Source organism: Streptococcus sp. 2022WUSS037 (assembly GCF_044427225.1).
GTDB lineage: Bacteria > Bacillota > Bacilli > Lactobacillales > Streptococcaceae > Streptococcus.
Genome location: NZ_JAOTGJ010000002.1, coordinates 1 through 57,671, shown reverse-complemented (window position 1 = coordinate 57,671; position 57,671 = coordinate 1). Strand labels below are relative to the sequence as shown.

Below are 57,671 nucleotides of genomic sequence, written 5' to 3'. Positions count from 1 at the left end.
GGCATGTCCATCTTTGTCATCAGCCTATTTCTCATGTTCCTATCCTCCTCCATCTACCACTCCATGCCTTATGCTTCTACTCACAAATACATCCTAAGGATTATCGACCACAGCATGATTTACATTGCTATCGCTGGAAGTTACACACCTGTAGCACTTTCCTTGGTCGGTGGCTGGTTGGGATATCTAATTGTTGGTTTGCAATGGGGATTGACCATTTTCGGTATTCTCTACAAAATATTTGCTAAAAAAATCAATGAAAAATTCAGCCTTTTCCTCTATCTCTTTATGGGATGGTTGGTTGTCTTTATCTTGCCAGCTATTCTGCAAAAGACTGGACTTGTTTTCGGAATTTTGATGCTAGCTGGTGGTTTATCTTATACTATTGGAGCCCTCTTCTACGCCAAGAAAAAGCCTTACTTCCACATGATTTGGCATCTCTTTATCCTACTGGCTTCAGCACTTCAGTATATCGCCATTGTCTACTTTATGTTGTGACCTATGTTACGAGTTCACAGATTATTGATACTTGGCTACTTTTGAAATTTCTTGAGCAGGTGATTCATACTCATTTAAAATCAAAAATAGCTATCTACCAATAAAAGTAGATGTAGATGGTTTCGATTTTGAATTTTTTCAAAAGAAAACAACATGCTTAAAATTAATGATTCGTAACTCGAACATAAATAGAACAGTTTTGCGTATTATAAATAATTTACGCTTGCTATTTTTGAACTTAACTGAGTATCAGTATAAACAAAAAATAAAACGCATAAAACCATCGTTATAAGTGAAACGTATAGTTTTATGCGTTTTTCTACTGCTATTAGAATACCTTAGTATACAAACTGAATTCGATTCATCATAATACTAACTATTCAAAAATAATATACACTACTTTTTTTACGTCATCCAATTGTATCCAACTTGTATTTGGATTGGTATAAAACGATATAGATTGTTGACTGATTTCTTGATTCTCTTCTATTGTTGAAGGAATATAGTTCACACCTTCTAACTTTAAAAAGTTATCACTTCGTCCTTGACTTGGTAAAGGATCCCACCAAAAGAAACTCTTACCAACTGGTTCTCCAGCAATAATAAATGGAATTCGATTTCCTTGATACTTACCAATAAATTGCACACGATAGTCAGAGTTTGGAATTGCTTTCTTAATTGTTTGAGCCAAGTTGCGATCGTCTTGATACTGACGGTAATTCTGATATACCAAAAAGACTGTAATCATTGTGAAAGTAATCAAGGATAATTCTATGAAATGTTTTAGCTTTTTCTTTTTACCATAATAAATTGACGAAAAGATAATACCTACTACAAATGGAAACGTAGGAAATAAAGCACGGTATTGCAAATTTCCTACAGCAGCTAAAGTTAAGAAAGGTGAACAATAAAATGCAGATTTAAGAAAAAAACTGCTCATATCTATCTTTTTCGAAAATAATTCAAATAAAAAATAAATAGTAACAAAAACTATGATAACAATCGCCAATAGAGATACTTTACTTAAAAACAAAATATGAAGGTAATCACTATTTCCATTTTGTTGATTGAATAAGTGGTTAAGTAACCAATACACCCCCAAACTAAAACAAGGTGCTAAAAAGAGTTTCAATATAACTAACCGTGGTTTCAATGTATCCTTATTTTGTAGTAAAAAATAAGAAGTGCTAGCGATTATAAAGTCCAGAAAAGATTGGTAAACACTAATGGCGAATCCAAATATTAAAATCGGAATCAACCAAGTATACCAGTTGGTTGATGTTGAAAAATAATAAGCAGATAAAACTACCAATAAACAGGTAAAAACCACTTCTGCATTTTGTAATTGAAAATAAATCTGAAAATAAGTAATCGGCAAGGATAAGAAAGTTAGAGAAAATATAATAAGATGAACTTTTAATTTTTTACTTACAAAGTACAAAAAGAAACCCAGCCCTATTATCATTATTAGGTTATTTAAAATTGGAGAATATCCTGTTGGAAAAAAGAGTTTTTTCAAACCAACTAGACCAATCCGTCCTATTGTTTCCCAAGAAAATAACAAATAGTCATAATGAAGAATTGCATTTTCTGTATCAATCCCAACAGTTGGAAAGATAATAAAGTGCCCCAAAAATAATATTGGAAGGAGATAGGCCCAAATCAAGTCTTTAAATCGTATAAAAAATCTCATTTTTCCTCCTAATGCATTAAACTGATAATCATTCCAATCAGATAAAGGACTGACACGATGCTCAAAAATACCAAATGCGCCTTTCGACTCATGACCACATAGCCAACAAATTCCCGAATGAAAGCATTAAGGCTAAAGTAAAATTTGGTTTTTGCACCGTAGCCGATACACTTGATTTTCAATTGTCGTGCCAATAGCAGAGCTCTGAAAACGTGATAGTAATTGGTTACAAGGGCAAATCGACTGCCAGGTTTCATCAGGGCATAGGAAAATTTCAAGTTTTCCTCGGTATTGGTTGATTGGTTTTCTATCACAATATCTTCCACAGGAATACCCTGTTCCATGGCATAATTAGCCATGGCCTGCCCCTCTGCCAAGAGTTCATCAGGTCCCTGTCCACCTGACATGATGAGCTTGCTGCCAGGATGTTTCTTGTAGATCGCTATGCCTTTTTCAATCCGCGAAGCCAAAAGTGGCGTTACCTTGTCACCAATCAAGCCCGCACCTAAGACCACCACATAATCAAGCTTGCCTGGGAAGAGATTGACCAAATTGACAAAGCTAGACGTGGTATAGAGCATGCTGATGATAATCGCATAGGACACCAAAAAACTAACGTAGAGGAACAGCATGATGAAAAAGCTGATGCCTGAAAGGGATTGAACCACAAAGGGAGCGATGAAGAGATAGTAAGTCAGGGCAACCGCCAGTCCCATGGATAGGAAATTATGGAAGCGAACCCCTTCTCTCTTCAAAATCTGAAAGCCATTCAGATAAAGTGTGAAAAGCAAGACAAATGGACCACTTAACAAGGCTAAATAGAGCACCATCGCCATGGCTATAGCCAGCAAACGCAAGATTTCATTGTTTTCGAGAATGCCTGTTGAGATAATCCATGCCAAGGCCCAGACGAGGATATTCAAGGCAAACAGTGAGATAAAAATCGACCGCCGCTCCCAGAAATAGACGAGAGCAAACAGACCGATAGCTGCTAAAAATAACCAGAAAAAGAATGTCACGACGTATGTCCTCCTGTTACCATAGACTTAATGGGCTCAAAGGTCTTGCGGTGAATGGGCGTGATGCCTAGCTTGTTCAAGCCTTCCAAGTGCTCTGCCGTTCCATAGCCTGCATTTTTGGCGAAGCCGTAGTCTGAGAACTCCTTGGCGTAATCCGCCATCATCTTGTCCCGCGTCACCTTGGCCACGATAGAGGCAGCTGCGATAGACAGACTGTTGGCATCCCCCTTGATGATAGAGGTTTGCGGTATGGAGGTATTCAACTTCATTGCATCTATCAAGAGATGTTCAGGCTCTCGGCTCAACTGTCCCAAAGCCTCTAACATAGCTAACTTGGTCGCCTCGTAGATGTTGACCTGGTCGATGACAGCTGCGTCTTTGACGCCCACACCGACTGCCACTGCTCTCTCCATGACTTCTTGATAGATAGCTTCGTGCTTGGACTTGGGGATTTTCTTGGAGTCGTTGAGGTAGCGGATTTTGCACCCTTTGGGCAAGATAACCGCCGCTGCCACCACAGGACCTGCTAGAGGCCCCCGGCCGACTTCGTCTATACCAGCGATTAACTCTACCCCATTTTCATAAAGGGCTTTTTCGTAGCATAGCATAGCTTCTAAGCGAGCATCTTCTGCTGCTTCATTTTCTAGCTCCTTACGGCGTTTCTTGATAGCAGCATGGACCCCTGCTCGCACGTCCTGAGCTAAGTCCGACCAGACAGGACTGTCAAGACTGTCTACCTGAGCCAGCAGAGCAGTCACTTCCTTAATCGTTGCCATCTAAGTCACTCACCCTGTCCAATGTATAAGTGCCCAAACGCCCGTCCCGAACATCCTTGACAAAGAGGTTGTAAAAACGGTCATAATCATCACGGAAGCCCAATTTCTTGGTCCAGTCCATAATGAGTTCAGGCGTTTCCTGCTCCAAATCCATGCCCTTGAACCGCTCTTGCAAGCGTTCTGGGTAATGCACCTTGAAATAGTCCAAACCAAAAATAGTGACCTCGTCCATAGGCAAGAGTTGGTCCTTAATCGCACCAGTCAGAGCCAACTTAAGTCCAACTTCCTGATCCTCAAACTTAGGCCAGAGAATACCTGGTGTATCAAGGATTTCAAGGTCCTTGTTTGACTTGAGCCACTGTTGACCTTTGGTCACACCTGGTTTGTTACCGACAACGGCGATTTTCTTTCCAGCCAGACGGTTCATGAGGGTGGATTTTCCAGCGTTTGGAATACCGATAATCATGGTTCGCAAGGTCTCCTTTTGAATCCCTCTTTCGCGGAGGCGTTCAATCTTGTCTTTCATCAGACTCTTGGCTGCGTCGGTCACTTTTTTCACCGTCGCTTGCTCTTTTGAGTTGATAGCAAGGGTACGAATGCCTTGACCTTCAAAGTAGCTCTGCCATTCTTTGGTACGAACAGGGTCTGCCAAATCGACCTTGTTGAGAATCATGAGCTTGGGCTTGTCGCCGACAATCTTGGTCAGCATGGGGTTTTGGCTGGATAGGGGCAGGCGGGCATCGACCAAAATAGTCACGAAATCAACGTGCTTGATGTTCTCCTGCACCTGCCTGCGAGCCTTGGACATATGGCCCGGAAACCATTGAATTGTTGCCATTTAATAAAATTCCTTTCGTAGCAAGGGTTTGAGGCACTTGCTGCCTTTATTTTTCATCTAGGCACCAAATAGGCACCAAAATTTCGATTACCATGACATTTCATAAGCCAACACTTTACCATTGGATTATTGCCATAGGATACTCCTTCATCTTACTTCATTGAAAAAAGCCGTAAAAACGGCTTGGTTTTTTATTATTATAGCAGAAAATCAATATTTTGTCTTACTTGTTCCTCTTAAATTCTCTCCCGTAACTTTTCGACAAAGAGATAGGCTGCGGGACAAATCAGAGTATTTTTTATTGTTAAATTGTTGATTTGATAAATCTTCTTGCGGTCAGTATGCGGAAATTCTCGACAGGCTTTGGGACGAGCATCATAGATACTACATAGATTATCGCCTCCAAGGAAGGGACAGGGCATGGATTGAAATACCTTATCTCCGTCCTCATCCACACGCAAGTACATGTCCTCAAAAACTGGAAGTTTCATGCGCAAATGCTTGGCAATTCGGGTAATATCTGCTTCTGTAAAGAGCGGTCCCAACGTTTTACAACAGTTGGCACACTCTGTACAGTCGATTTCAGAAAATACTTCGGCATGAATATCTTGAACAATTCTATCCAAATTTTTAGGTGTTTTTTTCTTCAAATTTGCTAGAAATTTTCGATGTTCTCCTTGCTTCTGCTGGGCCAATTGCTTGTATCTTTCAATGTCGACGGTCATAAACTCTCCTTTTCGACCACTATTATACCACAAACTAGCTATTGAGCTCTGCTATTTTTCTGCTGAGCTAAATTATAGCATCACTTAATAAGGTTAGTGTCAGCATCTCAGCGCAGTGGTTGATTGGCTTTAACAGTCCAGTGGACTGTTAAAGGTTGGAGATAAGATTTGCAAAGCAAATCTCAGCAATTCGCGTTTCACACTCCAAATCTGACCGTTACGACTGTTGCGAACAAAGTTCGCTCTATCTCCAACCTCAAACTGTCTCCCAGACAGTTTGAGCTGTGCGGGGGTGGGAGTGAAACAGTCTGGGAATAGACTGTTTCAGCTCAACAACTAGAAATAAAGACTTGTTTGACGAACTCTTTTTTCCCACTCCCAAAAATCCTGTGGGAAACTTCGGCTACAGGTAGACCAATAATGGTGTGAATATCCCCAGAAATACCTGCTATAAAGCGTGGGTCAAGCTCCTGAATACCGTAGGCACCTGCCTTGTCGAGTGGCTGTTTTTCACGGATATATGATTGAATAACCTCTTCAAGGGCTGGATAATAGTCGACAAAATCAATCTGTGCAACCGTATAAAAAACATCCAGTGAGTGACTTGTCCGTAGGCAGACAGACGTTACAACGTGATGACTCTTTCCAAAATAGGAACGTAACATGGTTTCAGCTTCTGTCAAATCTTGAGGCTTGTTAAAAATTTGCCCATCTGACACGACGATTGTATCCGCAGAAATGTAGAGATGACCAGTTACCAAATCCATGTCCGATTTGGCTTTGGAAATTTCACAACAAGTTTTTGCAGCTCGAGTGAGAAAATCATCTGTAGCGAATTGTTTCATAAAATGTTCTTCGATACCACGCTCATCCACTTCAACTGATGCGATTTGTGGTTGTAAAAATCCCAATAATTGTTTACGACGCGGGGAGTTGCTGAGCAGAACGTAAGAACTAATCTGCTCACGACTCCCTTCTTTTTGATAGTTAAATACAGTTTGCATATTTCCTCCAGTCAAAAACAGAGCCCTAAGACCCTGTTTCTGCCATTCTATTAGTTTGTTTTACGGCGACGAACGGTCACTGCAAGTCCAGCAAGACCAAGTCCAAATAGGCTGAGCGTCAGATTCATCTGGTCACCAGTATTTGGCAAGACTCCTGCTTTTGTAGTTTTTGCTGGACTTGCTACTTCTGGTTTTTTATCTCCTACTTTCGGAGAATCAACTGGGACCTTCTTGTCCGTTGCTGAAGTATTTTGTACTTGATTAGATGGTGAATCTATATTTTCGGCTGGAACAGTTTCTGGATTTGATGCTGGATTTCCTGGATCAGTATCCAATAAAATTTCGATAAAGTCTGGGTAGCCATCTTCATCCGTATCAATGCTTGAATTTACAGGAATGATACGTGAATATGGGTTGACAACCTCATAAGCTGATAAGTCAGCTGTCTTTAGGTATTCAGCAAAGACGCTGTCCATTGAAGGACCTTCTTCACGTGCTCCACCAAGCATTGTGTAGCCATCACCACCAGCAGCAAGGAAGTCATTTGTTGCTAAATAGTAGTTTTTTTCAAGATCCAAGGCGTCATATTCGCCAGTCTCTGGATTAAGAATACCGATAAGAAGAACACGTTCTTCTACAGGAAGAGTTGGATCGTAGAATACATTTGCTCCTGAAATGTGTAGGAATCCACCACTAGCTTCAAAGAGTGGCATACCATTTTCATCTAAAAGCATCTCGCCAGTTTCTGGATTCACTTGCAAAGTAGATGATAAAGACTTGGTAAACATATCATAAATTTGCTGACCAGTCACAGTGATTTGAGAAACAATGTTACCAAATGGTAAAACTGCAATAATATCACCTTTTGTAACAGGCTGATCTTTAGCAATTGTTGCACGTAGACCACCACCATTAGTCACAGCAAGGCTAGTTTTGTTTGAAAATCCTGTTTGACCATAGGCATAGATTGCATCCGTCACTGCATTCCCCAAGTTGGTTTCACGAACACGCACGTTTGAGCGGTCTCCGTTTAATTCCACTGGGTTATTTTCAATAACTACTTGAGCATTTTCAGCTTCATATTTTGCTTTAATTTCATCAACCAAGGCTGCAATTTTAGCATTTGGCGTCACATTTTTAGTATCCGCGGCAGAAATCAAACTAGCTTCACCCAATAATTTATCGGATTTCAAGGTTACTTTACCGATATTGTTCAAGTAAGAGCCTGTTTGATTATAAGTAACATTATCCCCATAGGTAGTAGCTTCTACCGTGTGGGAATGACCGTCGATAACAATAACACGTTTACCAGCTAATTTACTATTTTTAGAAAGTGCTTCAGCAAGAGTTGAGCCTCTCCATTCAACAGGTGTTGTAGAATCGACACCTAGGTGAGCTAGAATGATATAGTTCTTGTAAACACGGTTATCTGCTAGAGCACGTGCTTCCACTTCGTCAATCACTTTATTGACTTCTGTGACTGGGTCGGTAAATGTTACTCCCTCAACATTTTTCGGATGGGTTTTTGTAGCAGTTTCAGGTGTTGTTACACCGATAACTACAAATTCATCACCTACAACAGTTGGAGTTTTATCGACGATAGTTGAAGCTTCAAAAACACGAGCGCCATTAACGTAAGTGTTAGCACTCAATAGCGGGAAGTTCAAGGTTTCCTTGTACTTGATTGCTTGATCCATCCCAAAGTCAAATTCATGGTTACCAACAGCCATTGCATCATAGCCGACTTGGTTCATGATATTGGCGCGGTCTTCACCTTTTGTAGAGTTGGAAATTGGAAGTCCTTGGAAGGCATCACCAGCATCTACTACAATTGTATTCTCTACTTTGGCACGTTCTTCTTCAATGACTGCCGCAGCCTTTGCGTCACCGATGACATTCTTTTCTTCAAGAATGCGACCGTGAACGTCGTTTGTGTGGATAATGACTGCCTCTACTGTTTCTTCCGCAACAGGGACAACAGTTTCCTCCGTTGCTACGTTTTCAACTGACGTTGCTGGTACCGTAGCAGTTGCATCAGTCGTTGCTGGCTGATTGGTTGTGGTAGCTGCAGTTGTTGTCTCAGCAGCTTGTACTTGTTGAGCTAAAACAAATGGAGCCAACAAGAGTGTAGACATTACAGGCAACAAGATTTTTTTATTTTTCATAAATAGACCTTTCTTCGGCATTTTTTATATCCCTATTATACACTTTTTAACAAAAAACAAAAACATTAAAATCGCTTACATGTCAAAAAGGTTCGAAATAAGCGAATTAGCTATCTAATCCGCTCTTTTCCTATTTACCAAATACTATTTGTCCATTTGCAATGGTGTAAAGGACCTGTCCTTTCAGACTATCACCAACAAACGGAGAATTTGCAGACTTCGAGGCAAAATCCGCTGTGACCAACCGATTTGCATTTGGTTCAAAAATAACAAGGTCAGCTGGGCCATTTTCAGCAAGATAGCCAGCATCAAGGCCATAGAGCTTGGCTGGATTAATCGTCATTTTCTCCAGCAATTGCACGAGTGTCAGATGCCCTTCTTCCACCAGATGCGTCAAACCAAGTGAAAGCGAGGTTTCCAAGCCTGTCATTCCTGATGGGGCCTTTGTGAGATCTTCTACATTTTTCTCATCTGCGTGATGAGGAGCATGATCCGTCGCAATGACAGAGATAACACCAGATTTCAACCCGTCAATTACAGCCAAGCGATCACTTTCTAATCGTAGTGGTGGGTTCATCTTAGCATTGGCACCTTTTGTTAGAAGTAAGTCCTCAGTTCGTGAAAAATGTTGGGGTGCTACTTCTGCCGTGACGTTTGCTCCGAGACCTTGAACAAATTCAACCACCTTGACCGACTCGGCTTTGGATAGATGCTGGATATGAACACGCGCACCCGTTTCATAGGCAATCATGACATCGCGAGCGACCATGCTGTATTCTGCTACGCCAGTTGCTCCACAAACATGAAAATGTTTTTCAGCTACTTGCTCGTTTAATCCCAAGACACCATTCAGGTCAGGGTCTTCTTCATGCAGACTGATGAGACAGCCCTGCTCTTTGGCTAATTTCATAGCTTTTCTAACCACGCCAGCATTTGTCAAAGGAATACCGTCGTCCGAAAAGGCCACCGCTCCAGCTTCTAGCAAAGCAGGAAAATCGGTCAGGTTTTGCCCATCGAAATGATCTGTAATGGTTGCCACACTATAAATGTGAATAGCCTCTTTTTTAGCGGAATCCAATACTTCTTTTAAGGTTTCAACATTTGAAATCGTCGGATTGGTATTAGCCATCATGACAACAGAAGTAAAACCACCCGCTGCTGCAGAAAGAGCTCCTGTATGAATATCTTCTTTATGGGTCTGACCAGGCTCCCGAAAATGCACATGAACATCGACCAAACCAGGAGCAACGACTAATCCTGTCGCATCAATCACCTGTTCAACGTCAGCAGAAATCGACTCCGCGATCTTAACAATCTTACTTCCGTCCATCAAGATGTCGCAAACCTTGTCTAAACCGGATTGCGGATCCAACACTCGACCATTTTTCACTAATAACATTCATATTCTCCTTTGTAGTACCAAAGCCATTACCATCTACTATCGAAGCCAATCAATTCCTGTTCTGCCTTGTGAAGTCAAGTAGGCATTTGCTTGTGAGAAGGGCTTGCTGCCAAAGAAACCTCGATAGGCTGAAAGAGGGCTTGGATGAGCAGATTCGATAACCAGATGTTTTAGATTGGTTATCAACGCCTTTTTCTTGCGGGCATAAGCACCCCAAAGAATATAGACGACAGGCTGGTCTAAGCTATTGACCACCTTAATAACAGCGTCCGTAAAAGGCTCCCAAATTTGCCCTGCATGTCCATTGGCCTGACCTGCTGGAACAGTTAAACAAGCATTGAGCAAAAGAACACCTTGTTCCGCCCATGCTGTCAAATCATGATCTTGTTTGACGCCAATATCATCCGTCAATTCTTTTAAAATGTTTTGAAGAGATGGCGGAGCTGGTACCGAGTTCGGAACAGAAAATGACAAGCCCTGTGCCTGACCAGGTCCGTGATAGGGATCCTGTCCCAAAATAACCACTTTAACCTCTTCCAAATCCGTTGTTTGAATGGCAGCAAATACCTTCTCACGAGGCGGATAAATGGTTCCACCAGCATAAACATGATCTAAAAACTGATTGATTTTACAAAAATAATGCTCTGGCAACTGCGCCTTTATCAATTCGTGCCAAGCTGAATGTTCCATAAACTGCTCCTAGTTTGAACTTTTCTCTTTAACAATATAAATCGGACGTTTCTTCGTTTCCAAGAAAACTTTTGCCAAATATTTACCGAGAATACCAATGGTCATCAACTGCAGACCTCCCAAAAATAGGATGATACAAATAGTCGACGGCCAGCCAATTGTAGGATCTCCGAACACCAAGGTTTTGAAAACCACAAAAACCATTAGAACTAGCGACAACAGGAAGGTGAAGAAACCTGTATAGGAAGCAATATTCAAAGGTGTATCTGAAAAATTGATGATTCCTTCAATAGAATAAGAAAGCAATTTCCAGAAAGACCAACTAGTTTCACCAGCGACCCTCTCAACATTTTCATATGGCAAGTATTCTGTCTCGAATCCAACCCAAGCAAAAATGCCTTTTGAAAAGCGATTGTATTCAGACACAGATAGAATAGCACCCACCATGTGACGACGCATGAGACGGAAATCACGGGCACCGTCTACTACCTCGACCTGGCTGATTTTATTCATCAATTTGTAGAATAATTTTGCAAAAAAGCTTCGAATCGGTGGCTCACCATCACGACTGACACGACGGGTTCCAACGCAATCTAAATCTGGATTTCCATCCAACATAGCCTTCATTTCCATCAACATTTCAGGTGGATCTTGTAAATCAACATCCATGACAGTCACTAGCTCACCTTGCGCAGCTTGTAGACCTGCATAGAGAGCAGCTTCTTTCCCGAAATTCCTTGAAAAGGAAAGATAGCGAACAGCTCGGTCTTGACCAGACAATTGGCGTAAAACCGTTAATGTCCTATCCTTTGAACCATCATTGACAAAAATATACTCAAATTGTTCCCCCATCTCCTTACGAACTTTCTCCATAGCATCGTAAAAATAGGGAATTGCCTCTTCTTCATTAAAACAAGGCACGATAACTGAAATCATGTTCTTCTCCTCATACGGTCAATTATTGTATTCTCAAAATACGTTAGAGACTATTATACCATTTTACAGGATAAGTTCCCAGAAATCGTGCGTGGGCTCGTTTTAAATCTAGTCTTCCTGCCAAGTTTCTTGATTTTGACGGAACTTTTTAAGCAGATTCAAACCATCTGCATTAATATATCCCTGTACTTTTGCGACTTTGATTAATTCTGAATAATTGCTGAGCGTCACCAATTTCACGCCAGCATTGTCAAAATTACGATCTGCCTTTGGCAATTCATAAGTAAAGATTGCCACAACACCAATAACGTCAGCGCCTTCACGCTCAGCTGCTGCTACGGCATCTAGAACAGACCCTCCAGTTGAAATCAAGTCTTCAACGACAACCATTTTTTGTCCCTTGACGATGCGCCCCTCTAATTGATTCCCTGCACCATGGTCTTTTGGCTTGCTACGGATATAAGCAAATGGCAAATTCATCCGATCTGCAATGATAGCACCATGGGGAATACCTGCTGTGGCCGTTCCGGCAATCACCTCAACCTCAGGAAATTCCTCTTCAATACGTTGGACAAAGCCATCTTCAATCAGATTTCGAGTTTCAGGATAAGATAGTGTAATACGATTATCTGTATAGATAGGGGATTTGATACCTGATGCCCATGTAAACGGCTTTTCAGGACGCAGATGAACTGCCTTAATATCCAATAAGTGTGATGCGATTTCTGTTGCTAGTGTCATAATAGACCTCCTTCTAAATGCGTACCATTCCAACATGACCATCCCGCCGAATAGCCTGTCACTCCTAAAGTATTGGTTCAATCTATGAACCCTACAAAAAACTATATTTATCCCCTGTCGAATTCTTACAGACTTCTCCTAGTCCACCATTTCAATCCATGAATCAAAATACTGTTCAATGAAATTGGTTTTCTCTTTTATTTCTGTCACGGTAAGTTTTTCATCAAGACCTGTCAGAACCCACTTATCCTCAACATCATCTCTGCGATGGATAATCGCGACCAATTTCCCCTCGAAAGCTGTCAAAGACTGCCGAACAGCTTTGGAAATGATGTAAACATCTTGCTCTTCACCATCTCCAGCCAATAGATTTGGAACATAGCCGTAATTGATAGGGTACTGGTTGCCAAATTTATCAATATACCCGAGAGGTCTATCGATGATAACCTGATAAACCTCATCCACGATTCCACTCCTCTTTAATAGCCAGATAGGCCTGATAAGGATCTTTTGCTTTGGTAATGGGACGACCAACCACAATATAATCACTACCGATTCGAGCGGCATCTGCTGGTGTCATGACTCGTTTTTGATCACCGATTTCTCCACCACTTGGCCGAATTCCAGGTGTCAGGCACACAAAATCAGAACTTGTGGCATCTTTAATCAAAGCCACCTCATGCGCTGAACAAACCACCCCATCAAGACCAGCTTCTTGTGCTCTTTGAGCATAATGAACAACCGCTTCCTGCAAACTAGTCTGGATATTTTGGTCACTGCGCATTTGTTCTTCGGAAGTTGACGTCAACTGTGTAACAGCAATCAACACAGCGTCCGAACCCAATCCTCTGCGAGCAGCCTGCATCATTTCCACTCCGCCTGCTGCATGGACATTGGTCATATCCACACCTAGCTTGGCCAAGACCCTCATAGTAGACTCAACGGTATTTGGAATGTCGTGCAATTTTAAATCTAGGAAAATGCTGTGTCCGCAATCTTTCAGATAAGAAATAATGCTGGGTCCTTCCGCATAGTAGAGTTCCATTCCTACTTTCACATAAAGCTTTTCCTGAGCTGGAAACTCGTTTAGGAAAGCTTCAACCTCTTCTCTTCCTGCAAAATCAAGGGCAATAATTGGTCTTGTTTCTTTCATAAAATCCTTTCATTTACACAAAAATCCCTGCCAAATCGGTCAGGGATGTGCACGAATTCAGCTTGAAAATCACCTTTCAAGCCTATTACATGACACCTTCCCAGCCTCTCTGGACATAGTTAAAGGAGTTAGTTTCTTTTATATTACTCTTTTATTTTACCTTTGTCAACGCTTACCCAAGCTATGTCTAACTTCTTGGCGTAAATTTTCTAATGTGTCAATCCCATAAACATCCATACGTTTTGGTAAATCCTTGATAATAGTTGGACAGGCAAATGGGTCTGTAAAGTTGGCTGTTCCTACCCCTACAGCTGAAGCTCCTGCAACCATCATCTCTATAGCCTTGTCCGCCGTATCCACACCACCCATACCAATAATTGGTAAATCAATCATCTGAGCAACCTGACGAATGAGTTTGAGAGCAACCGGAAAAACTGCTGGACCTGACATTCCTCCTGTACCATTTGCCAAGATTGGCTGTCGAGTTTTGAGATTAAATCGCATACCAACCAAAGTATTTATCATCGTCAAGCCAGTCGCTCCAGCATCCTCAGCAGCCTTGGCCAACAGGGTTATGTCTGCCACACTTGGTGTCAACTTAACGTAAACAGGTACAGATGAGGCTTCGACTGCTGCTTTTACTGCTTGATAGGCTAATTCTGGCACCTGTCCAATCAAAAGACCATTATTTCCGTGGTCCACATTGGGACAGGAAATATTTAGTTCAATTGCTTTTACATTTGGAGCCTTTGAAATTTTCCCTGACACATAGGCATATTCTTCATTGGAAAAACCAGCCACATTGGCAATGATAGGCAAGTCTGGAAAATGCTGTTCCAACCATGGTAATTTTTCGGATAAGACTACATCAACGCCTGGATTTTGAAGTCCAATGGCATTGAGCATACCTGCTGGTGTCTCGGCTACACGGGGAGTCGCATTGCCATAACGAGGATGACGGGTAGTCGCCTTAATCATAATGGATCCAAGCTGGTTAAGGTCATAATAATCTGCATACTCCTGACCAAAACCGAAGCAGCCAGAGGCTGGAATGATGGGATTTTTCAAGTCCAAGCCTGGCAAGGAAATGGCTAATCGTTTCTTCATCTCAACCTCCTATAAAATCAGACTAGCAGTCGCAAAGACTGGACCTTCCTTGCAGACACGCTTGTTCTCGTGTTCTTGTCCCTCTTTGGGTTTGACAACACAGGCATAGCACGCCCCCATCCCACAAGCCATCCTAGCCTCCAGTGAAATGTAGGCATGAGGATGTTCCTGAAAGCGTTGGTCAACATAGTTCATCATAGCTGGCGCCCCACATGAGTAAATGGCTGCAAACTCGTTTGTCAGCTCTTCAACGACCGTTGCGACATTCCCCTTACGCCCATAGGAACTATCATCCGTTGTGACATAAACTTGACCATACTTGGCTAATTCCTCTTCCAAAATGACGGCCTCTTTGGTGGCAAAGCCAATGACTGACGTGACTTTGGCGCCACGGTTCGCCGCCTGTTTGGCTACTTCCACCAAGGGAGGAACACCGATTCCCCCGCCAATGATGAGAATGCGGTCACCTTCTTTGAGAAAGTCTACTTCAAACCCTTTCCCAAGCGGTCCCATGACATCCAAATACTGACCAACAGTCATTTTCGAAAAGACTTCCGTCCCTTGACCTTCCACTCGGTAAATAATCCGACATTGAGACTTATTCCGATCAATCTCGGAAATAGATATTGGTCTCCGCAAGAGCATGGAATCATCTGGAACACGAATATGGATAAACTGCCCCATTTTCATATCTTGGACCATATCACCCTGCAAGATCATAGCAAATATACGTGGAGCAAGTTGGACTTGGTCAACAACTAACATCTGTTCTTTTAAAATCATCTTTTCTCCTATTCTATGAAACACAGAAAACAAGAAAGTCGATATAGAGAAAAAACCTTGCTGGCTAGCAAGGTTACACGAAAAGAAGGCACAATCTGCCCTATTTATCACGTTCCCTTCTTCGCCTCTCTGGACTCAATTAAAGGATAAATTGTTAGAATTATACATTTTTTAAAATAATTTGTCAAATCATGTTACAATAGAAGTATGAGAATTCAACAATTGTACTATATTATCAAAATCGCAGAAACTGGCAGTATGAACGAAGCTGCCAAGCAACTCTTCATTACCCAACCCAGCCTTTCCAATGCCGTTCGTGACTTGGAAAAAGAGATGGATATCAAGATTTTTCTACGCAATTCCAAAGGAATTACTTTGACAAAAGATGGTATGGAATTTCTTTCTTATGCTCGTCAAATCGTAGAACAAACAGAACTATTGGAAGATCGCTATAAAAATCCAAATGCCAAGCGACAACTGTTTAGCGTGTCTTCACAGCACTATGCCTTTGTGGTCAACGCCTTCGTATCCCTTTTGAAAGAAACAGACCTAGAAGATTACGAACTATTTTTACGGGAAACACGGACATGGGAAATCATCGATGACGTAAAAAATTTCCGTTCAGAAATCGGTGTCCTCTTCCTCAACCATTTTAACCGTGATGTTTTGCTAAAACTCTTGGACGATAACCGCCTATCTTATACGCATCTATTTACTGCGAAACCACACGTATTTGTCAGCAAGACAAATCCTTTAGCACAGAAGAAATCAATCACTCTTGATGATTTAGTGGATTTCCCCTATCTCAGCTATGAGCAAGGTATCCATAACTCCTTCTACTTTGCCGAAGAGATTTTGGCACAGGAACACCATAAAAAATCGATCGTTGTTTCCGACCGAGCCACCCTCTTTAATCTCTTAATTGGTCTGGATGGCTATACAATTGCGACTGGTATCTTAAATTCAAATCTTAATGGGGATAATATCGTATCTATTCCACTTGAATTTGATGATGAGATTGAATTGGTCTATATCCAACATGAAAAGGCATTGCTGTCCGACATGGGAGAAAAATTTATCAATTACCTACTTGAAGAGGTAAAATTCGACCAAAAATAAATACCATTTTATATAGACAAACAAAATACAATATGTTATGATACATTTATGAAAGACGTTGAAAAGAAAAATGAAAATAATTCATTTTTCTTTAAGGAAACGCTTTCATTTTTTTATAGTTTATGCTATAATACACATATCATATATATTAAGGAGTGGTTAGATGGCTCAAAATAAAATGTTAGCTATGATTCTTGCTGGTGGACGTGGAACACGTCTAGAAGGGTTGACAAAAAAAGTCGCCAAACCAGCGGTCGCATTTGGCGGAAAGTACCGCATTATTGACTTTCCTCTCAGTAACTGTGCCAACTCGGGTATTGATATTGTCGGAGTTTTGACTCAGTATGAGCCTGTTCTCTTGAACTCATACGTTGCTCAGTCTCAACGTTGGGGGCTTGATGTACAAGGATCTGGTGTCTTTGTATTGCCACCGAGTGAAAAAATCGAAGGTTTCGGACTTTACAAAGGTACAGCCGACGCTATTACACAGAACATTGATTTCATTGATCTTCACGATCCAGAGTACGTATTGATTTTGTCTGGTGACCACATCTATAAGATGAACTACGACAAACTCCTTGATACACATATTCAGAAAAAAGCAGATGCCACGATTGCGGTTATCGAAGTTCCAATCAAAGAAGCTTCACGTTTTGGTATCATGAATACGGACGAAGATTACCGTATTGAAGAATTTGAAGAAAAACCAGAAAATCCTAAGAGCAATTTGGCATCAATGGGTATCTATATCTTCACTTGGAAGACCTTGAAAAAGTACCTTCAAGAAGATGACAAATTGGACACTTCATCTCACGATTTTGGGCATGACATCATTCCGAAATACTTAGAAGATGGCCGCACTCTCATTGCCCATCCATTCCGTGGCTATTGGAAAGACGTCGGTACTGTCAATAGCCTCTGGGAGTCTAATATGGACTTGATTGACCATGCAGGTGACTTAGACTTGTCCGACCGTTCTTGGAGAATCTATTCCGAAGACAAGGGCTCACCAGCTCAAGTAATTGGTGCGACTGCAACTGTTAAATCTGCCTATATTGATAAAGGAGCAGTTATTGATGGTACAGTAGAACATTCTGTTATTTCAACAGATGTACAGGTCAACCAAGATGCCGTCGTAAAAAATTCTGTCGTCCTGCCTGGTGCTATTATCGGCGAAGGTGTTGAGCTTGACTACGTCATCGTCGCTGAAAATATTAAAATTGCTGACGGAGTTAAACTCACAGGAGACATCGACCATATCCTCTTGATCGACAAGAATGTAACCAAGTAAGAAAGGACTGCTATGCTAAGAAATACTCTCGGAATTGTAAATATTGAAGGAAACAATGTACATTTTGGTGATGTGATGAAGCACCGTGGCGTACAAGCTTTCGGTTTCTTAGGTCGTTATCGCCTAATTGACTTTGCTCTATCCAATATGTCAAACTCTGGAATTACAGAATTCCAAGTGTACATGCCTGCCGAAATGCGTTCAACAATTCAGCACGTTGGTACAGGCAAACACTATAATATCAACAGTAAACGCGGTACCCTTCGCTTGCTCAATAGCGCAACAGACCCAAATAGTGTCTATCGTCATGATATTAACGCCTTCACAGAAAACATCCACTACATCGAAAATTCTACAAAAGATTATGTGCTAGTTGCTCCATCTTACTTCATCTATAGCCAGGATTTTTCAAAAGTCATGGATGAACATATCGCAACGGATGCCGATATTACCGTTCTTTATAAAAATATTTCAGATGCTAAAGAAAATTTCATCGGTTGCCAAACACTAAAATTTGGCGAAGACCGTCGTGTTGTTGCATTTGAAGAAAACCACGGTAAATATAAGAACCGTTCCGTTTCCCTTGAAGCCTATATTATGAAACGGACTACATTTATCGACTTGATTAGACGTGCTAACAAAGTGTCGTCTCTCTACTGGTTAAAAGATATTTTACGTGATACAGTTGACCAGTACAAGATTATGGGCTATGCACATCGTGATTATGTCGCATGTATCAATACGACTGCTTCCTACTTCAATACTCAAATTGAATTGATTGACCAAGATACCCGCAAACTCCTCTTCAAACATGATTGGCCAATCCATACCCAAACAAGTGATAGCTCACCATGTTTGTATGGTCCATTGGCAGAGGTCAAACGTAGCCTAATTTCAAACGGGGCAAACATCAATGGTCAAGTCGAAAATTCAGTCATTGACCGCGATGTTATCATCGAAGAAGGCGTTGTTATCAAAAACTCAATCATTCTCAATGGCGTGACAATCAAGAGTGGGGCAAATATTGAAAATGCAATTATCGATAAAGCAACTAAAATTATTCACCCAATTGACATCAAGGGAAGCGAAACTTCGCCTTCATACTTGAAACCACACCAAATCATTTAGGAGCTAACATGACAAAAAAATCTGTTCTCTTTGTAGCATCCGAGGGACTTCCGTTCATCAAGACTGGCGGATTGGCTGATGTTATTGGCTCTTTGCCAAAAGAATTGGTAAAACAGGGTTTAGATGTCCGAGTCGTTCTACCACTCTACAAAAAAATTGCAGTAAATAATCACTCTGATTTCGATTACGTATCAAGTTTTGATGTGCGAGCTGGCGACATCCAATCTATGGCAAATGTTTACAGTCAGGTTGTTGATGGAGTAACATTCTATTTTATTGAGCACCGCGATTTCTTTGAACGTGATGAACTATATGGATATGACGATGATGCCATGCGTTTTGGCTATTTCCAACATGCTACATGTCGTCTGTTAGAAGCACTTCATTTCTTCCCGGATGTCATGCACACACATGACTGGCACACTGCTGCCCTTCCATTCCTTTGCCGTACTTTCTATAGCTACCGCGAAGAATTCCGCAATATCAAGCATGTATTCACTATTCATAACTTGGCTTTTCAGGGAATTTTCCATAAACAAGCGCTTTGGTCAGCGCTTGGCATGGACTATAGCTACTATTTGGATGGTATTGCACGTTTTCATGATGAATGTATCAGCTTCATGAAGCTTGGTATCCTATACGCTGACAAGGTTACTACAGTTTCTGAAACTTATGCTCGCGAAATCCTAACGGAAGAATTCGGCGAAAACATGCAACATGTACTAGAGTTGCGCAAATATGACTTGGTTGGCATTGTCAATGGTATCGACTATGATAGTTGGGATAGTCAAACAGACCAGTACCTTGTGAGAAATTATAGTCTTGAAACGATTGAAAGTAAAAAGGCTAATAAACTGGCCTTGCAAGCACAATTTGCCCTTCCACAAGATGAGAATGTCCTATTGATAGGTATCGTCTCTCGCTTGACATGGCAAAAAGGGTTCTATCTCTTGACCGAGGTACTTGGCCATCTTCTTCAAGCCCATGTCCAATTTGTTATCTTAGGCAATGGTGAGGAAGATATTGAAAATGCCTTTAATCACTTTAAACACGCCTATCCTGATAAATTTGCATTCTACCGTGGTTACAATGAACCACTTGCCCACCAAATTTATGCAGCAAGCGATCTTTTCCTCATGCCTTCTATGTTTGAACCATGCGGCATTAGCCAGTTGATTTCAATGCATTACGGAACACTCCCTCTAGTGCGTGAAACAGGTGGCTTGGTTGATACTGTAGCACCATACAATATGTCTACCAAAGAAGGAACTGGTTTTAGCTTTGGAGGGCGTGACGCTTACAATATGCGACAAGTCTATGATTTAGCCCTTCAAACCTACTATGATCGTCCAGATGACTGGCATGCCATGGTTGAACAAGCTATGAAGCGTGATTTTAGTTGGACAGCTTCGGCAGAGAAATACATCTGGCTCTACCGTGAAATTAGTGATTAGGAAATAAGATGAAAAAATAAACTGAATCGGAGTGGGACCCTAGTCCACTCCTTTTCGGCAATGGAGATTGCTATGACAGAATTTACTGACCTAGATTTATATTATATGAATGCTGGTGAGCATACCACTCTTTACGAAAAAATGGGTGCTCATATTATAAAAGAAGGAAACAAAATTATCGGAACCCAATTTCGTGTCTATGCCCCAAATGCCAGAGAAGTATTCTTAGTTGGCAACTTTAATGAGTGGCAACGCAGTCACTCTATGGAGCGTGAAATTGATGGTGTGTTTCAACTTTATGTAGACGGATTAAAATCCCTTGAATATTATAAATACCTGATTATCACACACGATGGGCGTGAAATATATAAGGCTGACCCTTATGCATTTTTCAGCCAAGTTCGTCCAGACACTGCCTCTACAACCTACAATTCGCGTTATAAATTCAAAGATGACCTCTGGATGTATAATCGTGTTAACTATGATTTTAAAGAACAGCCAGTATCCATCTACGAGGTGCACTTAGGTTCGTGGAAGCAAAAATTTGCTAATAAGAATGAAGGAGGAGCTCCTGTAGAAGCTTTCAATAGTTATAAGGAAATTACTCCACTTCTCATCGAACATATCAAGGAAAATAACTACACACATATTGAATTATTGCCAATTACCGAGCATCCTCTCGATGCGTCTTGGGGCTATCAGGTAACAGGCTACTACAGTCCAACTAGTCGCTATGGCAAGCCAGATGAACTTAAGTATTTAGTTGACCAATGTCACCAAGCAGGAATCGGAGTGATTCTTGACTGGGTACCACTTCATTTCTGTAAAGATGCTCATGGGCTCTACCAGTTTGATGGTAGTTGGCTATACGAATACTCCTACGAACAAGACCGTGAAAACCACCAGTGGGGGACTGCTAATTTTGACCTTGGAAAAGGACTGACTCGTTCTTTCCTTCTTTCTAATTTAAAATACTGGTTGGAATATTTCCATTTTGATGGCATCCGTGTTGATGCACTATCTTATCTCCTCTATTGGCGTGGTGAAACAGATGAAGATAAGATAAATCATGCCGCTATTGACTTTATCAAACGTGTCAATGCCATGGTCCATACCGACTATAAGGGAGTCTTGATGATTGCTGAAGACTCTTCAAGCTTCCCTAAAGTCACACATCCTCTAGAAGATGGCGGTATTGGATTTGATATGAAATGGGACCTGGGCTGGATGAATGATACACTAAAATTCGTGGAACGCCCTGCTATTTATCGAAAATATCACTCAAATGAAATCACTTTTGGTATGTACTATAACCAAAACGAGCAATTCTTACTGCCACTTTCGCACGACGAAGTTGTTCATGGGAAGCACTCCATTATCGAGAAGATGAATGGCGACTACGAAGATAAGTTCCATCTGGCTCGAGTCTACTACAGCTTTTACTTTGCCCATCCTGGAAAGAAATTACTCTTCATGGGAAATGAATGGGGTCATATCCGTGAATGGCACGAATATACAGAAATGGACTGGGGACTGCTACAATTTCCAATCCACCATTCTTTCTATCAAATGATGAAAACATTATCTACTTTCTATAAAGAACATGAAGCTTTCTGGAAATATGACTACCAAGCCTATGAAAAAGGATTTAATTGGGTAAAAATAGATGAAGAAGCAAGCCTGTATGCTTTTTCTCGCACTAGTGATGAGCAAGAAATCTTGACTATTCATAACTTTAATGATCAAGAACTATTTGATGTACACTTGGATTTGCCAGCTGACAGCGAATATAAACTTGTCTTCTCATCTAATGCTATTCCAATGGACACATTTAGCCTCTATCCAGATGAAAATGGAGCTAGAATTACTGTACCACGTTTGACCAGTTTTTATCTAGAGCGTGTGAAATAATTATCTATAAAGAATGGAGTATTGAACCGACCCCAATTTTCTGTCTAACTTTTGGAGTGTGGCTCACTTATTCCATTCTTTTTGCATGCAAAAACAACCACCGTTTCCGATGATTGTTCGTTTCTCTTATTCAACACTTGTATATGTTGCAGCTTTCTCAAGGAAAGTATCAAAGTCACCACTTGCTTTTACTTCTGCGATAACCTTGTCTATCGCAGTTTTTAGTTCTGTACTACCTTTTGGCAAAGCAATGACTTTCGAATTTTCATCAATCGTTGGAAATTCAACGGATGCAACGGCTAAATCTGAATTCTGTGAAACATAACCAGCAGCAACTGGAGAATCCATTAAAATAGCATCAACTTTTCCTGATTTGAGCTCATTTACAGCTTCACCCATCAAGGTTAAAGAAATGAGGTTAGCTTGACTAATATTTTCCTGTGCGTAGGCTTCCTGTGTTGACCCCTTTTGTACCGCGAGAGTCTTCCCGCTCATAGCATCAATTGAAGTGAGTGAATTGGCGCTATCTTTTTTGATAAGTAAGACATCAGAAATTTGATAGTAACTTTCAGAGAAATCAAAAACTTTTGAACGCTCTTCCGAATAAGATAGACCAGCAATTGCAATATCAGCTTTGCCATTTTGAACGCTAGACAATACATTGTCAAAACTCATTGCTGAAACTTCAAGCTTGACCCCAAGTTCGTCGGCTATTTTTTGAGCCAACATCATATCTGCACCAACAACTTCATTCTTTCCATCAACTAGTGCCTGAAACTCGAATGGAGCATAGTCTGGACTAGTTGCCACTACTAATGTTCCTTTTTCTTTAATTTTATCTAATGCAGATTGTGATGACGTCGAAGAACAAGCTGCCAATGTCAGTCCTGCTAAAACTGTTGCTGCTAATGTAAATAATTTTTTCATGTATAATTATCCTTTTTTCATAAATTTTCTGGTTGTTTCAGAATATGTTCTCATTTTATGTTATTTTTATACAATTGTCAATAGATTTTTCTTATTTTTATTCATTTTTAGCTTAATTTTTTATAGATAAATCATAGGCTTCTTGGACAAATGTATCGAATTTCCCTTCTGAAACAAGTTTTTCGATAACTGCATCCACTTTTTCTTTCAAAGCGGTACTACCTTTTGGTAGCGCAACGGCATAAGCATCGGTATAGTTACTTTCAATTTCAGTATCTACAATCAACAAATCATCATTTTGGGCTACATAGGCTTTGGCTATCGGTTCTTCAAAAATAATGCCATCAATTTTTCCAGCTTTTAATTCGTTGATTAATTCCCCGTTGGAACTGATGGAAACCTTGCTTGCATTTGGTAATAAATCATTTGCAATCTTTTCTTGAATAGAGCCTTTTTGAACCCCAATTTTAGCTGATTCCAGTGATGATATGCTAGTAAACTGTGAACTATTGGCGTTATTGATGATCAATTCATTGGTTGATGTGTAGTAAGGAATAGAAAAGTCGAAGACTTTGGCACGTTCTTCTGTCGCTGAAATTCCTGAAATTGCCAGGTCAACTTTGCCATTTTGAACAGAATTTAATACGTTATCGAAGCTCATGGCTGAAAATTCAACTTCTACTCCGAGCTCATTTCCGATTTCCTTAGCTAATTCAATATCTGCCCCTACGATTGTATCTTTTCCATCCACCAATGTTCGAAATTCAAATGGAGCATACTCAGGGCTGAGCGCAACGACTAATGTTCCCTTATCTTGAACATTTTTCAAGGAATTATCTGTCGACTCATTGCTAGCACATGCAGCCAAACTCAAACTTGTAGCCATTACCAAACCAGTTTTTACAATCTTCTTAATATTCATCTTCTTCTCCTTTTTATTCATTAAATATGGAATACTTATTCATTGATTATGCAAATTTTGGAGTTTTCGGACTTTTTTCATTGATTCTTCTCCTTTTTTTTGAAGTAATGGAACTAGTATATAGTATTTTTATACACTTGTCAATAATTTTTTTGCATTTTTATACAACAAAAACACTATCTATTCAATAGATAGTGTTTACATGTTTTGAAATATGCTATTAAATTTATTCACTATAATATAACAAAGATTCCAAAGATATCAAAAATCCAAAGTATGTATTATCTTCTCTAAAGATACTTCTTCCTCCTTATAGGTATCTTTTGATGTCTTTCTCTCCTCCTTTTTCAGATAATTATCTAAATCACCTGAAAGTCGAGCATAATTCAAAAAACGACGCCTAGCTTGTTCAACTGTTTTAAGGTATAGGTTATGTGCCTCCGCAACATCAAAACGCTGCAATAATTCAAAACGTTCTTGTTTTAACATAAAAGGTATCATTTTATTGAAATCTGGACGCTTATAGTCTAAAATCATCGGGCATTTCCCGTCTTTTTCTAACTCTGGATTGTATCGATATAACGACCAATACCCTGCTTCGACTGCCTCTCTAGCTTCTTGTAAACTTTCTTTCATCCCACCTTCTAAGCGATGAGCGATACATGGAACATATGCGATAATGAGTGACGGTCCTTGATGACGTTCTGCTTCCTCAAATGCCTTAATAACTTGAATAGGATTGGCACCACTAGCTACTTGAGCAACATACACATTCCCGTATGTCATAGCCATCATTCCCAAATCTTTCTTAGAGCTTCGATTTCCAGCTGCTGAAAATTTTGCAATGGCTGCAGTAGGTGTGCTCTTTGATAGATGTCCTCCAGTATTTGAATATACCTCATTATCAAGCACGAGGATATTTACATCCGCACCAGTGGAAAGGATGTGATCTAAACCTCCATAGCCAATATCATAAGCCCAACCATCACCACCAACAATCCATTGAGAAGGTTTTACAAATAGGTCTTTTTTTTCATATAGTTTTTGCAAGCATGGTTTTGCATTGTCTTTTTCGGACTTGAGTAAGTCAATTAACTTCTTGCTACGAGCAATGGTCCCGCAACCATTATCAATATTCTCGATCCAATCATCTATCAACTCATTTAATTTTGAACTGGCTTCATTCTTAGCAGTAAGCATTTCATCAACAAGAGCATATCTTCGTGTTTGTGTAGCAATCAGCATTCCATAACCAAATTCTGCATTATCCTCTAGTAATGAGTTACTCCAAGAAGGTCCCTGACCGAATGAATTTGTGCTAAACGGTGTTGTTGGGAACATACCGCCCCAAATTGAAGAACATCCCGTAGCATTAGCGACCATCATTCTGCTACCAAATAGCTGTGTCAGTAATTTTACATATGGAGTTTCACCACAGCCAGAACAAGCACCTGAAGATTCCAATAGAGGTTTCTCAAATTGTGTATAAGCAATCGTTCCCTTTTTTGCCGGATTTTCTTTTGCTCGTAGTGTCATTGAAAATGCCCAATTTATTGCTTGTTCCTTATGACTGTTCTCCCCCTTGTCGGTAACTTCTACCATTTTTAAGGCTTTTTCCTTGGCTGGACATGCTTTAACACACAATTCACAGCCCGTGCAATCCTCAATAGAGACTTGGATACGATAAAATAGCCCATCTTTTCCTTTATAGTCTCTTACTCTATAGCCAGTAGGCGCCTGTTCCAACTCATCTTGTTCAAGTAAGATTGGTCTAATCGCTGCATGAGGACAAACAAATGAACATAAACTACATTGCACACAGTTTTCTGGAGTCCATTGAGGGACTTCCCAAGAAGTACACATTTTTTCAGTATGTGATGTACCAAGCGGAATATCACCAGCAACTATGCCATTGTCAATCAATTGCCCTACCGTTATCGAATTCCCCTCACAACGATTTAAAGGTTCTTGAATATTTTTCGCATACTGTGTTGAATGTTTAATAGGTGAATCTTTGGATTCATCGCACAAGTTCCATTCGAGTGGAATATCAACTTTTTCAAGTGTGGAAAGTGTCTCATCGATTGCTTTCATATTTTGAACAATAATTTCTTCCGATTTATGCCCATAATTCTTTACAATCTCTTCTCTCATTGAAGTAATAGCAACGTCTAACGGAATAAGATTAGCAATGCTAAAGAAAGCTGCCTGCAGACATATCCCTGCCTTTCCATTTAGACCCGTCATTTGCATTATTTTATAAGCATTTATGATATAAAATTGTATCTCATTATCCGCTATATATTTTTTCAATTTATTCGGAAGCAACTTATGGACCTTTTCTTGCGACCAAGTTGTATTTAGTAGAAAGACGCCTCCTTTTTTCAGTCCCTTTATTAAATCAATTTGCCTTAAATAACCAGGCATGCTTACTCCAATAAAATCTGATTCTAGTATGGAATAAGCAGATTGAATTTGCTGTCCTCCAAGTCGCAAATTTGAAATCGTAATTCCTCTTTGTTTCTTAGAATCATAATAAAAAGAACCTTGAATAGCTGAATCAATATGCTTACCGAGAATGTGTACAATGGATTTACTTGCACTTACAGTTCCATCTCCACCAAATCCCCACAGTTTTACTTGATATGTATCCTTCGATGTTAAATCTAATGGTCGACTAAGTTCTAAAGATAGATTAGTTACATCATCTTCTATACCAATGGTAAATCGACTTCGAGGCTCACTTTTTTCTAACTCAGAGAATACTGCAATCAATTGATCAGGGGTAGTATCTTTTGAACCCAGACCATACCTACCACCTATAATAATCGGTTTATGAACACTCTCGTACAGGGCAGCTTTAACATCTAAAAATAATGGTTCTCCCAATGCACCTGATTCTTTCGTTCTATCCAGTACTGCAATAGCTTTAACGCTATTGGGAAGTTTCTCTAAAAACTCCTGTAAAGGAAATGGTCGATAAAGATGAATTTGAATAAAACCTACTTTTTCACCCTTTTTCACTAAATAATCAACGGTTTGCCGAACAGTTGCGGAAACAGAGCCCATGGCTACTAGAATACGCTCTGCATGTGGATGACCGTGGTAGCGAACCAAATCATAATCTGTACCGAATAATTTATTCACCTTCTTCATGTATTTTCGAACTACATAAGGAAGAATCTGGTAATTACGATTTACAGTTTCTCTTTGTTGAAAAAATGTTTCTGGACCTTGGTTAGTTCCAGATACTGTTGGACGATTCGGGTTCATGCCTCTATCACGAAAAACATTAAGGGCTTCTTCGTTTATCAAAGGCTTCATTTCTTTATAATCTATAACCCTAATTTTCTGTAATTCATGACTGGTTGAAAAACCATCAAAAAAATTAACAAAAGGGATACTAGATTCTAATGTTGCCAAATGAGCCACTAATGATAAGTCCATTACTTCTTGAACTGTTCCTTCTGACAGCATTGCAAATCCTGTTTGTCTAACAGACATCACATCACTATGATCACCAAAGATACTTAGTGCATTGGTTGTTATAGAACGTGCTGCAACATGAAATACTGCAGGTAACAACTCTCCAGCAATCTTGTACATATTGGGTAGCATCAACAATAATCCTTGGGAAGAAGTGCAAGTTGTTGTTAGCGCTCCAGTTTTTAACGAACCATGGACAAAACCTGCAACTCCTGCCTCAGATTGCATTTCTACAATATTTACTGTTTGACCAAATATATTCTTCCTCTTTTCAGCATGCCATATATCAAGCCATTCTCCAATCGTTGAACTCGGAGTAATAGGATAAATACCTGCTACATCGCTAAAGGCGTATGCAACATGAGCAGCCGCCATATTCCCATCCATTATTTCTTGATATGACATATCTATCCCTCCTTTATTCTATCTTGCCTCGTCCACTTTTTAGAAAAGCTCATCTCGTTTAGATGAGCCTTTCTATTGATAACAGTTAAATTAACTATATTGATGCTATTCCAAAAAATAACTAAGCTTTAGGTAGAATTGTTTCTACTTCTGTATGTGGACGTGGGATAACGTGAACAGATACCAATTCACCGACACGTTGTGCTGCTGCTGCACCTGCATCAGTCGCTGCTTTAACTGCTCCCACATCTCCACGAACTAAAACTGTTACCAAACCACCACCAACATGCTCTTTTCCAATAAGGGTTACGTTGGCTGCTTTTACCATGGCATCGGCTGCTTCAATGGAGCCAATCAAACCCTTGGTTTCTATCATTCCTAATGCTTCTGAAGTCATACTACTTACTCCTTTTTACCGATTTTAGTGGGGTAGAATTGTTTCTACTTCTGTATGTGGACGTGGGATAACGTGAACAGATACCAATTCACCGACACGTTGAGCTGCTGCCGCACCTGCATCAGTCGCTGCTTTAACTGCTCCCACATCTCCACGAACTAAAACTGTTACCAAACCACCACCAACATGCTCTTTTCCGATAAGGGTTACGTTGGCTGCTTTTACCATAGCATCGGCTGCTTCAATGGAGCCAATCAAACCCTTGGTTTCTATCATTCCTAATGCTTCTGAAGTCATACTACTTACTCCTTTTTACTGATTTTAGCGGGGTAGAATTGTTTCTACTTCTGTATGTGGACGTGGGATAACGTGAACAGATACCAATTCACCGACACGTTGAGCTGCTGCTGCACCTGCATCAGTTGCTGCTTTAACTGCTCCCACATCTCCACGAACTAAAACTGTTACCAAACCACCACCAACATGCTCTTTTCCGATAAGGGTTACGTTGGCTGCTTTTACCATGGCATCGGCTGCTTCAATAGAGCCAATCAAGCCCTTAGTTTCTATCATTCCTAATGCTTCTGAAGTCATACTATTTACTCCTTTTATTTGACAATACGTAATTTATTTAATCCAGTAACACCTAAAGCATTTGCTTCCTCGGTATCTAGATGACACTCTAACGAAAAGCTATCTTTTACTCGGACAACTACATTATGAATAACGCCACCACGTTCTCCCGGTATTTCCAACGAAACAACTTGCTTATCTTCTACACCAAAATGCTTAGCGTCATTAGAATTCATATGAATATGTCGTTTAGCTACAATACAACCTTTTGTAAGCTGAAGAGAACCTTTCGGACCGATTACTGTGCACCCAGGGGTATTATCAATATCACCTGATAGTCGCAATGGCGCTGATATCCCCAGTTTATAACAGTCGCTTTTCAGCAATTCAACCTGACTATCCTGACGGGACGGACCCAGTATTCTTACTTTTTCGATCACACCCTTGGGACCAGCAATTATTACACATTCTTTATAAGCATATTGCCCTTTTTGTGACAATTCTTTCAGCTTATTAAACTGATACCCTGCTCCAAACAAATAATCTGCGTCTCTCTGCGATAGGTGAATATGTCTATTTGACACACCAAGTGGAATCACTCGACTTCCAAAAACATCTTTTTTCTTCTCAGCAATTTTTTCGATAACCGAAGTATCTTCAGCGGGTTGCTGTAAGCTAATATCTTCTCCGCCATCAAGATAGTCTATCACCTTGTAGAACAAACTTTCCAAATCTTCTCCCATAGAATCACCCCCTATTTCCTCAGTGAAGCTAAAATTTCCCTGACAATAGCTTCATTATCTATATCCTCTTCAACAATTTCTTCAACTTGCTGACTGGATACTTCTAACACTTTCTTCTCACGCGCTTCAAATGCAGCCTGAATTGCTTGAGGTGTCTGGTTAAAGAAGTCTTTTTCCAATTTATCCTTTGGTTGACAATGGATGCTTGCAGATCCGGTGGCATCAACACTCTGTTCTAACCTTGTTTCTACTGTTAATTTTGGTAGAGATAAGAAACGACTATCTAACTCCACAATCTTTGTAACATCCTTTATTCCATAAGCAACAGTTTTAATATTCACTAAATGCTTTGGCGTCAAGTTATCAGAGACAGAACTTCCACCATCCGTACCACAACCCAAAGTAAAGGCTATCGGGAGACCAGTAGAAATACCTGTTCCACCCTGACTACCTCCTGTATTGATAAGAATCCGAGAAGCTGGTTTACTAGAAAATCGGAAAATCATATCCGGGTCACTAGTATGCAAACTCATTGTATGCCCTATTCCATTTTGAAGAAGTTTAATACTTAATGCACAAGCTTCCTCCCAATCTTTAACTACATAGAAGCCAATGACTGTTGTGAGTTTTTCAAACGATAATGGATTCCCTGCTCCAACTCCTACTTGAGGTCCAACTAGAATTTTGGTTTCTCTAGGCACGCTAATACCAGCTGCATCTGCAATTTTATTAGCTGTTTGTCCAACAAACAATGGATTCATTGTTGGATTACAACCTTTTGTATTCCCTTTAAAAATCAAATCACAAACTTTGTCAGTTTCTTCTTTAGACATCAAGTAACAACCTTGGGCTTTAAGCTCTTTCAAGACATCTTCTTGATTGCTTTCCTCGCAAATAATTGCTTGTTCTGAAGCACAAATCGTTCCATTATCAAAAGTTTTTGAAGCAATGATATTTGCTATCGCTTTTTTTACATCTGCTGTTTTTTCAATATAAGCTGGGGAGTTTCCTGCTCCAACTCCGATAGCTGGTTTACCACTACTGTAGGCCGCTTTCACCATACCTGGTCCACCTGTCGCAATGATGATTGCGACATCTTTTGAGTGCATCAATTCATTAGTTGCTTCTAACGTTGGACTTGCTACACATCCGATAATATGTTCCGGTGCTCCTGCCTCAACAGCTGCTTTTCTTACCAATTCAGCAGCTGCTACACTACATCTTTTTGCAGATGGATGTGGCGCAAAAACAATTGCGTTTCTTGATTTTATCGAAATGATAGACTTATAAATAATCGTTGAAGTTGGATTTGTTGAAGGGGTAATCCCTAACACCAATCCCATAGGTTCTGCTACCCTAAACACCCTATTCTTTTCATCAAAATCCAAAATACCAGATGTTTTATAATCTTTAATTTCATCATATAACAAACTTGAAGCGGCATAATTTTTATATGCTTTGTCTTCAATTTTACCAAAACCTGTTTCCTCAACAGCCATATTTGCTAAATAATATGCATTTGATTCTACACATTTTACAATATTTTTTAGAATAGCTTCAATCTGTTCATCTGAGAAATATGCAATTTTATTAGCTGCTTCTTTACCACGCCTCACCAAGTCACGCGCTTCTTGGATTGAACAGAGATCAACATCAATTGTCTTCATTATATTTTTAAACCTCCTATGTTTTCACCCTATTTATCATCGACTTGCAAAGCAAAATCATCCAACAACATAGCAATCATTGTTTTTCTAACTAAATTAGATAATTTTTCTTCTGTAACAGAAATATTTTTATTTTCAACTATCATTTCCCGCAACTCTGCAGCTTTCTTTTTTTGCAACTGTTTCTTGTACTCAGCAACTGTAATAATCTTTGGCTGTTTTTCTTCCACAGTTTCATCTGACTGATTGTTCTCTTTATTTTCTTTTTCTGGTTCCACTACATCTGTATGATATACTTGTTCAACTAAATCTGAAATAATTTCTTCTTGTTCAAGACTCTCTTCGTCTACAAGGTGCAGTGTTGGTTTATTTTCTTTCAAGATGGACGATAATTGTTGATCTGGTCTAGGAATAACATGTGAAGCAATAAAACTTTCCTTATTTAGTCTTTGAACTGCGTTAGCCCCTGCCTCTACAGCTGTTTTTATAGCCCCCACATCACCTTCAATACTGATTGTGACTAAGCCACCACGAACTTTTTCTAATTTCAATAAAGTAACATTGGCAACTTTTAGCATAACATCAGCAGCTTCAATGGCTCCTATATAACCATAAGTTTCTACTAAACCTAAAGCCTTCATTACATATGGCCTCCTCCACTATAATAAATCTGACCAATTTGATGGATAGGTAGTATAGAATAATTTTGCATTGTCCGGTGAACCCCAAACAACATCCGATCCTGATGGTATGAATAAAACATCCCCCTCGCGTGCCACAAATGTCTGACCGTCAATTTCAATCGTTACAGTACCTGAAATAACATAATCTATTTCTTCATATGGTAACTTCCATGCAAACTTGGAGCTTTCAATTGTAAGGAAACCAGCACTCATTTTGGATTCATGTTGACCAACCAATTCTTGAAATCCTACCTTAGTATTCGGTGTACCAGTATCAAAATCATCCATTCGTACGGTTGAGCCACGTACAAGTTTCATACCATTTGTATGTGAAACAAATCGATAAGGTCTCATGTTATTTGCAGATTTATCTGAATTGTGTATTAGCAAATTTTTCAGTATATCTAAAATTTCATCTGCTGTTATTTGTTGCTCGGTATCAGTAGACCTATTAGCGCAACACTCAAATGAAATGCCATATTTTTTCGCTTCGTCTTGTGCAGCTGGCGTTACTATTGTGCCTTTTTCAATATAACAAATGCTTTGATTCGCTTCTTTACATGCAAGAATATCTTTTGCAATGATCAATTTTGCCATTTTTTCTCCTTTCTAATTTAAAAATCTATTTTGCTCCCCATTTTTTTGTTTAACCTGATCATAATTTTCATCAATAATCCCGATTACAGCAGCATCTACAGGCATCTGATCGTCCTCCATCATCCGTCGTGCTGCCGTCCCGGTCGCTACAATCACACGGTCACCTATGCCAGCACCAATCATGTCAACAACAACTATTATCTCTCCCGACCGACTGCCTCCAACAACTTTAGCTAGTAAAAATTTCACGCCACTTAGAGCCTCAGATTTTCTAGTAGCCCAAATTGTATCCACTAATTCTGCAACTAACATCTTTGCCTCCTAATATTTTATTTCTTGACTACAATTCATAGCTATTCCGATTGGAGTCACAAACATTGGATTCTTAGGTTTTACTGTTTTAATGCCTGTTTCCTGCTCAATGATTGTTTCAATCCCCGTTAGGCAACTTGTACCCCCAACTAAATAAATAAGATCCACTTCATGTTTAGCAATATTATTGCTAATGATGCTTGAAATTTTTTGTACTACTGGTTTCAATATGCCGATTAACTCTTTATGATTTTCTTCATTACGTTTATAAGCATCCGCTTCTTCAAAACTAAGATGATAGGCACCAGATATTACGAGTGTAAAGTGTGTTCCACCAGTTGCTTCATCAACCGTTTTTACAACTTCACCATTCTTTAATATTGAAATACCTGTTGTTCCTCCACCAATATCCACAATTGCACCATTTTCTAATCCAACTATGGTATTAGCTGCTGTCGGTTCATCTAACAAAGCTGTCAATTCAAATCCAGCACCTTGAACAACATTTTTTATTGCTCCACCATCTAGTGAATCTGTTCCAGGCGGTATTGCAGCTGCTGCATAAAGGAGTTCCGTCTGTAGCTTCTTTTCTAGCTCTTCCTTCAACTCCCTTACTATGCGGATAGCCCCAATATAATCCACTACCATACCATCTTTAATCACGCTTGCTGCTCTATGAGCACCAGCAACAATGTTCCTATGTTCATCCAAAACAACTAATACAATATACGCAGTACCTAAGTCCACTCCAGTATAGTAGATTTTATTGTTTCTTATTATTGGTTGTAACTCAACCTTTTCAAAATCTTCTACATACTGATCACACGTTTTAGGTAATTTGTTTCGAAACATAGGCAACATCCTCACTTTTCTTTATATATCCAGTAATCATATGAGCTAAGCGATTTATTGATTGATAAAGAATGGATTTTTCTGGCCCATCAATTTTTTCACTCAAAGCTTCCATTCTAAAATATAGGGGAAAAAGTTGAGAAAGAATCTTCCCTCTTTGAGATTTCAATAAGACTCTCAACCTTCCTAGGTGTTCAACAATACAGGATCTATCAATCAATTGAGCTTCGTCTACTACAATAGAATGAGAAGATTGTTTAACTGGCATAGCTAACGTCTGTTCTAACATGCACAATTCTTCCGCTATAGAAAAATCTGTATCCAACAAACTATAAGCAATTTGTAAACACTCACAACGTAATTGTAGCCACTCATTTGATAGTGAAACCATCGATTCCTCTTGTTTACAATTAGTAAATGTAGCCGTTTGCTTGTGCTTGTTGTTCCGTTCATCAATGATTGCTATTCTCCGGTCTGTTAAAAAGGTCTTTGCTCCTGGTGTCAGTCTTGTTTGTGCTTGAATAGTGAAGGTTTCAAATGGATTGTCACGGTAAATTAGACGTAAATCATCTTCAGTAATATACTTCATAACACCCTCCTTCCATTCAATAATAAATATTTTCTTATCGCAATGATTGATAAAGAGTTTCAATCTGGCATTTAGTGACTGGTCTAGGATTAGTTGGAGTACAAGCATCCTCCATAACCCTTTGTGCCATTTCTGGTATCATACGCTCAAACTCTAGTCTATCAATCCCCAACTCCTCCAAAGAACTAGGGATTCCTAATTTACTTGATAATTGTTTTATAGAGTTGATTAAGGCAATAACTGACTGTTTCGAAGTGGATTTTTCCAACTTCAGCATTGATGCAATTTGTGCATATCGATTAGTAACACTAGTTTCTGTTCTATCTTCAATTGAGGCATTAAAACCTATAACATATGGCAGTAGATAAGCATTGATACGGCCATGTGGTACATGGAAAAACGCTCCAATTGCATGCGATAGACTATGACAAATTCCCAAGCCCGCATTATTGAATGCAATACCAGCTAAGGATGAGGCATTGTGCATTTTTTCACGAGCTACAACACTACTTCCGTTTCGATAAGTTTCCAATAAGTATGTCCATGTAAGATGAATACCTTTCTCTGCACAAGCATCTGAAAAATCACTTGCTTGTTGAGAGACATAAGCTTCTAAACAATGAGTTAAGACATCCATTCCAGAATCTGCTGTAACTTGCGGAGGAACTGATACCGTAAACACTTTATCAAGTATGGCCACATCAGGAATCATCGACTTATCGACTAAAGCTATCTTTTCATTGTATTTTGGGTCAGAAATTACTGCAAACGCTGTGTTCTCACTACCTGATCCACTTGTTGTCGGGATTGCAATCAAATACGGTCTAACAACTTTCTCGCTTTCAGAGTAAACACGTATTACCGCCTTCGCTGTATCCATCGCCGACCCACCACCAAGTGCAATGACAGTATCGGGCCTGAATCTTCTAATTTCAGCCACACTTTCTGAAACAACTGGAATAGTTGGATCGGGTACTACCTTAGAAAATACCATGGTTTCAACTTCCAAAGGCTTTAGTACTTCTACAACCTCATTTACCATACCGCTTTTTTCCATAAAGGGATCGCAGATAATATATGCCTTTTTTATTGGTAACTCTGAAATTTTTTTAACAGCTCCATCACCAAAAATAAAGCGTGGGCCAACTTGAAATTCATTCGTTTTCATCGATTACCTTCTTTAATTTGTACTATTTTGTTAAGTATTTGGATATCCCCATCAAATACTCCTTCTTGCCATTCAACTATATCATGCACTCCAGCTTCCTTTAACTCTTTCCTACACTCCAATGTATTATCTACACTTTGTTCACTACTTTTTATTATTACACCAATAGTCGGAATTCTAAACGAATGTGCGAAGTTTGGTGAATAAATTTTATGATTACGACTAGAGTCTAGCAACATTAAAACACAGTATGCATTTTGTTGAATAGCTATAATATGCTTCTTCATACCAGAACTTCTAAGATAACTACCGGGAACTGATATCGTTTCACAACCATATTGTGTCGATTGAATGCTTCTGCACTCTCTATTGTTCTCTAATAATCTCATAAGCTCTAGCTTCTTTTGGTCTTCTGAACCAATTATGAGTATTCGTTTCTTCATGATTTCGTTAATGAAACTACTGAAAAACCTAAATTCTCTTTGAAAAAATCAAGAATTCTTTGCAATGCTGTTTCAACACTTTGTACATCTCCAGAGAACATTAGCGAGCCTGTAAAACGATCAACAAAACAAATGTCAACACCAGCTGCTTTCCCTGCAAGATCTGCAGCAATAATAGAGGTTTCATAAGGGGTGATAGCTAGGATACCAATCGCTCCCCTATCTTCCACACCTAAACTTTCATAAACAGCTTGAATAGGAGCCGCAATGATATGTGCTAGGGTGATTTGTTTCCCCGGAACTGATTCTTGAATAATACGATCCATTTTCATATTTTCTTCCACAAATGCATCACCTCTTAACCGCTCAATGCTTAACTACAGTGACAGGAAAATCATAAGCAAGTATGTAACTTTCAATTCTATCTAAATCATATTGACTTAACGAGGGATCTCCCTCAATCTGATATTCCATTCCTAATTGTTTGTATTTATTTACACCCAATTTATGATAAGGCAATAAATCTATCCCTTTAAAGTTCGGTGAATTTTTATACGGACTGAGGAATTCTATAATAGCTCGGATCTCTTCTTCGCTGTCGTTAATTCCCTTCAACATTGGCATTCTAATCTTAACATTGTAGCCTGCATCTAATATTGATTTCAGGTTAGTTAAAATACGCTCATTACCAACTCCAGTCCATTCATTATGTTTTTTTGAATCCATATGCTTCAAATCAAACAAAAATAAGTCTGTATACTCAGCCACTTTCATGACAACCTTATTGGGAACATAGCCAGCTGTTTCTACCGCAGTATTTAGTCCATCTTGCTTACAAGCTTTCAGTAAAGCTAACGCCCCCTCACCCTGTGCTAAACACTCACCGCCGGATAAAGTCACCCCACCGCCTGACATTTCATAAAAGGCATCGTCTTCATGAATGATATCCATCAACTCGGAAATCGTTTTTGATTCACCTGCGATTGTCAAGGCTCCTTCTGGACACCCCTCAATATCTGCTCTCGTCGGTCGTTTCTTCTGATAGCGTTTTACATCAATTGGATGCTCTTTATCTGCATAGTCATAAGGAATAGGTGCAGATTCGTTCTTAAATTTGAAACAAATACTTCCAAGTGGACAAGTCTTCGCACAAGCATTATAAGGTTTACATAAAGTTTCCTTATGCATAATGTTTGTTCCAAATTCAAGTCCTTCTGGGTTAGCACACCATTTACATCGCATTGGACAACCTTTGAAGAAAACAATAGTACGAATACCTGGTCCGTCATATAAATTGTACTTTTGAACGTTGAATACATTGATTCGTGTTTCATGTTTTTTTATTGTTGTCACGATACTACTCTCCTAACAAAGTGGGGACAGTAAGACCTTTTTAAGAGGTCTTACTGTATCCAGCTTAAAATTTAGATTCGTGTCAAGACTGTACGAGCAATAATTTCATCTTGAACATCTTTACACAATTCGACAAAGAATGCACTATAACCAGCTACACGAACAATCAAATCACGATATTTTTCTGGATGTTGTTGTGCATCTACCAATATAGCGTTATCAAGGTAGTTAAATTGCATTTCTCCGTTTCCTAGAATACTAGCCGTTCTAAGCAGAGTTATCAGACTTTCCTCACCTTGAGGTGTGTCAAGAAGACCAGCCATAATCTTAAAGTTATGAACCATACCAATGTTCATATTTTCGTTTGCCATTTTGGAAACGGATTTAATAATTGCTGTTGGTCCTTTCGTATCCATACCATGATCTGGTGAAATACCATCAGATAGTGGTGTCCATGCACGACGGCCTGATGCAGAGGCGCCTGTAATTTGACCAAGTGGCGTATTATTCGAAATTGAAAGAGTACCATGACTCAAAATTGAATAAAGAGTCTTATACTTACGATGTTCTTCTTCCGTAAATTCTACAATATCTGATGCAAAGTAATCCACGTAGTCATCATCGTTACCATACTTAGGCGCTGCCAAACAATCTGCACGAATTTGCTCATAACCTTCGAAATCTGCAATCAAGGCTTTATTTAATTCATCAAGTGTATACTTCTTATCTTCAAATACCAATTTCTTGATCGCAGCCATTGAGTCAGCATAGTTTGCAAGACCAGACCAAACAACACCAGGACCGAAGTTATACATTGCACCGCCCGATTTAACTCCGCGACCATTTTCCATCGTACCTTCATACATCATAGACATCAATGGAGCTGGTGCCAATTCGCGTTGTACACGTTGAGAAATAACTGTCATTACAGAAGTCCATTTTGTTACATATTTAATTGTTTCTTTGACAGCTGCTTCAAATTGCTCAAACGTCTTGTATTGGTCCAATGGTCCCATATCCGGAGTAACTGGCTTGCCATACCACAATGGAATACCATGGTTCAATGTGGTCTCTATCAAAATAGGCCATTGTGTGTAAGCTGTAGAAGTCCACTGATACAAACGACCTGATTTCTGTGGTTCAACACAACCCATCAAACAGTAGTCACGCGCATCTTCCATAGATACACCTTTAGCCAACATCATTTTGATATGTGAGTCATCAAAGTGACAGGCTGGGAATCCAATCCCTGCTCGAACGACATCTACAATTTTCTTCAGATACTTACGTGGCGACTTATTATTGATACGAGTTGCCAAAGTAGGTTGATATACTTTCACATGCCGAACGGCATCCATTAAGAGATAGGTCAAATCATTTGTAGCATCACGACCCTCACGAGTTACACCGCCGACACACATATTTACAAATGGTTGATAACCTGCGAAGAATTTAGATGACCCTTCTGAAGTAAGCCACATCATCTCAGACATCTTGATGAACATACAACCAGCAAGCTCAAATGCTTGATAGTCGTTCATTCGACCAGCTTCAATATCACGCTTGTAAAGTGGATACATATATTGGTCAACACGTCCAATTGATAGACCTGTTTGGTTCTCTTCGCATAGCAATAAATGTTGAATAGTCACAACATATTGCATAGCTTCCCAGAAGGTTTCAGGCTTATGAGCTGGAACATTTGCGTTGACACGTGAAATCATTTCTAGTTCCGCTTTACGTTTTGGATTTGTTTCCTTGACAGCTAACTCTGCAGCGTAATCAGACATACGTTTCGCGTAAATAATGACACCCTCTGCAGTAAGAATTTGAGCCTTGTAGAAGTAAATTTTTTCTATATCATCTGGGTTACCATAATCCAATTTAGCCAGATGAGCTTCTGCTTCTGCTATGATATCAAGCATCCCTTTACGCATACCTACAACATCATAACCAGGGTTGGAGTCACCACCACCTGAACAAGCATGGTATGAACAATCTGAAACAAACGATTCACCAGAAAGTTCCCAAGCACCCGCTTCACGATACTGAGACTCACACGCCTCATCTACAGAACGTCCTTCCCAATATGGAAAAATCTCTTCTCTTAAGATTTTTTTATTTTCTTCACTTAAAGCATATGGGTCTTGTGGGCGTGTAGAAATTGTATCAATCTCATCGCGCAACCAACGCCATGAGATATCTGGAGAGAAGGCGCCAAAGCGTGCACCACCGTTTGGGGCACCAACTAACAACTCGTTGTCTTGAATAACTAGTGGAGCAATTTTACAAAACTCTTTAAAAGCAGTACCTCTTAAAATTGCCTTCGGCATTCCTTCGTTTTCTTTCGAAATTCGTGTTAAATTTACCGCACGAATCAATGAAATCGTCGGTTGTGCTTTCAAGTATTGATCTTTCAATGCCTGCAAGCGTGGAGTGATTCCATCTGGGACTTCTGTTCCTTCAGAAGCAACATACGGTTGACTTGCAAATGTTACTTCCGGTTTTGTAATATCATCTGAAACACTTTGGAAAATCTTCACGAGCGACGCACGCTCTTCTGCGCTTAATTTTTTAGTAGCTTCTTCTAATTTTGCTGTAAATTCTTTCATATCCATATTGAATATTTCCTCTCTTTCAATCATAATCTTTGATTGATATCCTTTTCAAATTCAAAACCTACTCGACGTATATAAGTCAAATGTTTTGGTGTTATATTTTCCGAACTATAGCCTCTACCAGTTGTAATCCCACCTAGTATTAGAGATGTTGGAAAATGTGATACGATTCCTGTCGCAGCACATACAGTAGGAGCATTAACAACAATTCTTCCTACTTTTTTAACCAAAGCGAATTCTCTAATAACCTTCCAATCAGTCGAATGTATCGTTAAGGTATGCCCCATTCTTAATTCTTCCAATAGGTTCATACATTTAATACAAGCTAGGGTCCAATCTGGTTCAATATAAACTACAATGATAGGACAAAGTAGCTTTTGGCTGAAAAAATCTTCTTCATTCACATAGTCTTGGATGGAAACGAGTACTTTTGTATCCTCAGGTACTGACACCCCTGACATTTTCGCTAACCAACTTGCTGATTTCCCAATGTAATTGCCGTTAATATTCTTAGACGAAACTTTTAAAAAGTTTATTAACTTTTCTGTTTCTTCATCGTTCAATACATAGGCACCGTTAGCTTCCATATAATCTTTAATCTGGTCAGCGATAACATTTTCCGTTATTAAAAACTGCTCAGCTCCGGGTAGAATACCATTTTGAAAACTTCTTGAGTGTATAACATTTCTAACTGCACTCTCAATATTAGCAGTTCTCTCTATAAATACTGGTCCCGAAGAATCTCCACCGTAAATTAAAGGTGTATTCGTCACAAACGTATTCGTAACATACTCCGGACAACCAATATTGATAATCAGTGAAACCTTTTGACTAGAAAATAATTCAGCTATACCTGCATCGGTCACCGTTTCACTAACAGTAATACTTCCTTCTGGATACCCACACTGCTCTGAAACAGATATCAGTCGTTTAAGACTTTCCAGAGTTGAAGTTCTGGAATACTTATTAGCAATAAATATTAGTGAGTTTCCAGTTTTCATTGCAAGTAACAATACATTCACTAATAGTGTAAAAGTCGGATGAGAAGGAAGTAGAACTGCAACGACACCCAGGGGGGCACCAATTTCAATTACCTTGTTTTCAGTACTTCCCTCAATAATACCTACATATGTTTCATTTTGTAGGGTTTCATTAAATCTCTTCAGGAAATGTTTGCATAAAAAGAGCTCATCTTCTTTTACACCGTATTCATTTCCATCAACAAACTCTGGTATGTAGTTATCTAAGTTGTTTAATAATACATTGATAAAGGTGGATGTAACCGCATCCAAATCATTTTGGCTATATTTCTGTAAGTGAACAAAAGACATTTGACCGTTCAGAAGCAAGTTTCGTATTTCTTGAATTGATTCTAAATCTTTGTCAATATATCTCATTTTTTACACTTTCATATTAGTTTGCTTCATCAGGAAACATTAGAGATAAGGAGTAGCGATCAATAATTTTTCTTAGGTCCTCGTGCGGTCCTGGAATCACTACCTTACTATATACCTCTGTACCTAATTTTTCTACTGCTAAGACACCTGCATCAACAGCTGTTTTGCAGGCTGCTGTTTCCCCTTGAACAATAACTGCAATATAGCCAGAAGCTGTATTTACATATGCAATTACTTCAACATCTGACGCTTTGACCATTGCATCTGCCGCTTCAAGTGCATATACAAGCCCAAAAGTCTCTACAGCACCAATTGCTTGATATCTTTCCATTATATTCTCCTTTATCAATTATCAATATCGTGTACAGACACCATATCTCCTACTGAAGAGATTGGTCTAGGCATAACATTATGTGCTGTTAATTTGCCTATTGCCTCTGCAGCACGTGCTCCAGCTTCAACAGATGCTTCAACAGCAGCAACATCTCCAACCACCATAATTGTTACTAACGTAGACCCAACATTTTCATATGAAACTAATTTTACATTACTTGCTTTTAACATCTTGTCGCAAGCTTCCAAGGCTGGTACTAAACCAACTGTTTCTACAAGCCCTAAAGCTTGACCACCATGATATCTCATCTTCTTGCTCCTTTAAATTATTTCGCAATATACTTTTCAACTGCATATCTTCCATCATCATTAATCTGGTAGCGAATTCTTAACTTGCCTTCTTCATCCAAGTCATATCCAGTTTGAATAAGATAGCCATTACACTCCAATGACATTAAGTGCTCTAGAAACAGATCTTCTCTAAATTGTTTTTCGCTTCCAAACTGATGTTCCAATGCAGACATAACTTGATAAACATCTGCTTCCTCAACTGTATTCATATAATTTAATACAGCTGTACGTGCTGGCAACAATTTCATGAGCTATCCCTTATCCTTTCTAAACAAATCTAGTGGATTAGTAGTAACCAAAATCGCACCTAAAATAATAATTAGAGATCCAACTACAATCGTCGCTGTAATTTCTTGACCAAGGAATAAAATACTTAGTAATACGCCCCACAAGGCATAGGTAATGTTCAGTGACATGCCGATGGCTGTACCAACCATAGCATTCGAACGATACCATTCCATATAAGAAATACCAACTAAAGTACCTGATACTAGTAACAAGAATAACAACAGTGGTGAAGTCAAAGTTGCAGTAAACAAACCTGTCGCACCAATTGCCGGAACGATAAGCACCATCTGGATTAAACCAGATACCAATTGACGAAGTGTTACTGTAACTTCTGAATCAAGCATCGCTCCGCCAAAACTAGAAATGGTTCCTTCCAATCCCCAGCAGATTGCTGCAACTATTGCTAAAATAATCCCCAATGTAAAGTTTGGAGCACCATCTGGTTTTACTAAGTTGATTACCACTGCCCCCGCCACGCACATCAACATACCTGCAACGACCCGCAAGGTCAGCTTCTGTTTAAGAAAAATCGCTGAAAACAACGCACCAAACGCAGCAGTTGTAGCTGAAATGGGAATAGCAAAGGCGCCAGCCAGATATAACCCAACTAGATAAGCACCGTTCGCCACCGGACCGCCCAAGATATAGCCTAAAATCATAATCTTTCCAGGTTTTGTAGAAAGAGTTCTACCCAACTCTTTAAATTTCCCATTTCTTATGACCCCAAGTAAAAGTACACAACCACCCAAAAAGTCATTGATAGCTCCCATCACAAATGGTGCTGCTAAGATACCTACAGCAGATTTGATAGGATCAAAACCTTGAAGAATCATAATCACAAAAGAATATAGACCGTAGAATAATCCTGAAATGATACCACTCCGAATACCTGCCACATGAAATTTCTTGGTTGTTTCAAGCATTTTTTGTTGAGCAGTACTACGCCCCACATTATTTGCAGTTTGTCCCATAAAAAGTTACCTCCCAATCTCTTTGACAAAACTACTTACTTAGAAACTGGTAAAATTGTTTCTACTTCGCTATGTGGTCGTGGAATAACATGAACTGAAACCAATTCACCAATCCGTTGAGCCGCTGCTGCACCAGCATCCGTTGCTGCCTTGACTGCTCCAACATCACCTCTTACGAGAACAGTGACTAACCCCCCTCCTACGTGCTCTTTTCCGATCAAGGTAACATTTGCTGCCTTAACCATTGCATCAGCCGCTTCAATTGAACCGACTAAACCTCTAGTTTCAATCATTCCCAAAGCTTCGGAACTCATGACACTACCTCCTTTTAAAAATTTTTATGACAATTATTTATCTCATCCCATTTTTTATACTTGAGATGCATGAAAAGTATCTATCTAGCAACATTGTAAACCCTTCCATAAAGTCAAAGTCAACAATTTTTATAAAATTATATTAAATATTTCTATAAAAATTTCTTTTCCGTCAAATTCCCTTATTTATCAGTATTTCACAGCTTTTGTATTTCATTTTATATATTCAAAAATGATTAGAGAAATCAAACAATTTTAATCTAAAGCACATTATCCTAGATATTGCAAGTAATATGCTCAAAAAAACCTTCCCCTTAGGGGAAGGTTATAATTATGTTATAAGTTAAAAAGAAATTTCATCTGGAGTGGCAATAGGGATAACGATTTCTGTCACAAACTCGTCTAAATTATGAGTTACCCAATAATCAATTACATGACGCTCATAACATTCAGCTTTCAAATTATACTTGTGCTTCTCAGCGTAAGCCATTATTTTCTCATAGGTGTCAGTAATATTTTTCAGCGGTCCAATATGATAACAACTTAAAGCCATAAAACCACCAAATACTGACGAACAAATAGATTCTGGAAAGCAATGCTGTAAAATTGTGGCGAATTCAGATTGACCATTCATTTTCTTCAAATAAGAGTCATATTTCAAAATAACTGGTCCTGAAACTTCCAACTGATGCGACTCCAAATGTCTGATCCATTCTAAGTTAATGATGGATTCCTTATAGTTGTATCTATACGGCTGCTCAAAATAACAATAACCAGATTGCTCAGCGTAATACTTCACGCTAATCATTTGCTCTGTCATAGTTTCTTTTTGATTTTTCCAATTTTGTAAACAAAGTTCCCCTTCAATAATCAATTCCAACCAATCATCCACTGAAGATAAGGCAACCAATAACTCTTCACGTTCAGCTGTAATTTCATCTCGCCTCTTTTTCAAATGATAATAGTGAGCCGAACAACCAGCCACACTGATTAATTCTTTTATCCTTTTTAAATCTAGCCCTACTTGTTGGTAGTATTTTATTAGAGGTATTAGCAATAAGGTTTCTTCATCATAGTAGCGGTAGCCATTCTCACTCGAAATATGCTTAGGGTGTATCAAGTCTAAACTCTCGTAATATCGCAATGTTTTAGCCGAAACACCACACATATTCGCAGCAATTCCAATTGAAAATAGATTATCAACTCCCATTATATCCCTCATTTCTAAAAATAGGCGAAATTTTCTACAAAAATATCTTAATATAGAAAAAAGAGAATGTCAATCTTTTCACAAATAATTTTAATGCGAAACAAATTTACCTAAAATTCCTATCCCACTCTCCATCTTCATTTTTTCTAGTATAAAAGAACTCGGATAAATCTGGCTTATCCATGACTTTTAAGATTTCAAGCAAGTCATAGGCTAAATCCATCTGAGGCAGTTCCGACTTCTTGACCCAACGCACCTCTCCCTCTTCAGTTGATTGGAGGGTTCCAGTAAACTCCGTTGCCTTATAGAGAAAGACCAGATAGCGATGCCCTTCCTTGTCAGGCCAATGCTTTATTCCGACTAATCGAGCATTTGCAATCGTCAAGCCAGTCTCCTCAAAGACCTCACGAACAACAGAATCATGGAAATTCTCTCCTTCTTCAATGTGACCACCTGGAAAGGCAACTCCAGACCAACGATAGCGTTGAGGGTCACGAATTTGCACGACGACATTCCCTTCCTTGTCCTCGATTAGACACATGTTGGTCAAAGTGACCATTTCTTTTCTAGCCATTTTCTCCCTCTTTCTGTTTTAAAATCATTCTATATTCTGTACGATCTGCGCCTAAATTGACCGTTTTTCTGACCCCATCAAATCGGAATCCCACTTTTTCATAAAAAGCAATGGCACGCGCATTTCCCTCCAATACCCATAGAGTAACCGTTTCGTAGCTCTGCAATTTTTCCAAAGCCGCCTGCATAAGCTGGTAACCAATCTTCTGATTATAATAATCCGCCAAGACATAGAGGGCGAAGAGCTCCCCTGCTCCTGGCAAATCCTCCTGACTAGACGAGCCGTAACAGGCAAAACCAACCACCTGCTCATCCACCAGTGCTACCAAGACATTCTGAGGATAGCGAAAGGCCCAGTCCTGACAGCGTTCTAAGGTGTAAGCATTCTTTAAAAATTCCTGAGGTAACAAGTCAGCATAGGCCTCCTGCCACGATTTCCAATGAACATAGGCCTTGCCCCTGATTTCCTCCTCAGTCTGCATGGGTTTGATAAGCATATCCCTACCTCCGTGAATTATTTTCTACATATTCTTCAACTCAATGACCATATCACGAATCTGAGCAGCCAGTTCAAAGTCAAGCACTTCTGCCGCTTCCTGCATCTGACCTTCCAGTTTCTTGATCATAGCCTTGCGTTCGTCTTTGTTGAGGGCATTGAAGTCCACCACTTCTTCCTTGTCCTGAGTGACAGCCTTGGTCACGCTAATCAGGTCACGGATTTCCTTCTTAATGGTCTGTGGAATGATACCATGTTCTTCATTATAAGCCATCTGGATTTGACGGCGGCGGGCGGTTTCCTCCATAGCCTTCCGCATGGACTCAGTGACCTTGTCCGCATACATAATCACATGACCTTCAGAGTTACGGGCCGCCCGACCAATTGTCTGGATGAGCCCTCGTTCATTACGGAGGAAGCCTTCCTTGTCAGCATCCAAGATAGCAACCAGACTAACCTCTGGCACGTCAATCCCTTCTCGAAGCAGGTTAATCCCTATCAAGACATCAAAGACACCCAGGCGCAAATCACGGATAATCTCCGTACGCTCCAAGGTCTTGATGTCCGAGTGCATATACTTGACCTTGACGCCCATTTCTTTCAGGTAGTCAGTCAAGTCCTCTGCCATTTTCTTAGTCAGGGTAGTGATAAAGGTCCGCTCACCTTTCTCAACACGGGCATTGATTTCACCCAAGAGGTCATCCATTTGGCCCATGGTTGGACGGACTTCCACTTCTGGATCCAAAAGCCCTGTCGGCCGAATGATCTGCTCGACAACGGTATCGGTCTGCTCCATTTCATAGTCACCTGGCGTCGCAGATACATAGACAATCTGGTGGACATGACTCTCAAATTCTTCCCTGCGCAGCGGACGATTATCCAGCGCACTTGGGAGACGGAAACCATAATTGACCAACATCTCCTTGCGTGAGCGGTCACCATTGTACATCCCCTTAATCTGCCCCATAGTCATGTGGCTCTCGTCAATCATAATCAGGTAGTCTTCAGGGAAAAAGTCCAGCAGGGTATACGGAGGCTCGCCCTCGCTTCGCCCATCCATGTGTCGTGAATAGTTCTCAACTCCGTTGGTGTAGCCCATTTCCCGCAGCATTTCAATGTCGTAGTCGGTCCGTTGTTTCAATCGCTGAGCTTCTAAGAGTTTTCCTTCTGCTTCAAAGACCTTGAGCTGCTCTTCCAGTTCCGCCTGAATCTTGGCAATGGCTGTTTCCATGTGGTCATCGTTGGTCACGAAGTGGGTGGCAGGGAAAATCGCCAAGTGTTCCACATCACCCAAAACCTTACCTGTCAAGCTTTCAATCTCACGAATGCGGTCGATTTCATCCCCGAAAAACTCCACACGAAAGGCATGCTCATCACGAGAAGCTGGGAAAATCTCCACCACATCGCCACGTACACGGAAACGCCCCCGTTGGAAGTCGATGTCGTTGCGCTCGAACTGAATATCGACCAGAGAATTAAGCAACTGGTCACGGGAAATCTCCTGACCTGGTCGCAGGCTGACCACGCTGTCAGAATATTCCTTGGGCGATCCCAAACCGTAGATACAGGAAACGGAGGCCACGACGATAACATCGTTGCGTTCTAGCAAAGCTGACGTCGCTGAGTGACGGAGTTTGTCAATTTCATCATTGACCGAACTGTCCTTCTCGATATAGGTATCGCTAGACGGTACATAGGCTTCTGGCTGGTAGTAATCATAGTAAGATACGAAGTATTCGACCGCATTTTCTGGGAAGAATTCCTTGAACTCACTGTAGAGCTGACCAGCCAAGGTCTTATTGTGGGCGATGACCAAGGTAGGCTTATTGACACGGGCAATGACCTGACTCATGGTGTAGGTCTTACCAGTACCAGTCGCCCCCATGAGAATCTGGGCTTTTTCACCCCCCTCGATATTATCCACCAAGGTTTCAATAGCTTGAGGCTGGTCACCAGACGGTGAGTATTTAGATACAAGTTTAAATTGGTTTTCAGTATTTCGATTGATCATATACCTATTTTATCATAAGTTCGACTAATGGAGAAACATTCTAAACCATTCACGACTATGTCCAAAATATTAAATTTTCTCACATTTTAATGACTTTGTATGTCAGAAATTCTAACATCGCAAAAACCTCGATTTTGCATTAATTTTCAGAATATGATATACTAGGACAGTTATTTTATAATAGAAGGAGTATGGAAATGAAGAAAAAACTACTCATGTTATTGGCAAGCATTCTGCCAGTATTCTTTATTTTTACCGGTGTCAAGGCTGATGATACAATCGATATCGTTTTCGACAACGCCTATGCACCATTTGAGTTCAAAGACTCAGACCAAGTTTATAAAGGATTAGACGTTGATATCATCAATGAAGTTGCCAAACGCTCTGGTTGGACAATGAATCAAACCTTCCCAGGATTTGACGCTGCGGTCAATGCAGTTCAATCAGGTTCTGCCGATGCTTTGATGGCAGGTACAACCATTACAGAAGCTCGTAAAAAAGTATTTACTTTCTCTGATCCTTACTTTGATACAAAAATCGTTGTGGCTACAACCAAGTCAAATACGATTTCTTCTTACGATGACCTCAAAGGTAAAACAGTTGGTGTAAAAAACGGAACTGCTGCCCAGGCCTTTCTTGAAGAAAACAAAGAAAAATATGGCTTCAGCATTAAGACCTTTGATACTGGCGATTTGATGTACAACAGTCTTTCAACTGGTGCTGTTGATGCAGTTATGGATGACGAAGCGGTTATTCAATACGCTATCCAACAAGGTCAAGACCTTAGCATTGACATCGAAGGCGAAGCAATCGGTTCATTTGGTTTCTCAGTTAAAAAAGGTAGCCAATACGAGTACCTCGTAGAAGACTTCAACAAAGCTCTTGCCGCTATGAAAAAAGACGGTACTTATGAAAAAATCATGAATACATGGTTGGGTTCATCCACTGTTTCTGCTGAAACTACTGATTACTCTTCTCGCCTAACATTGACTGGTGATGCAAGTGCTAAAGCAACACCTGTAAAATCAAGCTATACAATCGTTGCAGATTCATCATTTGCTCCATTTGAGTATCAAGATGAAAATGGCGACTATGTCGGAATTGACATGGAATTGATTAAAGCGATTGCTGAACAACAACGCTTTACCATTACCATTCAAAACCCAGGTTTTGATGCTGCATTAAACGCTGTTCAAGCAGGACAAGCTGATGCTGTTATCGCTGGTATGTCTATCACAGATGCTCGTAAGGAAATCTTTGATTTCTCAAATGCTTACTACACCTCTAATATCTTGCTTGCAGTTAAAAATGGCAGCGACATTACTTCATATGAAGATTTGAAGGGTAAAACAGTCGGTGCTAAGAACGGTACTGCATCTTATACGTTCTTGGAAGAAAACAAGGATAAGTACGGCTACACACTTAAAGCATTCGATGAAGCTTCAGGTATGTATGATAGTTTGAACTCTGGTTCAATTGATGCATTAATGGATGACGAAGCTGTTCTTTTATATGCTATCCAACAAGGTCGCGACTTCGCAACTCCAATCCCAGGAGAAAAATCCGGCGAATACGGATTTGCAGTTAAAAAAGGTACAAATCCTGAATTGATTGAAATGTTCAACAATGGCTTAGCAGCACTTGTTGAATCCGGAGAATATGACGAAATCCTTAACAAATATTTCAATGAATCAGAAACTTCTGAAACTTCAACAACAACTTCTACAGTAGATGAGACTACAATTGTCGGACTCTTGAAAAACAACTACGGCCAATTACTCTCTGGTCTTGGTATCACAATCGGACTTGCTCTTCTATCATTCGCTATTGCAATTGTCATCGGTATTATCTTCGGTATGTTTGCAGTTAGCCCAGTTAAAGCACTCCGTGTAACAGCTTCTGTCTTTGTAGATGTTGTTCGTGGTATTCCACTCATGATTGTTGCTGCATTCATCTTCTGGGGCATTCCAAACTTGATTGAATCCATCACAGGTCAACAATCTCCAATCAACGACTTTGTCGCTGGTACCATTGCCCTATCCCTCAACTCAGGTGCCTATATCGCAGAAATCGTTCGTGGTGGTATTCAGGCAGTTCCTGCTGGTCAGATGGAAGCATCTCGTAGTTTGGGCATCTCTTACGGAACAACCATGCGTAAGATTATCTTGCCACAGGCAGGTAAAATCATGTTGCCAAACTTTATCAACCAGTTCGTCATTACATTGAAAGATACTACTATCATCTCAGCTATCGGTTTAGTAGAACTCTTCCAAGCTGGTAAAATCATCATTGCCCGTAACTATCAATCGTTCCGTATGTATGCAATCCTTGCCATCATCTACTTGGTAGTTATCACACTTTTGACTCGCTTGGCTCGTAATCTTGAAAAAGGAGGCAAATAATGGCTCAATTAAAAATCAATGTCCATGACTTACACAAGTCTTATGGAAAAAACGAGGTCCTCAAAGGTATTACTGCTAAGTTCTATGAAGGTGATGTTGTTTGTATCATCGGCCCTTCTGGTTCAGGTAAATCGACCTTCCTTCGTACAATGAACTTACTTGAAACCATTACAAGTGGTCAAGTAACAGTCGATGGATATGACTTAACCGATCCTAAGACAGATGTTGACGCCTTCCGCTCCAATGTCGGAATGGTATTCCAACACTTCAACCTCTTCCCTCACATGTCTGTACTTGATAACATCACATTTGCGCCAATCGAACACAAATTGATGGACAAATCTGAAGCTGAAAAAGTCGGAATGGAATTATTGGAAAAAGTTGGATTGGCAGACAAACGCGACGCTATGCCAGACAGCCTCTCAGGTGGTCAGAAGCAACGTGTTGCCATCGCCCGTGCCCTCGCTATGAACCCAGACATCATGCTCTTTGACGAACCAACTTCTGCCCTTGACCCAGAAATGGTCGGAGACGTTCTTAACGTAATGAAAGACTTGGCTGAGCAAGGTATGACCATGTTAATCGTCACACACGAGATGGGCTTTGCCCGCAAGGTTGCTAACCGTGTTATCTTTACAGATGGTGGTCAATTCCTTGAAGATGGTACTCCGGAACAAATTTTTGACAACCCACAACACCCACGCCTCAAAGACTTCTTAGACAAAGTCTTGAACGTGTAAGTTATACAAAAAGCCTTTGACGCATGTCAAGGCTTTTTTAGTTGCTCCAAAAAATCGTTAGACTCTTTTCTGGATGAAAATATAAAAATTTCCTTGTCCTTATATACGGACAGCAGATTGAAAATATTTGGGCGAACCTGCGTTCGAAAATTCTTTACAAACTCTAATAATTTTTCATCAACAGTCATCTCAATCCATGGCATATCCACTCTCGGTTTGCCAACACGACTGTATAGACCTTCCACGCACACTTCTTCTGGATAATCTAAAAATAGTATCGTATCACAAGCTGCCATTCTAAGTTCATAAGTTCCCCTATAATTACCATCGATAATCCACTCTTCTTGCCTTAATACTTCTTCTTGACGAGCTTGAAAAACTTCCTTAGCAACTGTTGTCTTGTCCGGTAACCAGTTTAACTGATCCAAATGATAGAGGGGCAGTCCTGTAATTTCTTTCAATTTCAGTGAAAAGGTCGATTTTCCGGCACCAGGGCAACCAATAATCATTACTTTCTTCATACTGTTAACCTATAAGACCAACCTTTCTTTGTCTTTTCAACAGCTTCGAAGCCACATTTCTCAAATAGTTTACGGGAGCCCGTATTCCAGTCATATATTTCTTCGACAAATATTTCCTCAAGCCCGACTTCCCTTGCACGCTCAATCATTCGATGTAATACCTTGGTCCCAATCCCTTTTTTCCAATACCTCCTGTCTCCAATGGCAATAGCAAAATCATCCTTAAAAAGAGTCACATCACCTATTGGTTGATACTGCCCATCTTCAAAAATTTCAATAAAGTAACATTCGCCATTTTTAGACAAATAATCATACATACGATCGAGCCGATCCAAAGTATAAGGTTTCTTATTTCCATCAATCAGCCATACTAATTCTAGATCTTGATGCCATTCAAAAGCAAAATCATGCTGGCCATCATACCGACGTAGACGAACCTGTTTGTCTATTTCTAAAATATCTGCTTGCTCAATTCCCGTAATTGCCATTTCGGATCCTCTCTCATTTACAATAAGTTCATTTTAACATATATCTCTATCAAAATCTATGAATATTATAGCGCGCTGATTGACAAGCTTCTATCGATATGCTATATTAAAACAAATAAAGCATTGCGAGGTAAGGAGAAATGGACAATAACAAGTAAACTCAATTTAAGTTCTATACTTATTTAGTAGTTTTCTTGCGTCCATTTTTCTGTTCCCTCTATTCCTTGAATAGGGTCTTTTTGAGCAGACTTCGACACACTACTAAATAGGTAGTGTGTTTTTTCTTGTAAAGGAGGCCTTATGCTACTAACCACTCAACACCTAACCCTCGACCATCAAAAAGATTTGAGAAATCTGGTTCATGACCTAAACCTCATTGTCAACCCTGGCGATAAAATAGCCATCATCGGAGAAGAAGGAAATGGCAAATCCAGCCTATTACTAACCTTAATGGATTCAACTCTTGTCACAGATTACCTACTCCTATCAGGCAGCATTCACCGATACTTTCACTCGCCAGTCTATATTCCCCAAAGTCTTCCACTGGAAATGGCAGAGCTGACCTTGAACGACTACTTCTTTGGAGATATAGAAAAGGACATTGATTATGGTCTACTCTACCTCTATGCTGACCAACTGCAATTTGCCAGCGAACGCTTTGCCAGTCAACAAGTCATTGGAAGCCTATCTGGCGGAGAAAAACTCAAAATCCAGCTGATTAAATCTCTGGCTACTCCTTCTGACATTATCTTCCTAGATGAACCGTCCAATGACTTAGATTTGGATACCTTGCTTTGGCTGGAAAATTATATCACCACTAGCCCTAAAACTATCCTATTTGTTTCACATGATGAAGATTTTCTTAGTAAAACAGCTACAAAAATCATTCACCTAGAATCTGTTAAAAAGAAAACACTTGCTCAAACGACAGTGCAAGAAATTGCGTACACCAACTATGCAAATAAACGCCAACAAGCCTATCAGAAGCAAGTCCAACAAGCTCGGAACGATAAGAAAGAATTTGATAAGGCTATGAACAAACACCTACATCAAAAATCACAGGTTCGCCACACCTTGCTCAACACCCATGATGCTACATTGGGACGGCTCATTGCCAAGAAAATGAAGAATGTCCTTTCGCGTGAAAAACGCTATGAAAGAATGAAGGAAAATCTCACACAAGTTCCTTTTCATCCAGATGCCATCTCCCTCTTCTTCTCAAACATTTCACCACTACCAGCTAGAAAACAAGTACTTCACTTAGAAAACTTCCATTTGAACGTTGAAAAGCGACAGTTAGTCCAAAATATCCATTTCAACTTGAATGGGCAAGAGAAAATTGGCATCATTGGACAAAATGGAGTTGGTAAATCCAGCTTTCTGAAAGCAATCTATCAAGAACTCAGGCAACGATCGGACATAAACTTGGGCTACATGCCCCAGCACTATACCGAAGTCCTTGATGAGTCTCAAACTCCACTTGATTTTTTAGTAGCAAATGGCAATCGTGAGCAGGAACAACTGATTTTAACGCACTTAGCCAGTCTGCAGTTTACACGACAAGAAGTTCATCACAGGATCTGTGAACTTTCTGGTGGACAAAAAGCCAAGTTACTCTTGTTAAAAATGGTCCTTGATCAAGCCAATTTTCTCTTATTAGATGAACCCAGTCGAAACTTCTCTCCTACTTCTCAGCCATATATTCGTCAACTATTTGCCGATTATCCAGGTGGCTTGGTATGCGTATCACACGACAGACACTTTTTGAAAGAAGTTTGTCAAAGAATCTACCGATTAACAGAGAATGGACTTGAAGAACTGTAGCAGATATAAAAAGGAAACTGACACACGCCAAATTTCCTTTTCTAATAATATTTCGAATGTATTCGCTTTACAGCTTATAGTTTATCAAGAGCAAGCTGTAAGTCCTCAATCAAATCATTGACATTTTCAAGTCCGATGGATAGGCGGATTTGATTTGGTGTGACCCCAGCAGCAAGTAAATCTTCCGGAGCTAACTGAGCGTGCGTAGTTGTAGCTGGATGTACGACCAATGATTTAGCATCGGCAACGTTTGCTAAATTGGAAAAGATTTCCAAACTATCAATAACCTTACGCGCTTCTTCTGCTCCGCCTTTTACTTGGAAAGAGAAAATAGAGCCAACTCCCTTAGGCAGGTATTTATCCGCCAAAGGCTTATAAGGACTATCTGGAAGTGATGGATAATTGACCGACTCAACATTAGGGTGATTGAGCAAGAAATCAACAATCTTTTCAGCATTAGATACATGACGCTCTACACGGAGAGACAAGGTTTCTAACCCTTGTAAAAGTAGGAAGGCGTTGAATGGAGAAAGGGCAGCACCTGTATCGCGAAGCAACTGCACACGGACTGCTACAATAAATGCTGCAGCACCAATATCACGAGTATAACTAATGTTATGATAGCTTGGATCTTCTTCAACAAATTGCGGAAACTTACCGGATGCCGCCCAGTCAAACTTACCGCTATCGACAATCACACCGCCAATGGTCGTCCCATGTCCACCGATAAACTTGGTTGCTGAATGGACGGCAATATCAACACCATGAGAAAATACATTAATCAAATATGGAGTTGCGAAGGTATTATCTGAAACAAGCGGGATGTGGTGGGTGTGTGCAATTTCTGCCAATTTTTCAAGATCAGGAATATTGATAACAGGATTTCCCAAGGTTTCAATAAATACCAGTTTTGTATTATCTTGAATGGCAGCTTCTACTGCTTCAAAGTCATCAATATCGACAAAGCTTGTTGTAATACCATAGCGAGGAAGGGTTTCTTTGAATAGGTTAAAAGTCCCGCCATAGAGTGTCGTTGCCGCCACAATGTGATCGCCAGCATGTGCTAATGCAAGAATAGTGTATGTGATAGCTGCCATTCCTGAAGAAGTGGCCAAGGCACCAATCCCTCCTTCCAAAGCCGCTACGCGATTTTCAAAAGTAGAGACCGTGGGATTCGTGATACGAGTATAGATATTCCCTGATTTACGCAAGGCAAATAAATCTTCTGCTTCTTGAGCGTCTTCAAAAACATAGGAAGTAGTTTGATAGATAGGTACCGCACGTGATTTTGACGCGGGATCAACTTCCTGTCCAGCATGGAGTTGAAGGGTTTCAAATGAAAATTCTCTAGTCATAAAGGTACTCCTTTGGTCTTTTTCAGTATTCTACCCTATTTTTACCATCTTGACTAATTCTTAAATATTAGAGATATGTATAGTTAACAACTATAGCCATAGGATCAGTTATTCTAAATGAAAAATTTTTCCATATTACATGGATACTAAACAAGCACTTAAATGCCTAAAATGTAAGTCAGTAAAGGCTGAGAAATACACTTCAAAAATCGTGACTATTCTTCTCAACATGCAATTAATGGACAAGCTACTGGGGCAAAGCGGCGCAATATTTGCCCTTCTTTATGAGTCTGATAAATCCCATTTTCGTTGTCGTTTTTGTGGACATCGTTTCGCAGTCAAAGAAAATTTATTTATCAAAGTAGGCCAATAGTTAAAGATTTTAGAAAACTACTACATTTAGGACTAGAAAAACTAAATGACCAAATTTTATAGCAAGTTCTATTCAATATTATAGGATACTCGTTAGCCATACTTCCACAAAAATAGGAAGCCGGGCAAACCATAATGGATCACTTGCCCAGCTTCCTTAACAGAAAACAGATATTATCCTAGAACAATTCTTTGTAATAGGAGATTGTCTCATCTAATGTTGGCATGAATGGATTGCCTGGTGCACAAGCATCAATCAAGGCATTCTTAGAGAGGTATTCAAAATCAAAGTCTTCTTCCTTGATGTCCAACTCCGTTAATTTCTTCGGAATACCAACTTTGGCAGACAGTTCTTCGATTTGGGCAATGGCATAGTCAGCACATTCTTCATCAGTCTTACCTGCGATATCAAGACCTAAAGCTTTTGCAACATCGCGGAAAGCAGCTGGTACACGTTTGGCATTTTCACGTTCAATGATTGGCAAAATCATAGCACAGCAGACGCCATGTGGCAGATCGTAAACAGCACCCAATTGATGAGCCATAGAATGCACATAGCCTAGACCAGCATTGTTAAAGCTCATACCTCCAAGGAAAATAGCATGAACCATAGCCTCACGTGCTTCGATATCTTGTCCGTTTTCAACTGCTCGTGGTAGGTATTCTTTAATTAACTCAATGGCACCCATAGACAGTTTCTTGGTCACACCGTATGCTCCAGGAGTTACCAAGGCTTCGATGGCATGAGTCAAGGCATCCATACCTGTTGCTGCAGTCAAAGCTGCTGGTTTAGACAACATAAGCTCAGGATCGTTGACTGACATAATAGCCAAGCTGTTTTTATCCACCATAACCATTTTAACCTTGCGTTCTTCATCGGTAATGACATAGTTAATGGTGATTTCAGCTGAAGTTCCCGCAGTTGTATTGATTGCTACAACCGGCAGACCAAGTTTTTCTGACTTATGCAATCCTTCATAATCTTGTGGTTTACCACCGTTTGTTGCCATAATGGAAATACAGCTTGCCGCATCCTGAGGAGAACCACCACCAACTGAAATGATGAAATCACAGTCATTTTCCTGCAAAACTGCTAGTCCATCAAATACATTTTTACAAGTCGGGTTAGGATCGACCTTACTAAAGACTACGTAGTCAATACCTACTTCATCAAGTGGCTTGGTAACTTTAGGTAAAATATCACTTGTTCGGATAAAATCATCTGTCACAAGCAGAGCCTTTTTGTAGCCCAAATCCTTGACATAACTACCAATTTCGTTGACACAACCGCGACCAATCAAATTGACCGCTGGGACGTAAAATGTTGCCATAGACAAGCTCCTTTATTAATTTGAATTATTTTATATTATTATACTGTTTCCGATGAATTTTGTAAAGAAAATGTGAAACTTTTAACGTAAAATATTGCCTCCTACCAAAGACAATGAGTCACCATACACCTTACTGCTACTTTGCAACAATTCGTTTACTTGATGAATGGTTTAAAATTCAGTAAAATAATATTTAAAGGAGGGAAAATTATGAATTTACTCGATTATATCGGTCCGATTCTTTTCATTACTGCAATCATTAGCTACAGTCTCTATAGGAGGTTAAAAGATAGCAAAGCCACTATTATAGTACCAAAATGTCCAAAATGTAAGTCAGATAAACTTCAAAAATACACTCCTAAAAAAGAACCCACTGAAAAAGTCATCAACTTGATGGCTTTTTTTGCTATACTAGAGTCGAGGTGATTCCTATGCTTGATAATCAAATTCAGTTAGATCTTAGTTCCTATTCTCCCCTGTATGATATTGTTGTTCCCAAAAATCATTTTTTACGGCAGCTAACGGA

At 39.7% G+C, this 57,671-nt stretch carries 58 protein-coding genes (1 of these 58 running past the window's edge); 11 read left to right on the top strand and 47 right to left on the bottom strand.

The window, feature by feature from the left end:
- Positions 1 to 498: the 3' portion of a hemolysin III family protein gene (locus ODU55_RS01655; protein WP_398581664.1), read on the top strand. The gene continues 153 nt to the left of window position 1, outside the view; the window shows 498 of its 651 coding nt (coding positions 154-651); its start codon lies off the left edge, out of view; it ends in the stop codon at positions 496 to 498.
- Between the two features lie 376 nt (positions 499 to 874).
- Here ODU55_RS01655 and ODU55_RS01650 read toward each other — a convergent pair whose 3' ends face one another.
- The 15 genes from ODU55_RS01650 to ODU55_RS01580 form a co-directional block, all read right to left on the bottom strand.
- The gene (locus tag ODU55_RS01650; RefSeq protein ID WP_029187276.1) at positions 875 to 2,191 is read right to left on the bottom strand and encodes a glucosyltransferase domain-containing protein; all 1,317 of its coding nucleotides are present in this window, start codon (positions 2,189 to 2,191) and stop codon (positions 875 to 877) included.
- Between the two features lie 8 nt (positions 2,192 to 2,199).
- A complete protein-coding gene (locus tag ODU55_RS01645) occupies positions 2,200 to 3,210 on the bottom strand; it encodes a YdcF family protein (RefSeq protein ID WP_398581663.1) in 1,011 nt (336 codons plus the stop codon).
- Positions 3,207 to 3,986 (bottom strand): ribonuclease HII, encoded by a 780-nt coding sequence (locus ODU55_RS01640; RefSeq protein WP_398581662.1) that lies wholly within the window; start codon positions 3,984 to 3,986, stop codon positions 3,207 to 3,209. Before ODU55_RS01640 ends, ODU55_RS01645 begins: the two co-directional genes overlap by 4 nt.
- Positions 3,973 to 4,824, bottom strand: coding sequence for a ribosome biogenesis GTPase YlqF (gene ylqF, locus ODU55_RS01635; RefSeq protein WP_398581661.1), 852 nt, complete (start codon positions 4,822 to 4,824; stop codon positions 3,973 to 3,975). Before ylqF ends, ODU55_RS01640 begins: the two co-directional genes overlap by 14 nt.
- Before the next feature lie 236 nt (positions 4,825 to 5,060).
- Complete coding sequence (locus tag ODU55_RS01630; protein ID WP_398581660.1) at positions 5,061 to 5,549, bottom strand: YkgJ family cysteine cluster protein; 489 nt, start codon at positions 5,547 to 5,549, stop codon at positions 5,061 to 5,063.
- A 329-nt stretch (positions 5,550 to 5,878) separates the two neighbouring features.
- Positions 5,879 to 6,553 (bottom strand): Maf family protein, encoded by a 675-nt coding sequence (locus ODU55_RS01625; protein WP_398581659.1) that lies wholly within the window; start codon positions 6,551 to 6,553, stop codon positions 5,879 to 5,881.
- A gap of 50 nt (positions 6,554 to 6,603) precedes the next feature.
- Complete coding sequence (nt5e, locus tag ODU55_RS01620; protein WP_398581658.1) at positions 6,604 to 8,718, bottom strand: cell surface ecto-5'-nucleotidase Nt5e; 2,115 nt, start codon at positions 8,716 to 8,718, stop codon at positions 6,604 to 6,606.
- Between the two features lie 130 nt (positions 8,719 to 8,848).
- Complete coding sequence (locus ODU55_RS01615) at positions 8,849 to 10,117, bottom strand: dihydroorotase (protein ID WP_398581657.1); 1,269 nt, start codon at positions 10,115 to 10,117, stop codon at positions 8,849 to 8,851.
- Between the two features lie 39 nt (positions 10,118 to 10,156).
- Positions 10,157 to 10,810, bottom strand: coding sequence for a uracil-DNA glycosylase (locus ODU55_RS01610; RefSeq protein ID WP_398581656.1), 654 nt, complete (start codon positions 10,808 to 10,810; stop codon positions 10,157 to 10,159).
- Positions 10,811 to 10,819: 9 nt separating this feature from the next.
- Complete coding sequence (locus ODU55_RS01605; protein ID WP_398581655.1) at positions 10,820 to 11,746, bottom strand: glycosyltransferase family 2 protein; 927 nt, start codon at positions 11,744 to 11,746, stop codon at positions 10,820 to 10,822.
- Positions 11,747 to 11,854: 108 nt separating this feature from the next.
- Positions 11,855 to 12,487: an orotate phosphoribosyltransferase gene (gene pyrE, locus ODU55_RS01600; RefSeq protein ID WP_014637891.1), complete on the bottom strand. Its 633-nt coding sequence runs from the start codon at positions 12,485 to 12,487 to the stop codon at positions 11,855 to 11,857.
- Positions 12,488 to 12,625: 138 nt separating this feature from the next.
- Complete coding sequence (locus ODU55_RS01595; RefSeq protein WP_398581654.1) at positions 12,626 to 12,952, bottom strand: inorganic diphosphatase; 327 nt, start codon at positions 12,950 to 12,952, stop codon at positions 12,626 to 12,628.
- Entirely contained in the window at positions 12,945 to 13,640 is a 696-nt protein-coding gene (gene pyrF, locus ODU55_RS01590; protein WP_398581653.1) for an orotidine-5'-phosphate decarboxylase, read from the bottom strand. Before pyrF ends, ODU55_RS01595 begins: the two co-directional genes overlap by 8 nt.
- Before the next feature lie 165 nt (positions 13,641 to 13,805).
- A complete protein-coding gene (locus ODU55_RS01585; protein ID WP_398581652.1) occupies positions 13,806 to 14,747 on the bottom strand; it encodes a dihydroorotate dehydrogenase in 942 nt (313 codons plus the stop codon).
- A 9-nt stretch (positions 14,748 to 14,756) separates the two neighbouring features.
- On the bottom strand, positions 14,757 to 15,554 hold the full coding sequence (locus tag ODU55_RS01580; protein WP_398581711.1) for a dihydroorotate dehydrogenase electron transfer subunit: 798 nt from the start codon (positions 15,552 to 15,554) through the stop codon (positions 14,757 to 14,759).
- 183 nt (positions 15,555 to 15,737) lie between these two features.
- On the opposite strand from ODU55_RS01580, the gene ODU55_RS01575 reads away from it, so the two are divergent.
- The 5 genes from ODU55_RS01575 (at position 15,738) to glgB (ending at position 22,433) form a co-directional block, all read left to right on the top strand.
- Entirely contained in the window at positions 15,738 to 16,649 is a 912-nt protein-coding gene (locus ODU55_RS01575; protein WP_398581651.1) for a LysR family transcriptional regulator, read from the top strand.
- Between the two features lie 163 nt (positions 16,650 to 16,812).
- Positions 16,813 to 17,940 (top strand): glucose-1-phosphate adenylyltransferase, encoded by a 1,128-nt coding sequence (locus ODU55_RS01570; RefSeq protein ID WP_024418256.1) that lies wholly within the window; start codon positions 16,813 to 16,815, stop codon positions 17,938 to 17,940.
- Positions 17,941 to 17,952: 12 nt separating this feature from the next.
- Complete coding sequence (glgD, locus tag ODU55_RS01565) at positions 17,953 to 19,068, top strand: glucose-1-phosphate adenylyltransferase subunit GlgD (protein ID WP_398581650.1); 1,116 nt, start codon at positions 17,953 to 17,955, stop codon at positions 19,066 to 19,068.
- 8 nt (positions 19,069 to 19,076) lie between these two features.
- Positions 19,077 to 20,522: a glycogen synthase GlgA gene (glgA, locus tag ODU55_RS01560; protein WP_398581649.1), complete on the top strand. Its 1,446-nt coding sequence runs from the start codon at positions 19,077 to 19,079 to the stop codon at positions 20,520 to 20,522.
- A 72-nt stretch (positions 20,523 to 20,594) separates the two neighbouring features.
- On the top strand, positions 20,595 to 22,433 hold the full coding sequence (gene glgB, locus ODU55_RS01555; protein WP_398581648.1) for a 1,4-alpha-glucan branching protein GlgB: 1,839 nt from the start codon (positions 20,595 to 20,597) through the stop codon (positions 22,431 to 22,433).
- Positions 22,434 to 22,559: 126 nt separating this feature from the next.
- Here glgB and ODU55_RS01550 read toward each other — a convergent pair whose 3' ends face one another.
- The 28 genes from ODU55_RS01550 to uvrB form a co-directional block, all read right to left on the bottom strand.
- The gene (locus ODU55_RS01550; RefSeq protein ID WP_105147255.1) at positions 22,560 to 23,360 is read right to left on the bottom strand and encodes a transporter substrate-binding domain-containing protein; all 801 of its coding nucleotides are present in this window, start codon (positions 23,358 to 23,360) and stop codon (positions 22,560 to 22,562) included.
- Positions 23,361 to 23,472: 112 nt separating this feature from the next.
- Positions 23,473 to 24,276: a transporter substrate-binding domain-containing protein gene (locus tag ODU55_RS01545; protein ID WP_398581710.1), complete on the bottom strand. Its 804-nt coding sequence runs from the start codon at positions 24,274 to 24,276 to the stop codon at positions 23,473 to 23,475.
- A 267-nt stretch (positions 24,277 to 24,543) separates the two neighbouring features.
- Entirely contained in the window at positions 24,544 to 28,173 is a 3,630-nt protein-coding gene (nifJ, locus tag ODU55_RS01540; RefSeq protein ID WP_105147208.1) for a pyruvate:ferredoxin (flavodoxin) oxidoreductase, read from the bottom strand.
- Between the two features lie 121 nt (positions 28,174 to 28,294).
- On the bottom strand, positions 28,295 to 28,570 hold the full coding sequence (gene eutM / locus ODU55_RS01535) for an ethanolamine utilization microcompartment protein EutM (protein WP_104929802.1): 276 nt from the start codon (positions 28,568 to 28,570) through the stop codon (positions 28,295 to 28,297).
- Between the two features lie 24 nt (positions 28,571 to 28,594).
- Positions 28,595 to 28,867 (bottom strand): ethanolamine utilization microcompartment protein EutM, encoded by a 273-nt coding sequence (gene eutM, locus ODU55_RS01530; RefSeq protein ID WP_105147207.1) that lies wholly within the window; start codon positions 28,865 to 28,867, stop codon positions 28,595 to 28,597.
- A 24-nt stretch (positions 28,868 to 28,891) separates the two neighbouring features.
- A complete protein-coding gene (gene eutM / locus ODU55_RS01525) occupies positions 28,892 to 29,164 on the bottom strand; it encodes an ethanolamine utilization microcompartment protein EutM (RefSeq protein WP_105147206.1) in 273 nt (90 codons plus the stop codon).
- A gap of 14 nt (positions 29,165 to 29,178) precedes the next feature.
- A complete protein-coding gene (pduL, locus tag ODU55_RS01520; RefSeq protein ID WP_105147205.1) occupies positions 29,179 to 29,886 on the bottom strand; it encodes a phosphate propanoyltransferase in 708 nt (235 codons plus the stop codon).
- Positions 29,887 to 29,897: 11 nt separating this feature from the next.
- Complete coding sequence (locus ODU55_RS01515; protein WP_105147204.1) at positions 29,898 to 31,553, bottom strand: acetaldehyde dehydrogenase (acetylating); 1,656 nt, start codon at positions 31,551 to 31,553, stop codon at positions 29,898 to 29,900.
- A gap of 29 nt (positions 31,554 to 31,582) precedes the next feature.
- Complete coding sequence (locus tag ODU55_RS01510) at positions 31,583 to 32,194, bottom strand: BMC domain-containing protein (RefSeq protein WP_398581647.1); 612 nt, start codon at positions 32,192 to 32,194, stop codon at positions 31,583 to 31,585.
- Between the two features lie 18 nt (positions 32,195 to 32,212).
- Positions 32,213 to 32,833: a cupin domain-containing protein gene (locus ODU55_RS01505; RefSeq protein WP_398581646.1), complete on the bottom strand. Its 621-nt coding sequence runs from the start codon at positions 32,831 to 32,833 to the stop codon at positions 32,213 to 32,215.
- 12 nt (positions 32,834 to 32,845) lie between these two features.
- Positions 32,846 to 33,145, bottom strand: coding sequence for a EutN/CcmL family microcompartment protein (locus tag ODU55_RS01500; protein ID WP_105147201.1), 300 nt, complete (start codon positions 33,143 to 33,145; stop codon positions 32,846 to 32,848).
- A gap of 9 nt (positions 33,146 to 33,154) precedes the next feature.
- On the bottom strand, positions 33,155 to 33,997 hold the full coding sequence (eutJ, locus tag ODU55_RS01495; protein ID WP_105147200.1) for an ethanolamine utilization protein EutJ: 843 nt from the start codon (positions 33,995 to 33,997) through the stop codon (positions 33,155 to 33,157).
- A complete protein-coding gene (locus ODU55_RS01490; protein WP_105147199.1) occupies positions 33,975 to 34,586 on the bottom strand; it encodes a hypothetical protein in 612 nt (203 codons plus the stop codon). Before ODU55_RS01490 ends, eutJ begins: the two co-directional genes overlap by 23 nt.
- Before the next feature lie 34 nt (positions 34,587 to 34,620).
- Positions 34,621 to 35,754, bottom strand: coding sequence for a 1-propanol dehydrogenase PduQ (locus ODU55_RS01485; RefSeq protein WP_105147198.1), 1,134 nt, complete (start codon positions 35,752 to 35,754; stop codon positions 34,621 to 34,623).
- Positions 35,751 to 36,197 carry a EutP/PduV family microcompartment system protein gene (locus tag ODU55_RS01480; RefSeq protein WP_105147197.1) on the bottom strand — a complete coding sequence of 149 codons (447 nt, stop codon included), beginning with the start codon at positions 36,195 to 36,197 and terminating at the stop codon, positions 35,751 to 35,753. Before ODU55_RS01480 ends, ODU55_RS01485 begins: the two co-directional genes overlap by 4 nt.
- Positions 36,194 to 36,529 (bottom strand): BMC domain-containing protein, encoded by a 336-nt coding sequence (locus ODU55_RS01475; protein ID WP_099778165.1) that lies wholly within the window; start codon positions 36,527 to 36,529, stop codon positions 36,194 to 36,196. The genes ODU55_RS01480 and ODU55_RS01475 overlap by 4 nt, the downstream gene beginning before the upstream one ends.
- A gap of 34 nt (positions 36,530 to 36,563) precedes the next feature.
- Entirely contained in the window at positions 36,564 to 37,553 is a 990-nt protein-coding gene (gene cutD / locus ODU55_RS01470; protein WP_105147196.1) for a choline TMA-lyase-activating enzyme, read from the bottom strand.
- 68 nt (positions 37,554 to 37,621) lie between these two features.
- The gene (cutC, locus tag ODU55_RS01465; RefSeq protein ID WP_105147211.1) at positions 37,622 to 40,168 is read right to left on the bottom strand and encodes a choline trimethylamine-lyase; all 2,547 of its coding nucleotides are present in this window, start codon (positions 40,166 to 40,168) and stop codon (positions 37,622 to 37,624) included.
- Between the two features lie 23 nt (positions 40,169 to 40,191).
- A complete protein-coding gene (locus tag ODU55_RS01460) occupies positions 40,192 to 41,565 on the bottom strand; it encodes an aldehyde dehydrogenase family protein (RefSeq protein WP_105147195.1) in 1,374 nt (457 codons plus the stop codon).
- A 16-nt stretch (positions 41,566 to 41,581) separates the two neighbouring features.
- On the bottom strand, positions 41,582 to 41,896 hold the full coding sequence (locus ODU55_RS01455) for a BMC domain-containing protein (protein ID WP_099778169.1): 315 nt from the start codon (positions 41,894 to 41,896) through the stop codon (positions 41,582 to 41,584).
- A 14-nt stretch (positions 41,897 to 41,910) separates the two neighbouring features.
- Complete coding sequence (locus tag ODU55_RS01450; protein WP_099778170.1) at positions 41,911 to 42,207, bottom strand: BMC domain-containing protein; 297 nt, start codon at positions 42,205 to 42,207, stop codon at positions 41,911 to 41,913.
- 17 nt (positions 42,208 to 42,224) lie between these two features.
- Positions 42,225 to 42,497 carry a hypothetical protein gene (locus tag ODU55_RS01445; protein ID WP_099778171.1) on the bottom strand — a complete coding sequence of 91 codons (273 nt, stop codon included), beginning with the start codon at positions 42,495 to 42,497 and terminating at the stop codon, positions 42,225 to 42,227.
- A 3-nt stretch (positions 42,498 to 42,500) separates the two neighbouring features.
- Entirely contained in the window at positions 42,501 to 43,508 is a 1,008-nt protein-coding gene (locus tag ODU55_RS01440; protein WP_105147194.1) for a DMT family transporter, read from the bottom strand.
- A 35-nt stretch (positions 43,509 to 43,543) separates the two neighbouring features.
- Positions 43,544 to 43,822 (bottom strand): ethanolamine utilization microcompartment protein EutM, encoded by a 279-nt coding sequence (eutM, locus tag ODU55_RS01435; RefSeq protein WP_099778173.1) that lies wholly within the window; start codon positions 43,820 to 43,822, stop codon positions 43,544 to 43,546.
- Between the two features lie 343 nt (positions 43,823 to 44,165).
- Positions 44,166 to 45,032 (bottom strand): MerR family transcriptional regulator, encoded by an 867-nt coding sequence (locus tag ODU55_RS01430; protein ID WP_398581645.1) that lies wholly within the window; start codon positions 45,030 to 45,032, stop codon positions 44,166 to 44,168.
- Between the two features lie 106 nt (positions 45,033 to 45,138).
- The gene (locus ODU55_RS01425) at positions 45,139 to 45,606 is read right to left on the bottom strand and encodes an 8-oxo-dGTP diphosphatase (protein WP_105147192.1); all 468 of its coding nucleotides are present in this window, start codon (positions 45,604 to 45,606) and stop codon (positions 45,139 to 45,141) included.
- Entirely contained in the window at positions 45,599 to 46,102 is a 504-nt protein-coding gene (locus ODU55_RS01420; RefSeq protein WP_398581644.1) for a GNAT family N-acetyltransferase, read from the bottom strand. Before ODU55_RS01420 ends, ODU55_RS01425 begins: the two co-directional genes overlap by 8 nt.
- Before the next feature lie 24 nt (positions 46,103 to 46,126).
- Positions 46,127 to 48,112: an excinuclease ABC subunit UvrB gene (gene uvrB, locus ODU55_RS01415; protein WP_398581643.1), complete on the bottom strand. Its 1,986-nt coding sequence runs from the start codon at positions 48,110 to 48,112 to the stop codon at positions 46,127 to 46,129.
- A 197-nt stretch (positions 48,113 to 48,309) separates the two neighbouring features.
- Between uvrB and ODU55_RS01410 the strand changes: the two genes are divergently transcribed.
- Together ODU55_RS01410 and ODU55_RS01405 are read left to right on the top strand one after the other, a co-directional pair.
- Positions 48,310 to 50,514: an ABC transporter substrate-binding protein/permease gene (locus ODU55_RS01410; protein WP_398581642.1), complete on the top strand. Its 2,205-nt coding sequence runs from the start codon at positions 48,310 to 48,312 to the stop codon at positions 50,512 to 50,514.
- Positions 50,514 to 51,254: an amino acid ABC transporter ATP-binding protein gene (locus tag ODU55_RS01405; RefSeq protein WP_013730379.1), complete on the top strand. Its 741-nt coding sequence runs from the start codon at positions 50,514 to 50,516 to the stop codon at positions 51,252 to 51,254. The genes ODU55_RS01410 and ODU55_RS01405 overlap by 1 nt, the downstream gene beginning before the upstream one ends.
- Before the next feature lie 26 nt (positions 51,255 to 51,280).
- Here the strand turns inward: ODU55_RS01405 and ODU55_RS01400 are convergent, their stop codons facing one another.
- Complete coding sequence (locus ODU55_RS01400) at positions 51,281 to 51,775, bottom strand: adenylate kinase (protein ID WP_398581641.1); 495 nt, start codon at positions 51,773 to 51,775, stop codon at positions 51,281 to 51,283.
- A complete protein-coding gene (locus tag ODU55_RS01395) occupies positions 51,772 to 52,263 on the bottom strand; it encodes a GNAT family N-acetyltransferase (protein WP_398581640.1) in 492 nt (163 codons plus the stop codon). Before ODU55_RS01395 ends, ODU55_RS01400 begins: the two co-directional genes overlap by 4 nt.
- 300 nt (positions 52,264 to 52,563) lie before the next feature.
- Between ODU55_RS01395 and ODU55_RS01390 the strand changes: the two genes are divergently transcribed.
- Positions 52,564 to 54,087 (top strand): ATP-binding cassette domain-containing protein, encoded by a 1,524-nt coding sequence (locus ODU55_RS01390; protein ID WP_398581639.1) that lies wholly within the window; start codon positions 52,564 to 52,566, stop codon positions 54,085 to 54,087.
- Positions 54,088 to 54,161: 74 nt separating this feature from the next.
- Here the strand turns inward: ODU55_RS01390 and ODU55_RS01385 are convergent, their stop codons facing one another.
- A complete protein-coding gene (locus ODU55_RS01385) occupies positions 54,162 to 55,442 on the bottom strand; it encodes an O-acetylhomoserine aminocarboxypropyltransferase/cysteine synthase family protein (RefSeq protein WP_398581638.1) in 1,281 nt (426 codons plus the stop codon).
- Between the two features lie 139 nt (positions 55,443 to 55,581).
- Here ODU55_RS01385 and ODU55_RS01380 point away from each other — a divergent pair, with 139 nt between their 5' ends.
- Positions 55,582 to 55,815 carry a hypothetical protein gene (locus ODU55_RS01380; protein WP_398581637.1) on the top strand — a complete coding sequence of 78 codons (234 nt, stop codon included), beginning with the start codon at positions 55,582 to 55,584 and terminating at the stop codon, positions 55,813 to 55,815.
- A 178-nt stretch (positions 55,816 to 55,993) separates the two neighbouring features.
- Here ODU55_RS01380 and ODU55_RS01375 read toward each other — a convergent pair whose 3' ends face one another.
- Positions 55,994 to 57,145, bottom strand: a complete 1,152-nt coding sequence (locus ODU55_RS01375; protein WP_398581636.1) for an iron-containing alcohol dehydrogenase — start codon at positions 57,143 to 57,145, stop codon at positions 55,994 to 55,996.
- A gap of 210 nt (positions 57,146 to 57,355) precedes the next feature.
- Here ODU55_RS01375 and ODU55_RS01370 point away from each other — a divergent pair, with 210 nt between their 5' ends.
- Entirely contained in the window at positions 57,356 to 57,571 is a 216-nt protein-coding gene (locus tag ODU55_RS01370; protein WP_398581635.1) for a hypothetical protein, read from the top strand.
- Positions 57,572 to 57,671: the final 100 nt, after the last annotated feature.

Excerpts from the sequence above, each read along its gene's own strand:
- ODU55_RS01650 (WP_029187276.1), bottom strand. The coding sequence starts at position 2,191 with ATGAGATTTTTTATACGATTTAAAGACTTGATTTGGGCCTATCTCCTT.
- ODU55_RS01640 (WP_398581662.1), bottom strand. The coding sequence starts at position 3,986 with ATGGCAACGATTAAGGAAGTGACTGCTCTGCTGGCTCAGGTAGACAGT.
- ylqF (WP_398581661.1), bottom strand. The coding sequence starts at position 4,824 with ATGGCAACAATTCAATGGTTTCCGGGCCATATGTCCAAGGCTCGCAGG.
- ODU55_RS01630 (WP_398581660.1), bottom strand. The coding sequence starts at position 5,549 with ATGACCGTCGACATTGAAAGATACAAGCAATTGGCCCAGCAGAAGCAA.
- ODU55_RS01625 (WP_398581659.1), bottom strand. The coding sequence starts at position 6,553 with ATGCAAACTGTATTTAACTATCAAAAAGAAGGGAGTCGTGAGCAGATT.
- nt5e (WP_398581658.1), bottom strand. The coding sequence starts at position 8,718 with ATGAAAAATAAAAAAATCTTGTTGCCTGTAATGTCTACACTCTTGTTG.
- ODU55_RS01615 (WP_398581657.1), bottom strand. The coding sequence starts at position 10,117 with ATGTTATTAGTGAAAAATGGTCGAGTGTTGGATCCGCAATCCGGTTTA.
- ODU55_RS01610 (WP_398581656.1), bottom strand. The coding sequence starts at position 10,810 with ATGGAACATTCAGCTTGGCACGAATTGATAAAGGCGCAGTTGCCAGAG.
- ODU55_RS01605 (WP_398581655.1), bottom strand. The coding sequence starts at position 11,746 with ATGATTTCAGTTATCGTGCCTTGTTTTAATGAAGAAGAGGCAATTCCC.
- pyrE (WP_014637891.1), bottom strand. The coding sequence starts at position 12,487 with ATGACACTAGCAACAGAAATCGCATCACACTTATTGGATATTAAGGCA.
- pyrF (WP_398581653.1), bottom strand. The coding sequence starts at position 13,640 with ATGAAAGAAACAAGACCAATTATTGCCCTTGATTTTGCAGGAAGAGAA.
- ODU55_RS01585 (WP_398581652.1), bottom strand. The coding sequence starts at position 14,747 with ATGAAGAAACGATTAGCCATTTCCTTGCCAGGCTTGGACTTGAAAAAT.
- ODU55_RS01575 (WP_398581651.1), top strand. The coding sequence starts at position 15,738 with ATGAGAATTCAACAATTGTACTATATTATCAAAATCGCAGAAACTGGC.
- ODU55_RS01570 (WP_024418256.1), top strand. The coding sequence starts at position 16,813 with ATGGCTCAAAATAAAATGTTAGCTATGATTCTTGCTGGTGGACGTGGA.
- glgD (WP_398581650.1), top strand. The coding sequence starts at position 17,953 with ATGCTAAGAAATACTCTCGGAATTGTAAATATTGAAGGAAACAATGTA.
- glgA (WP_398581649.1), top strand. The coding sequence starts at position 19,077 with ATGACAAAAAAATCTGTTCTCTTTGTAGCATCCGAGGGACTTCCGTTC.
- glgB (WP_398581648.1), top strand. The coding sequence starts at position 20,595 with ATGACAGAATTTACTGACCTAGATTTATATTATATGAATGCTGGTGAG.
- ODU55_RS01550 (WP_105147255.1), bottom strand. The coding sequence starts at position 23,360 with ATGAAAAAATTATTTACATTAGCAGCAACAGTTTTAGCAGGACTGACA.
- nifJ (WP_105147208.1), bottom strand. The coding sequence starts at position 28,173 with ATGTCATATCAAGAAATAATGGATGGGAATATGGCGGCTGCTCATGTT.
- eutM (WP_104929802.1), bottom strand. The coding sequence starts at position 28,570 with ATGACTTCAGAAGCATTAGGAATGATAGAAACCAAGGGTTTGATTGGC.
- eutM (WP_105147207.1), bottom strand. The coding sequence starts at position 28,867 with ATGACTTCAGAAGCATTAGGAATGATAGAAACCAAGGGTTTGATTGGC.
- eutM (WP_105147206.1), bottom strand. The coding sequence starts at position 29,164 with ATGACTTCAGAAGCATTAGGAATGATAGAAACTAAGGGCTTGATTGGC.
- pduL (WP_105147205.1), bottom strand. The coding sequence starts at position 29,886 with ATGGGAGAAGATTTGGAAAGTTTGTTCTACAAGGTGATAGACTATCTT.
- ODU55_RS01515 (WP_105147204.1), bottom strand. The coding sequence starts at position 31,553 with ATGAAGACAATTGATGTTGATCTCTGTTCAATCCAAGAAGCGCGTGAC.
- ODU55_RS01510 (WP_398581647.1), bottom strand. The coding sequence starts at position 32,194 with ATGAAGGCTTTAGGTTTAGTAGAAACTTATGGTTATATAGGAGCCATT.
- ODU55_RS01505 (WP_398581646.1), bottom strand. The coding sequence starts at position 32,833 with ATGGCAAAATTGATCATTGCAAAAGATATTCTTGCATGTAAAGAAGCG.
- ODU55_RS01500 (WP_105147201.1), bottom strand. The coding sequence starts at position 33,145 with ATGTTAGTTGCAGAATTAGTGGATACAATTTGGGCTACTAGAAAATCT.
- eutJ (WP_105147200.1), bottom strand. The coding sequence starts at position 33,997 with ATGTTTCGAAACAAATTACCTAAAACGTGTGATCAGTATGTAGAAGAT.
- ODU55_RS01490 (WP_105147199.1), bottom strand. The coding sequence starts at position 34,586 with ATGAAGTATATTACTGAAGATGATTTACGTCTAATTTACCGTGACAAT.
- ODU55_RS01485 (WP_105147198.1), bottom strand. The coding sequence starts at position 35,754 with ATGAAAACGAATGAATTTCAAGTTGGCCCACGCTTTATTTTTGGTGAT.
- ODU55_RS01480 (WP_105147197.1), bottom strand. The coding sequence starts at position 36,197 with ATGAAGAAACGAATACTCATAATTGGTTCAGAAGACCAAAAGAAGCTA.
- ODU55_RS01475 (WP_099778165.1), bottom strand. The coding sequence starts at position 36,529 with ATGAAAATGGATCGTATTATTCAAGAATCAGTTCCGGGGAAACAAATC.
- cutC (WP_105147211.1), bottom strand. The coding sequence starts at position 40,168 with ATGGATATGAAAGAATTTACAGCAAAATTAGAAGAAGCTACTAAAAAA.
- ODU55_RS01460 (WP_105147195.1), bottom strand. The coding sequence starts at position 41,565 with ATGAGATATATTGACAAAGATTTAGAATCAATTCAAGAAATACGAAAC.
- ODU55_RS01455 (WP_099778169.1), bottom strand. The coding sequence starts at position 41,896 with ATGGAAAGATATCAAGCAATTGGTGCTGTAGAGACTTTTGGGCTTGTA.
- ODU55_RS01450 (WP_099778170.1), bottom strand. The coding sequence starts at position 42,207 with ATGAGATATCATGGTGGTCAAGCTTTAGGGCTTGTAGAAACAGTTGGT.
- ODU55_RS01445 (WP_099778171.1), bottom strand. The coding sequence starts at position 42,497 with ATGAAATTGTTGCCAGCACGTACAGCTGTATTAAATTATATGAATACA.
- ODU55_RS01440 (WP_105147194.1), bottom strand. The coding sequence starts at position 43,508 with ATGGGACAAACTGCAAATAATGTGGGGCGTAGTACTGCTCAACAAAAA.
- eutM (WP_099778173.1), bottom strand. The coding sequence starts at position 43,822 with ATGAGTTCCGAAGCTTTGGGAATGATTGAAACTAGAGGTTTAGTCGGT.
- ODU55_RS01430 (WP_398581645.1), bottom strand. The coding sequence starts at position 45,032 with ATGGGAGTTGATAATCTATTTTCAATTGGAATTGCTGCGAATATGTGT.
- ODU55_RS01425 (WP_105147192.1), bottom strand. The coding sequence starts at position 45,606 with ATGGCTAGAAAAGAAATGGTCACTTTGACCAACATGTGTCTAATCGAG.
- ODU55_RS01420 (WP_398581644.1), bottom strand. The coding sequence starts at position 46,102 with ATGCTTATCAAACCCATGCAGACTGAGGAGGAAATCAGGGGCAAGGCC.
- uvrB (WP_398581643.1), bottom strand. The coding sequence starts at position 48,112 with ATGATCAATCGAAATACTGAAAACCAATTTAAACTTGTATCTAAATAC.
- ODU55_RS01410 (WP_398581642.1), top strand. The coding sequence starts at position 48,310 with ATGAAGAAAAAACTACTCATGTTATTGGCAAGCATTCTGCCAGTATTC.
- ODU55_RS01405 (WP_013730379.1), top strand. The coding sequence starts at position 50,514 with ATGGCTCAATTAAAAATCAATGTCCATGACTTACACAAGTCTTATGGA.
- ODU55_RS01400 (WP_398581641.1), bottom strand. The coding sequence starts at position 51,775 with ATGAAGAAAGTAATGATTATTGGTTGCCCTGGTGCCGGAAAATCGACC.
- ODU55_RS01395 (WP_398581640.1), bottom strand. The coding sequence starts at position 52,263 with ATGGCAATTACGGGAATTGAGCAAGCAGATATTTTAGAAATAGACAAA.
- ODU55_RS01390 (WP_398581639.1), top strand. The coding sequence starts at position 52,564 with ATGCTACTAACCACTCAACACCTAACCCTCGACCATCAAAAAGATTTG.
- ODU55_RS01385 (WP_398581638.1), bottom strand. The coding sequence starts at position 55,442 with ATGACTAGAGAATTTTCATTTGAAACCCTTCAACTCCATGCTGGACAG.
- ODU55_RS01380 (WP_398581637.1), top strand. The coding sequence starts at position 55,582 with ATGGATACTAAACAAGCACTTAAATGCCTAAAATGTAAGTCAGTAAAG.
- ODU55_RS01375 (WP_398581636.1), bottom strand. The coding sequence starts at position 57,145 with ATGGCAACATTTTACGTCCCAGCGGTCAATTTGATTGGTCGCGGTTGT.
- ODU55_RS01370 (WP_398581635.1), top strand. The coding sequence starts at position 57,356 with ATGAATTTACTCGATTATATCGGTCCGATTCTTTTCATTACTGCAATC.